The sequence below is a fragment of the Kribbella jiaozuonensis genome (assembly GCF_005233875.1).
GTDB classification, from domain to species: Bacteria; Actinomycetota; Actinomycetes; order Propionibacteriales; family Kribbellaceae; genus Kribbella; species Kribbella jiaozuonensis.
Map to the genome: position 1 here is coordinate 1,074,289 of NZ_SZPZ01000002.1, position 57,069 is coordinate 1,131,357.

A 57,069-nucleotide genomic window follows, 5' to 3' on the forward strand; every position below is an offset into this window, starting at 1 on the left:
CCGAAGGTCGACGCGTCCGGTCCGGAGGGCGTGGTCTTCGAGACCGTCGCCGCGGACTCGCTCAAGGTCGGCAAGCCGCAGGACCGCTCCGCGGCCGTCGCCTGGAACCACGCGGGCGACGCGTTCGCGGTCCGGATCCCGGTCGAGGCCGAGCTGACCGAGGCGGTGCACGTGAACGTCGCGAGCCTCGGCGCCCGCGGCTTCAGCCACCTGATCATCGAGTCCGGCCGGCACAGCAAGGCGATCGTGATCATCGATCACAGTGGCTCCGGTGAACTCGGTAGCAACGTCGAGATCGTCGTCGGCGACGGCGCCGACCTGCGGGTCGTCTCGATCCAGCAGGGCGACCACGAGTCGATCCACCTCGGCCAGCACGACGCGGTCGTCGGCCGGGACGCGAAGCTCCACCACGTCGCGGTCACCCTCGGCGGCAAGATCGTCCGGATCGGCACCAACGTCCGGTACGCCGGTCCCGGTGGCGACGCCGAACTGCTCGGGGTGTACTTCGCCGAGTCCGGTCAGCACCACGAGAACCGGCTCTTCGTCGACCACGAGGCGACCAACTGCAAGAGCAACGTGCTCTACAAGGGCGCGCTGGCCGGTGACAAGGCCCGCTCGGTGTGGATCGGCGACGTGTTGATCCGGGCCGCGGCCGAGGGCACCGACACCTTCGAGCTGAACCGGAACCTGGTCCTGACCGACGGCGCCCGCGCCGACTCGGTGCCGAACCTGGAGATCGAGACCGGCGAGATCGAGGGCGCCGGCCACGCGTCGGCGACCGGCCGGTTCGACGACGAGCAGCTGTTCTACCTGCAGGCCCGCGGCATCCCCGAGGACGCGGCGCGGCGGCTGGTCGTGTCCGGCTTCTTCAACGACATCATCGGCAAGATCGGTGTCCCCGAGGTCACCGAGCACCTGCACGAGGTGATCGAAGAGAAGCTGGCCCGCACCGCCGAGCTGAGCGAGTCCGCCAAGGCGGTTGTCGGCCAGTGAGCGACAGCTTCGAGCGCGCCTGCGCCGCCGCCGACGTACCCGACGAGGGAGTGATCCCGGTCGAGGTCGGCGGCGTGGAGGTCGCGGTGGTGAAGAGCGAGGGACAGTACTTCGCGGTGCGGGACGAGTGCTCGCACGCGCAGATCCAGCTGTCCGAGGGTGACGTCGGCGAGTGCGAGATCGAGTGCTGGTTGCACGGGTCCCGCTTCGACCTGCGCACCGGCGAGCCGACCAGCCTGCCGGCGTACGACCCGGTGCCGATCTACCCCGTGCGCCTCGACGGCGACGACGTACTCGTCGACGTGAAGAACCCCCTGAACCAAGCAGCCCTGTAAACGACGGAGATAGAAGAAACCTCATGGCGACACTCGAGATCCGCGACCTGCACGTGTCGGTCGACACCGAGAACGGCCCGAAGCAGATCCTGCGCGGCGTCGACCTGACCATCGCCGGCGGTCAGACGCACGCGATCATGGGCCCGAACGGCTCCGGCAAGTCGACGCTGGCGTACTCGATCGCCGGGCACCCGAAGTACAACGTCACCAGCGGCACCGTGACGCTGGACGGCGAGGACGTGCTGGACATGTCCGTCGACGAGCGCGCCCGGGCCGGCCTGTTCCTGGCCATGCAGTACCCGGTCGAGGTACCCGGGGTCTCGGTGGCGAACTTCCTCCGGACCGCGAAGACCGCGATCGACGGCGAGGCGCCGAAGCTGCGGACCTGGATCAAGGACGTCAACAAGGCGCTCGCCGATCTGGACATGGACTCCGACTTCGGCACCCGGAACGTCAACGAGGGCTTCTCCGGCGGTGAGAAGAAGCGGCACGAGATCGTCCAGCTCGAGCTGCTGAACCCGAAGGTCGCGATCCTCGACGAGACCGACTCCGGCCTCGACATCGACGCGCTGCGGATCGTCTCCGAGGGCGTCAACCGGTTCGCCGCCCAGGGCGACAAGGGCGTGCTGCTGATCACCCACTACACGCGGATCCTGCGCTACATCAAGCCGGACTTCGTGCACGTGTTCGTCGACGGTCGCGTCGCCGAAGAGGGTGGCCCGGAGCTGGCCGAAGAGCTCGAGGCGAACGGCTACGAGCGGTTCCTCAAGGCAGGCGCGAAGTGACCGACGCCCGGACGTTCAGCAGTCCCCTGGACCTGCAGTCGGTCCGGGCGGACTTCCCGATCCTGTCCCGCGAGCTCGCGGGCGGTTTCCCGCTGGTCTACCTGGATTCGGCGAACTCCTCGCAGAAGCCGCTCCAGGTCGTGCAGGCGATCGAGGACCACTACCTCAAGCACAACGCGAACGTGGCCCGCGCCATGCACCAGCTCGGTGCCGAGGCCACCGCGGCGTACGAAGGCGGCCGGGACAAGGTCGCGGCCTTCATCGGCGCGCCGTCGCGGGACGAGATCGTCTTCACCAAGAACGCCTCTGAGGCGCTCAACCTCGCCGCGCACACGCTCGGCGCGTCGCTGAAGCCGGGCGATGTCGTGGTGGTCTCCGAGATGGAGCACCACAGCAACATCGTCCCGTGGCAGCTCGCGTGCGAGCGGACCGGCGCGACGCTGAAGTGGTTCGGCGTGACCGAGGACGGTCGGCTCGACCTGTCGAACATCGACGACCTGCTCACCGAGCAGACCAAGGTCGTCGCGCTGACCTGGGTCTCGAACGCGCTCGGCACGATCAACCCGATCACCGAGATCGCCGCGAAGGCGCACGCGGTCGGCGCGACCGTGGTCGTCGACGCGTCGCAGGCCGTCCCGCAGTTCCCGGTCGACGTCTCGACGCTGGGCGCCGACCTGCTGGCCTTCACCGGTCACAAGGTGGTCGGCCCGACCGGTGTCGGCGTGCTCTGGGGACGGTACGACCTGCTCGCCTCGCTCCCGCCGTTCCTCGGCGGCGGCGAGATGATCGAGATCGTGCGGATGACCGGTTCGACGTACGCCGCTCCGCCGGCCCGGTTCGAGGCGGGTACGCCGCCGATCGCGCAGGCGGTCGGGCTCGGTGCGGCCGTCGACTACCTGTCCGGGATCGGGATGGACAAGATCGCCGCGCACGAGCACGCGATCGTCGAGTACGCGCTCGAGGGGCTGAAGACCGTTCCCGGTCTGAAGATCCTCGGGCCGCAGGACGCGGCCGATCACGGCGGTGCGATCAGCTTCGCGCTGGACGGCGTCCACCCGCACGACGTGTCGACCGTGCTGGACACCCGCGGCATCGCCGTCCGGGCCGGGCACCACTGCGCGCGTCCGGTGCACGAGCGGTTCGGAATGCAATCGTCGACCAGAGCGTCTTTCTATCTGTACACGACGCCGGAGGAGATCGAGGCGCTCGTGGACGGCCTGGGATTCGTGCGCAAGTACTTCAAGGTGGATTGATATGCAGCTCGACAGCCTCTACCAGGAGATCATCCTGGATCACTACCGCAGCCCGCACCACGCGGGGCTGTCGGACCCGTACGACGTGGAGGTGCACCACGTGAACCCGTCCTGCGGGGACGAGGTCACACTCCGGGTCGAGCTCGACGGCGACACCGTCAAGGGCGTCACGCACAACAGCGTCGGCTGCTCGATCAGCCAGGCGGCGACGTCGGTGATGTCGGACCTGGTGATCGGCAAGCCGGTGTCCGAGGGTATGGCGACGTACGAGAAGTTCCTCGAGCTGATGCAGGGCCGGGGAAATGTCGAGCCGGACGAAGAGGTTCTCGAGGACGGTGTGGCGTTCGCGGGCGTCGCGCAGTTCCCGGCCCGGGTGAAGTGTGCACTGCTGGGCTGGTCGGCGTGGCGCGATGCCACCGCCCAGGCCCTCGCAGCCAACGAAGGAGTCAAGAATGCCTGACCAGACCGACGAGAAGATCGAACTGCCCGAGGTCGACCTCGACGCGGCCGCCGCGCCGGTCGGCACGACCCCGGCCAAGGTCGAGGACGTCACCGAGGCACTCAAGGATGTCGTCGACCCGGAGCTCGGCATCAACGTGGTCGACCTGGGCCTGATCTACGGCATCACCGTCGACGACACGAGTACGGCGATCATCGACATGACGCTGACGTCCGCGGCCTGCCCGCTGACCGATGTGATCGAGGACCAGACCCGGATGGCGCTGGACGGTCTCGTCAACGACTTCCGGATCAACTGGGTCTGGATGCCGCCGTGGGGCCCGGAGAAGATCACCGACGACGGCCGCGACCAGCTGCGGGCGCTCGGCTTCAACGTGTGAGCAAGATTGTTCACGTAGCGCCGGAGCGGTTGGACAGGTGGCTGACCGGCTTCGGCGAACGGCACGGTGACGTCGAGTACGACGTGACGCCGACGCGCGTCACGTTGTCCGCCGAGGACGGTTCCTCGGCCGTCGTCACCGTGCCGTTCGAGCCTCTCGCGGACTTGTCCCGCGAGGGGCTCGTTGCACATGTACTGGCCCCACGGCGGCTCGGGATCCTGCTCGTCCGTCGCGGCGGGTACGGCGCCGGGGTGTTTGCCGATGGCAAGCTTCTCGACTCGAAGGTCGGGTCCCGGCACGTGCAGGGGACGACGAAGGCGGGCGGCTGGTCGCAGCAGCGGTACGCGCGCCGCCGGGACAACCAGGCCCGCGAGGCGTTCGCGGCGGCGACGGAGGTCGCCGTACGGATCCTCGCGCCGGCGAAGCTCGACGTACTGGTGTGCGGGGGAGACCGGCGGGCGGTCGACACGGTGCTCGAGGATCCCCGCTTGAAGGAGCTTCCCGGGCTGGTGCGGCCGCCGTTCCTCGGCGTACCGGATCCGAAGCAGAAGGTCTTGGAGCAGGCCGGCGTCGACGCGCGGGCGATCCGGATCGAGCTGGATCAACCGGCGTAGCCGTCGGTCATTCGATCGTCATACCCGTCCCGGGATTGGATGCGTGCATCCGGCGTGCGGACGGGCTGTCGTGAGTTGCCGGCGTACGGCGCATGCGCGAGTCCGTCTCGACCAGCGCCGACGCGGGGATGCCGTGCTGCTGCAAGGCGTCAACGACCGCTCCGGTGAACCGGCCAGATGTCGACGCGTGGAGCTCGCGGAGATCGACCAGCCCCTCTGCAAGCAGTGCGAGTCGGGGGTGCAGCGTGGCGAACGCCTGGGCGAACTCGCCGTCGGTCCGGCTCGTCAACGTGCCGTCGGCCCCGGCGACGTACACCTGTCGCTTGCCGCTCGACTCGCGGATCGTGAGCCGGACGTTCACGCCGTCGCGGCGGGCTCGGCCGAGTGCGTCGACCAGCGGCTGGTACGGGTGCTGCTCGTCGGCGTCGACCCGCATCGCGACGGTCCGGACCCGTGCGGGCTTGGGCTGCTCCGCCGGATCCCAGCCGGCGAGGGCGGGTTCGCCGGCCTCCATCCGCGCGCGCATCGCGTCGTACTCGTGGCGGAACATCGTCAGATACGCCTCGCCGGACGCGGCGCGGTGCACCGTGTCGGCACGCTCGACCTTCGGACGGTGGTTGCGGTCGATCCGGCGGCGCTCGAAGTCGAGGTGGTAGTCGACGCTCACCTTGACGGTGACCACCTGGCCGGATTCGTAGACGCCGGTCTCGTGGCGTGCGCCGACCGTACCGGTGTCCTGCTCGCCGACGCGGCGGCCGGAGTTCAGGCCGACCGTGATCGCGCCGCCGGGCGTCGTACCTCCCATGGACCGGGACCCGGGCAGCAGGCGGTTGCTGCGTGCGGTCAACTGGCTGATCCGCAGCTCGCGGGAGTTCTCGCCGAGCTGGGTGGTCGAGTCCTCGTCGGGATCCGAGATCAGCTCCAGCCCCGACACCTCGGCGCGGACCCGGACCGCCACGACCCGCGAGGTCTGGCCGGGGATCGCCAAGGGCACGAGTTCGTGCCCCGACGGGCCGGCCATCTCCTGGAAGGCGACTGCTCGGTTCGCTGCGCCCAGCAAGGACTCCAGCGTCGTCTGGTGCATCCGGACACCGGCGCTGCGCAACATATCTGGTCGGCCGAGGCGGGCGACGACCGCGTCGAACAGGGCGTTCTCCGAGGGAGCGCCTGGCAGGTGAGGGAGTGTGCCGTCGACGAGGTAGTTGTCCGGCAGCCTGACGGCCCGGTGGTCGGCGACCTCCGGGCCGTCCTGGGGCGGGGCCGAGTGGAGTGCGGACGCCGGCACCGAGAGGCTGATCCGCCCGGAGGCCTCCCGCCGAGTCACCGCCGTCGCTTGGCCGCCGGGCTCCGCAGAGTCCTCGACCTCGATGACGACCTGGTAGTCCCGCTCGACCCGAGCCGTCGACAGCGAGAGCCCGGTACTGATGCGGGTGTTGAGCTCGCTGCTCGACGAGGTGGTGGACGTAGCGAGCTCGGCGCCGGCCCCGATGGTCGCGGACGCCCCCTCCGTCGCCGAGACGCCGACCTGACCGCTGTGCGACGTACCTTCCGTCACGCTCCTGGTCCGATCCTGCAGGCTCCACAGCTGCTGCAGGCCGTAGCCGTTGCCGCTCTGCCCTTCCGTCCCGCCCGCCTCGCTGGTCACCGGACCGACGAACCGCACCTTCACCCGGACCCGGAGGTTGCGAGTGCCAGTGCCGTCGCGGACCGGCAGCTCACGGACGAACCCGCGCGGGTCGAGCATCTCGTCCAGCTGGTTGCGCCATCGCGTGCCGCTCAGGTCACCGCGCAGCGCACTGGTCAGTACGGCGTCGTCCAGCGCCTGCGGCGAATGCTCCGCGACGGCGGCGCACACCTCGCGGAACATGTCGGTCTCGTTGCCGTCCAGGTCCTGTAGCGACGACCGGTCTACCTGGGCGCCACCCAGCATCTGGTCGTAGTTCCGAGGCATCGGCACCTCGACCCGCAACCGCGCCAGCACCTCGGCTTCGACGAGGGTGGCATCCAGACCGGTCTCGCCCGGCGTCGCGAGTCCCGTTGCCTCGCGCAACTTCTTCGCCAGCCGCTCGTCGGTGTGCGTCGCCGCCAGCCCGTCTGCGCCGGCCTTCTCGATCCGGTAGCGCCGCAGCAGCGCCGTCGTCGTACGGCGGGGGAGATCGAGGTTGTCGTCCAGCAGCCGCTCGACGGCATCCGAGACCTGGTGCAGCGGGAGGTCCAGCTCGTTCCGCCCGTACGCCCGGAGCGCATCGCCCTCGGGGAGCGTGAGTACGACGGCGCCCGTGTCGAGCGGGATCGTACGAACCGCGGTGCTGCCGGACCGGAGCTTCGCTTCCAGGACGAGGTCTCCCCAGAACTGGTAGTGCTGCCCGTCCCGCATCAGCGTCCGCTCGACGCCGCTGGTGGACGTCTCCGAGCTGGCCGACGAGCGAGTGGTAGACCGGTTCAGCCCGACGGACCCGCTGTGTGCGTCCCCGTCGGCCGACACCGAGCCGGTGCCTGCACTCACGCCGGCCGTTGCGCCAGAGGAGACACCCGTCGTATTGCCGGTGCTCGCCAGCGTCACGTTCAGCTCGGCGAGGATCGGGTGCCCGCTGCCGACGTACCTGAGGTTCTCCACGCGGGTGGTGACGCTGAGCGCGGTACGGCGTGGGCTGAGGCCCCGGCGTCGTACTGCCTCGAGCGCGTCGGACGGCGCCGGGCTGACGGCCAGACCGGTGCGGTACTCGGTGGTGAGCAGCTCCGGTCGGGAGATGAGGTTCCGCGGCGCGAGGAAGGCACTGAGGTGGTGCAGCGCGGAGCTGTCACCCCGCCCTAGCTCCGGCGCGGCCTTGATCAGCTGGGCGATCGGGTCCCGCGCGTCGACGTGCTGGACCGTAGCGGTCTGCAGCAGGCCCGGATCGACCTGCTCGCGTACGGCGGTTGCCGGCTGCTCGGGCCCGGCGCAGAACTCGCTGTCGAGACAGACCCGGGCGCTGCCCTCCGACGCGACGATCGGCACCTCGTGGCCGTCGTCGGTGATCTCGCTGATCGTGATCGTGTGCGGTACGTCGAACACCGCGACCTGCGCGCTCGACTCCGACACCGTCATCCGGTACGCGCCCCGGCTCGTCGACGACGTCAGGGAGCGGCCCATCGACGACCGGCCGACCGACGCCCGCGCTTGCGGCGTACTCCCGGACTGTCCTGGCGCCGGGGCGTTGCTGATCCCGAGGGACGCCGACCACGGCAGGCTGCGCGACTGGGTGCTGGAGCGACCCGACGTACTCACGCCGATGTCCACGTTGACGACCATGTCGTCGTCCGCGACACCGATCGGCGTCGCGCGGTCGAAGTGCTGCTCGATGGCGATGCGATAGGACCGGACCCGAGGCGGATGGCCGGTGCGGTGCTCGGTGAGCTGGAAGGTGAGCCGGTCCTGCGCCGCGTGGTCGTACCCGGTCTCCAGGCGATGTCTGGCGAGCTGCTGGCAGGCACGCTCCCAGTTCTCCGTCCGGCTGAGCAGGACGGCCGGATCCTCACCTGCGAGGCCTGTCGGCAGCGGATGGCCGTCGACCAGCGGTGGAACCATCGACTGCCGGGAGAGGTGCTCCAGGAAGCCCTTCAGGGCCTCGTCGGACCCGGTCAGCTCGCGGATCATCGCCGGACCGGCGCCGCGCAGCTGGCCCGGTCCGTTGCCGAGCCACACCGGCAGGCGGAGCGGGGTGTCGGTCGGATGTGGGTCTCCGCGCAGCAACAGCCGCCCGTCGGCGCCGCGACGCAGCTGACCGTCTTCGCGGACGAGGGCCGCGGCGGGCACCGGCAGGCCGTACCGGAAGGCGTCGCGCTCCGCCATCCGCAGGTACGCATCACCCTCGCCTTCGGTGCTGAACGACTCCTCACGATCGAGGCGATGCACGGTGACCTTGTGCCGCAGCCGCAGCTTCACGCCGACCGTCGGCGCTACTCGTTGGGTGCTCCAACGACTGCCGAGGTCGGCGGTGGAGGCGGTGTCCTCCTGGCCGGTGTTCCGTCCGGCGCGGACACCCGGGGCGAGGTCGACCGTGGAGGAGCCGATGTTGGTCAGCGCGGTGGTCGCCGTCGCGCTGATCGTTCGCGAGTCGCTGAATCCCTGGGCGCCGGACGTGCCGGAGTTGCCGACGCGCCAGATCTCGAGCTTGTGATCGGGGGAGCTGTCGCTGACCAGCTCTGCGGTCTCCAGTTCGGCGACGGTCTCCAGTTGCGCCCAGGCGACTGGTCGGCCGCCGTTCGTGATTAGTCGCCAGACGCCGCCGGGCCGCGTCGTCTCGTCCAGCCGCGTCATCGCATCCTCGGCGACCAGACTGCGGATCCGGTCGTGGCCGACGCGGTCGAGCGAGCCGAGGCGTTGCCGCAGCTCTGCCGCTGTCCGGTCGCACAGGTCGTTCAGCCCGTCGACCCGGGTCGCCATGTGCTCGGGCATCGTCGTACTGCGTTCCGCCGACAGGCCGAGCGTTTCGAGATCGGTCTGCTCGGCCGGCGGCGGCACGGTGTAGGTGTGGATGTAGCCGAGGTCGAGCGTGGCGGTGTCGTGCTCGGCGCCGGAGTCGACGACGTGGGCGGGGGACCAGTCGGCGGCCGCGGACTCGCGGATCCGCCAGCTCCAGCGCGGCTGCGCCGAGCGGTAGCGCAGGATCTCGCCGCGGAGCGCCTCGACCGCACCGTTCTGCGCGTATTCGGTTGCTCCGCCGCTGACGAGGAGGCCGTGCCCGGTGGCGACCTCGACGCCCGGCGAGACGACCTTCGCGACGGCCTTCACCTTGCTGGTGTCCGGGAGCGCCTCGGTCAGGGCGCGTAGGTCGACGCCTGCCGTGGCACCGGAAGTCTGCAACGCCGAGGTGGCGACGTTGTAGCCGCCTTGGACCACCTGCCCGACCTGGGCCTCGTCGATGGTCAGCGGGCTGTCCAGGACCTCCTGCAGCTCACCGAGATCGAGCTTCAGGTGGAACTGGATGAGACTGTCGACGTCGGCGCGGGGCTCGTTGCCGATCGACAGCACGAAGCCGTCCGGCGAGAGGATCCGGCGGCTCTCGCCACGCAGTGTCCGATGAAGAAGGTCCGGTGTGAAGCGGTACGGCGACTCGCGGTCCTCCAGGGCCTGATTGAGCTCGCGGCAGAGCCTGGTCAGATGCGGCAGGCGACCGGACGGAAGCCCGTTGTGCTGCACGTCCTCGGCGGGGAGGGTCGCGGCCGTCGCCTTCCGGTAGGCCTCCACCTGCTCAGCAGCCGCCTGCGTAGCGGTCTGCAGATCGTCGGTCTCCAGCACAGCCCGGTACGCGTCGGCAGCTGCTCTCGCCTGGTCGGCGGCGGTGGCGCAGTACTGCGCGATCTGGGCGTGGCGCTCGGCGATGCGTAGCCGGCGTAGACCCTGGGCGCGGATCCTGCGGGCGCGCTCGTGGGCAGACGCGTCCTGGCCGGCGGCTTGCCGGTCGGCCTCCGCGAACAACGCCGTGGCCAGTTCGCCGGCGCTCGCGGCACTGCGGGTGCGTACGTCGGCGCGGTGGGCCTGGTCCGTCGCCGCGGACTCGAGGTCGGCGATCTGCTGTCGTACGTGCTCCCGGAAGCCGTCGTCCGGAGCCTGCTCGGCGTCCGGGACGACCACGTGCACCCCGGCCCACGGTGGCTGCGGGGCCGGGTGTCCCTCACGCCGGATCGCCTGCGAGAGGCTCGCCAGGTCGCGCTCGATGTCCTCCAGCGGCCGGGTGCCCGACCGCTCCTCCCACTCGCGGCTGAGCCGCCGGAACTCCTCGTACTGCGCCTCTGCCCGCCGATCACGCGCCTCGCGGTAGCCGTCGGCTGCAACACGACTCTCCCGCCCAATCCGCCGAAGCCACCCGAAACGCCCTCCCGCACTGCTGACGGCCGGGCTGACGCCCGGAGTGGCGCCCGGGGTGGCGCCCGGGGTGGCGCCCGGGCTGACGGCCGGTGTGGCGGCCGGTGTGGCGGCCGGTGTGGCGACCTGGGTGTCGGCCGGGGTGACGGCCGGGGTGGCGTGCGGGGTGGCGTGCGGGGTGGTGGATGGTGTTCTGGCTTGTAGGAGGCGGTCGGCGGCGCGGGTCAGGGCTTGGGACTCGGCGATCAGATCGGCGGCGAGGGGGCGGCCGGGGGAGTGGCGCCGGGCGCGGACGTTGGTCAGGCGGCGCAGGTCGGCGTCGGTGGCGAGTTGGTTGCCGTCGAGGACGTCCTGGAGCAGTGCCTGCGTCTCGGCCCGCTGGGACGCGGGCAGACCGGGCAGGTCGAGCAGCGCGTCCAGCGCCCGCGTCGCGCCGTCCGCGCGGGAGCCGCCGCGCACGCGGTCGACCTCGGCGCCGACGAGCGCCACCGCCTCGGCGACGAGCCGGTCGTCGGTGATGTCGCCGGCGCGGCGGGCCAGCCTGCGTTCGAGCCGCCGCAGCAGCTTCCGGGCGAACCGTTCACGCGAGTGCCGCAACCGGAAGGTGCCGTCCCGAAGGGCGATCGCCTCCGGGGCCGCGATACCGAACGCCACACCGAGCGCTTGGCGCGCACGACCCTGCGGGTCGTCCTCGGTGATCGCGGCAGACGTCAACCCTGCACTCCCCGTTCAACGTGCCGGTACTTTCACCAGCTGTGAGCGGGGACATTAGCAACCTGATGTTCAGGTTTTCGCCATGTTTCTCACCAGTAGAGTAACTTTCTGCCGGTGGCCTTCGTCACATCAGGATCGCTTGTACAGCGCGCGAAAGTCCTCCAGCGTGCCGCGGTAGTACTCCAGGTCGTCGGTCAGCTTGGCGCGACTGACCAGATGCGGGTGCCGGGCCTTCGCCGCACGGCCGTACTCCGACCAGATCTCCGCGTCGGGGACCTCGTCCGCGTCGTCGGCCAGGAACTTGATCGCCTCGCTGACCGCGTCGGCGGCGAACTCCCAGTTCAGCTCGACAACATTGCGGTCCTGGTCCGGTGCACCGGTGTACGCCATGTCCGCGTCCAGCGCCCGGCGGGCGAACGACGCGGAGACGATCGCCCACTGCGCCGCGTCGATCAGCTGCGACTTGCCCAGCCCGAACCGCGCGCCGATCGTCGTGGCGGCGCGCTCGGAGGCGTACGGGATCGTGATCTCGCCGGCCGGCGACGCGAACACCCACGCGTCCGGGCCGTCGGTCACGTTGACTCCCGGCTCGGGCCGCGCCGGCACGACCGCGGGGGCCTCCGGGTCGGCCGCGGTCACCAGGCTCACGTAGGTCTGGGCCTCGATCAGGGTCCTCGCGGTCAGCATCGGTTATCTCGCTCCTAGCTCTCGGCCAAGCTCGTCGTACGTGTCCCGCGCGATCAGCAACCGCTCCAGCCGGAACCGTCCCGGCTCCGCGTCCCGGACCTCACGACCGTCGCGCGTCCAAAAACAATCCTGCGGTACGGCGTCCGCACCGGCCGGCACGAACTTGATCACCTCGTCCACGGCTGCCCGCGCGACGGCCAGCACCTTACCGGCCCCGGCCGCGTCCGCGGGGACTTCCGACGCGGCCGAATCGGCGACGGCCAGCCACTGGCCCGCATCCAGCACCTCCGACGGCTCCGGTCCGCCGAACGCGGGCCAGCCGCGCACCGGCGTCTCCCGGACCGGTAAACCGAACAGGTACTCGCGGTGCGCGTTGCAGCCCGGACAGATCGCGGCGTAGCTGGACGTCAGCTCACCGTCGACCTCGATCAGCGCCTGTTCCCACGGCGCGTCGATCGACCCGCAGTCCGGGCAGGGGTGCAGCTCCAGGTACAGCTGCGCCTCGTCCCGGGTCCGCGCCACCGCGAATGCCATACCGCCCCTCTCGATCTCCGGTCTTCATCGCCTTCAAGGCCCGCTCATCGTCTGTCCGTGACCGGTTGGTGCAATGGTTCGTCCACTCGACGGATGGCGCGCGGTCGGGGCGGCCGCCGGCGTCATCGTGCGCGCCGCGGTGGTGTAGTCGAGCGCCTTCAGCACATCCCGCGGTACGCCGGCCTTCTCCAGCTCGGCGGCGACCTTGCCGTTGAAGCTGCCGTCCGGCGACGACGTGTTGTAGAGCTCGCGCAGGTCGACCCGGCCCTCGGCCATCCGCACCAACTGGGGATTCAGCGTGGCGAACGCGGAGGCGAAACCACCGTCGTTCACCCCGAGCAGGGTCGGCGGCCGGTTGCGGGTCGGATCGCCGGGCAGGGCCTGGTACTTCCGCTCCGTGCCGTCGGCCTCCTTGACCAGCAGCACAACGGGCTTCCGCGTCGCCTGCGCCCGGTCGATCGCCGCCAGCAACGGCCGGTACGGCTGGTGCACCGATCCGTCCTTGCCCTCGCCGTGCTCGGTCGCGACGATGTCCGGACGCCCCAGTTTCTCCGGCACGGCCTGCAGCCGGGAGTTCGCGAGCACGGAGTCCAGCGCCGCGCCCTGCTCCAACTGCCGGAGGCCCTCGAGGTACCGGTGGGCGAGCATCCGCACGAACATCTGGCCGTGCGCGAGGTCCGGTACGTGGGTCGTGCTCCTCGTGACCTGCTCGCCGCGCCCGTTGTCGGTGCTGGTGCGGATCGTGGCGTCGTACACGACCGGGATCCGGACCGTGACCATCTGCCCTTCGAGGAAGCGGCTGAGCTCGAACCGGCTGCCGGTCCCCTCTCCGGTCTGCTCCTTGACCTGCTCACCCATCGAGCCGCTGACCGACACCACTCCGCCGTTCAGCCCGCCGGTCGCGGTCAGCGGCGTACGCCGGTTCCGGACCCTGCTGGAGCGTGCCACCCGCTGACTACGCCAGACGTGGCCCTCCTGGCCCGGCGAGGAGTCACCGTCGAGCTCCCAGCCGACCGCGGTGGCGTTGACCGTGACGTTGATCATCGACTTCCCATTTCCCGGCTTCGCCATCGGCACCAGGTCGATCCCGCCGTCGAGCAGCCGCCCGATCTTCGCCTTCAGCGCACTCGGCTTGACCGTCGCCCGGATCAGGTGCCGGAACTCGGCCACACCACGCCGACCGAGGAACTGGGGCTGCCGGAGTACGGCGTTCAGGTTGTCGAACAGTTGGTCCTGCTTCTTCTCGCCCCGCCCGAACGGCACCGACCGGAGTGGCATCGCGCCTTCGGGGAGCCGGACCCTGCGGTGGTCGGGTCGCTGCTCGGCCACCTCGGCGGTCTGGGGCTCCGGGCCGTCCTGGAGCTCGCCTTCCGGCATCATCGTGTACAGCGTCGCGGTCAGCTCGCGCGTCCCGGACCTGGTGACGACGTCCGGGTCGAGCCGGCGCAGCTTCGCGCCGGTGCTGGTCATGGCAGCCGCGCCCGCGTTGTGCCGACGGATCACCTCGGTGGTGAAGACCAGCTTCCGCTCGGCCAGGTTGCGGACGAAGTTGCCGTGCCGGCGCAGGTTCGTGTTCTGGTGCCCGTCGCCGAGGGTGTCGGTCGTGGTCAGGTCGGTCGAGACACCGCCGGTGGGATTGACCCCCGCCGCCCCCGGTACGCCGCCGTCGACGCCCACAGAGATCGACTGGGTCCGGCTCACGGACCGGTCGCGCTGCTGGTAGTCGTACGCCTGCTCGGCTCCGCCGGCCTGCTCCGGTGCGAGCTTCGGCCGGCCGTGCTCATCGGTGAGGAGCTTCCCGTCCTTGTCGGTCTGTACGGCGCGCACGGTCACGTCACCCTCGAAGTGCGCCCGCACCAGCACCACGAACAGGTCGGGATGCTCCCGGCCGTCCAGCGGCGCCTCGAGCGGGATCTCGACCCCGTCCGGGCCGAGCATGTCGTCCAGCTGGCCGCTGAGGTTCTCCGGTTGGAGCGCGATCTCCAGCCCGGCCTGCAGCACCGGACTCGCGTTCCGCAGGCCGGGTGCGATCTCGTCGACCTGGGCCGCGACCTGTGGCTCGAGGTCCACCGGCTGGGTCACCTTGCCGGCGACCACCACCAGCTTTTCCGTCTCGGCCCCGCCCAGGCTGTCCTTGTACGGACCGGTGGCGTGCATGGTCCGGCCGGTGTTCGCCAGCTCGTCGGACTGATCGATGCTCGCGGTGAGCTTCTCGTCCTCGGTCTGGTACTGGTCTGCCGCGTTGAGGCCATCCGCGCGGAGCTTGGCGGCGAGCCGTTCGGTCGTGTGCGTCGCCGCAAGACCAGTGGTGACGCCCTGCTTCTCGAGCTTGTAGCGGCGGACGAAGCCACCGCGGACGCGCGGACTGAGCGGGAGCTTGTCGTTCAGGTACCGCTCGGCTGCATCGCTGACCACGCTCAGCGGTAGGTCGAGCTTGCCGGACGAGTAGAGCTCCAGCGCCCGCCGCTCGGCCATCAGCTTCTGCACGGTCGCATCCGGCAGCGGGATCGTCTTGACGACCTGTCCGTTGTGCACGATGTCCGCGAACATCCGGTACTGCTCGAGGAACTGGTGGTGTGTACCGGCGTTGATCAGCAGCCGCTCTTCGCCCGAGGTCTCGCTGACCGTGGTCGACTGCGCCCGACCGCCGGTATACCCGAGCGATCCGCCTCCGGAGTACGCCGAGCCGTCCGCCTCGACCGGGCCGCCGCCGGCCGTGCCGGTGACGCCGCCTGACGTGGACGTTCCCGAGGTGTAGCCGACGTCGCTCATCGTGAAGTTGATGTCGACGCTGTTCTGCTGGGTCATCGCGACATGGGTGAGGCTGACCGCCTCGCCGCGGATCTGCACCTGGTACTGCTGCGGCAGGATCGTCCCGTCCCGGAACGCGTGGACCGGGTTGCCGGGCGCCTGCACCACCATGAACGTCGGCTTGTACGTCCCGTTCATCCACTCGCGGTTCGCGACCAGACTGGTCGGCGCCAGCGCCGCGTGCAGCGTCGGCAGCGCGGTGGAGTCGGCCCGGATCGCCGGGATCACGTCCGCGACCGCGTCGGCCACGTTGCCCGCGTCGACGGCGACCGGCATGGCCTGCTGGACTGCCTCCGCGGTCGGTGCCTGCACAGTCTGCGCGAGCACCGGGGTCTCGGCGCGGGCCAACGGACTGTCGTAGGCGATCTCCATGCTGCCGCCCACATCGGCCAGCGGCGTGGCATCCCCGTTGTCGGTGATCTCCGCGAACTTGATCCGGATCTTCTGCTTGACCCGGTCGAGTGGCTCGGTGCTCTCGCTCAGCGTCACCCGGTTGATCCGGAGTCCCGCCGTCCAGCTCATGTTCCGCATGAACGCGGACCGGCTGGCCTTCACACCGAGCTTGGCGGCCCAGCCGCGGACGCCCGTCGCCGGCTTGACGGAGCCTTCGATCCCGGCGGACACCGGCACCGAACTGCTCCGCCCGATCGTCCGGCTGGAGGCCACCGAGCTGATGCCGAGCGGCACCTGGTTCTCGTTGGTGCTCGTGCCACGACCTTCGGACACGAAGGTGCCGGTGTTCTCGTCGTACTCCTGGTCGACGGTCAACCGGTACGGACGCCAGCGCGGCGTACCGGCGAAGCCGTGATCCTCCAGTACGACGATCAGGCCGCCCTGGCAGGCCTCGTTCATCCCGGCCGCGAGCCGCGCCGCGCTGATCGCCTGGACGACGCGCTCGTAGTTGGCGAGCTGAGCCCTGGTCGCGTCACCGACCGGACGGTCGTACTTGTCGAGGTCGGGCACCAGCCCCTGGGCCTTCAGCCCCATCAACGCGTCGTGACGGGCCGCGTCCGCGCCGACGATGTTCTGGACCAGCCCCTGGCCGACACCGCGGATCTGGCCCGGCCCGCGACCCATCCACGGCGGCGCCGTCTGCGGACCGGTCGGCGGCTCCGGGTCGTCGCGCAGCAACACCCGGCCGTCCTGGTCCGTCCGGATCGCACCGTGCTCGTCCCGCTGGATCGCCTTCGCGTCCGCCCGGCCACCGGCCCGGAGCAGGTCGTTCTCGGCGACCCGCATGTGCGCCGTACACGGGCTGTCCACGACGATCGGCGGCTTCCGGTCGCCGATCCGGCGCAGTGTCGCCGTCGTCTTCAGCGGGACCTTGACGCCCTGGGTCCCCATGAACCGGTGGACGACGGGCGAGATCGTGGTGTTGCTGATGTTCTGGCCGCCCTGCCGGGACACGTTCCGCCCGGCCGACACGCTCGGAGAGAGGTTCACCCCGGAGCCGGCGACGTTGTTGAGTGCCGTCGCCGCGCCCAGCGGGTGGGCAGCGTCCCGTACGCCGGGGAACGACAGCGAACCGGTGCCGGTGAGCGACGCGCCGTACGTCTGGCTCGCGTTGCCGCCGAGGAAGCCGACCGGAACCTTCTCCATCCCGATCTCGGAGCTGAACTCGCCGACCAGTTCGGCCGCGCTCCAGTCCGGCGTGGTCTCCCAGGTGAGCTCGTACTCGTTGTTGTCGGCGGTCCGGAAGCTCCGGGTGACACCACCCGGCCGGCTCATGTCGTGGATCAGCCGTGGCGTGTCCGTCACGATCAGGCCGGTGATGTGGCTCGCGGTGACCTCGTCCAGGTCGCCGTACCGGTCCTGCGCCTGCCTGATGACGTCCGTCGCGACCCCACGCAGGCCGTCGACGCTGTCCATGGTGAAGCGCGGGAACTCGCCCGTGACGTCCTGGGCGTGGCCGAGCTCCGCCAGAGTGACCGTCTCGGACGCCGCCTTCACGGTGTACGGACTGGCCACCCAGGTCTGCTGCGGGCCGACGTCGATGCTCCGGACCGGCGACCAGGGCTGAGTGGGGGAGTTGCGTACCTCCACCTCGAGGACGCCGTCCCACTCGACCAGGAGCGACTCACCACGGTGGAGGCCGACCCAGCCGAGCATGTGGTACCCGCTCTCGCCGGCGTTCTCGGCGAGGGTGTGGCCATGGGTCGCCTCGAGCTTCGGCGTGGTGAGCTGGGCGGCTGCGTGCAGCGGCGTACCCGGAGCGGCCAGCGCGATGATCGGCTGCAGGTTCAGTCCGACGGTGGTGCTGCCGGAGTGCGCGTTCGTCGTACCGGCGCTGATGCCGCCTTCACCGAGCGTGCCGGACATCTGCTCGGCCATCTCGAAGTCGCGGCGGGTGATCTCCCGGATGTTGGTGGCCAGCATCCGGACCCGGACCTCGGGCATCTCCGAGATGCTGCCGTCCCCGTCGCCGGGGACGGGGAACACCATGCCGTCCTGCGAGAGCAGCAGCCGGTACTCCGCACTCTCCAGCGGCAGCGGCCCGGTCTGCGGCAGCTGACGAGAGGCGCCGTTCGCCTCCAGCTCCTCGTTGATCACGTCGACCGGCAGTACGACGGGCTCGCCCTCCGGCGTACCGGTCATCAGCACATCGGCGACCGGCATCGCGGCGCTGCAGCTCTGCTCGTACTTGCTGACCTGACTGCGCGCAGCGTCGGCCAACGTCTTCAGTTGGCCTTGCGAGCCACCTGAGTCGATCCCGTCGAGCAACGTCCGGTACGCCGTCAGCGCGCGCTGCGCCTCGGTCGCGGCGACGCCGTACGCGCCGCTGATCTCGGTGTGCCGGGCGGCCTTGTTCTCGGCGGCTGTGGCAGTGATCCGCAGCATCCGGGCGCGTTCGGCGGCGCCAAGGTCGAGGCCCTGCGCCTCCACATCCGCCTGACGCTTGGTCTCCTCCGCCAGCTCCGCCGCGGTATGTGCGGTCTCGGCCTTGGTGGCCGACCGCGACTCGAGGTCGGTGACCGCGGACTCGAGCGACTGGATCTGGGTGAGGACCTCTTCGCGGAGGTGCGCGACCGAGTTCGGCGCGGGCCGCGGGTCGGGCCTGCCGAAGGCGGCTGCATCGGGTCCGGCGTTCGCCTCGGCGGACCAGGGGAGAACGGGCTCGGCGCCGCCGTGGCGGCGGATGGTCCGGGCCAGACCGTTGAGGTCGCGCTCCAGCTCCGACAGACTGCGCGGCCCGCTCGGGGCCCCGTTGGCCAGCGTCTCGGCGCGTGCCTGCTGCCAGTCCCGCGCCATGACCTGGTACGCCGCATGGTCAGCCTGCAGCCGCCGATCGCGCCGCTCGTGGCTGAAGACCGACTTCAGCCGGCCGAGCACACCGCGCGGCCGGGCCGCCTGTGCGGCCGCGATCTCCTGTGTCATCAAGGAGAGCTGGTGGGTCCACACGTGCCGCAGCTGCTCGTCGGCGAGCCGCGGCGAGATCTGCAGGACGTGCGGGTCTTCCGCCGTACCGGACCGGATGATGCCCTTGGCCATCGCGCCGAGCGTGGTCTTCCCGATCTCGACCCGGACGTGCTGCGGTACGTCGGTGACCGTCGTCTGCAGGATCGCCTGCTGCGTCTGCAGGTCGATGGCCGGCCGGTCGGTCACCGAGGCGGCCAGATCCACCTGGTTCATCGCGGCAAGCGCCGTCAGCGCACCGGACCCGGTCAGGTCGGTCTGGCTGCTCGGTCGTCCGCCGGCACCGGTCACCAGGCCCGTGCCGTGAACTTGCGAGGTCCAGACCCGCCGACCTTCGGCACGTCTGTGGTTGCTGCCGACCGGAGCGCGATGTCGCCGGCCGGCCGAGCCGGGCGGCGGCCCGTTCACCGGTCCGTTCACACCGACGACGAGGGCGTCCCGGCTGATCGTCGCCGAGGCCGACACGATCGTCGACACCGGGACGGGCCGGTTCGACCCGGGCAGGCGGTCCAGCCGGGCGGCAGCCTCCGCGTCATCCGGAGCAGCACTGCTGAGCGCGTATCTGAGCAACGCCTCAGCCTCGGTACGGCGGGACTGGTCCAGCCCCGGGCTGCGCAAGTACTGGTCGAGCGCCCCGACCGCGCCGCGCGCCGGCAGCTGACCGCGAGCCCGGGCCACCTCGGCCCCGAGCACGCAGACGGCCTCGGCCAGCAGACGGTCGTCGGCGGCACGGTCCGCGGCCCGGCGCGCGAGTTGCGCCTCCAGGGCCCGCATCACGTACGCCGGCACCATGTCGTCGCGACCGGTCAGCCAGACCCTGCCGTTACGCAGCGGAACGGCGGACGGGTGCAGGATCCCGAGCGCGGTTCGTACTGCCCACCGGGCGCGAGTCGTCGGATCGGCGGCGGACGAAATGGGTGTGGTCAGCCGACTCACCCCCTCCCGTTGGGTGTCCAAGTGCTCACCAGTTGTCACTAGGACGTCCTAGTTCCGGAATCTAGCAAACAATCGGTTACTCGCCAGCAACTCGATTCACCCGAACTGTTAACGATTTACGCCGAGTGACCATCCTAGGATCACCTTCATGGTCGAGCGGCTCGGTACATCGCAATGGAGTGTCTCCGAGGCGCGGAGCATGGTCGCCCAGCTGCGGCACGTGGCCGGCGACGGCCCGGAGTACGACGGGATCGAGCTGTTCACCTCGCTGTGCGCGTACCTCGACCAGTTGCACGGGAAGGCCGGATTCGACTACGTCTACACCGGGGCGCGGCGGCAGGCGCTGGCCGACGCGGTCCGGGAGGTCCGCGGACCCAGCGGCGTAGGAGATCCGGAGAGCGACCGGCTGGTCCAGCCGGTGAACGCGGCGGTCACGCTCGTCGAGGGACGCGAGCTGGTGACCTGGCTGGAGGGGCAGAGCGGGTGGCAGCAGGACCTCGGCAGAGCGCTGCGTGCGCTGTACACCTATCTAGACCAATTGTACGGCGGACCTGGCGCCTTCAACGAGCTGCTGACCACGTTCGAACGCAGGCGGGTCGCAGCGCGGTAACGGCACCGGCCTGCCGGCGTGAGTGGTACCTCGCTGCCATTACGGTAGGCCCGTGAGTCTCTCGTCCTCCACGCGAACCCCTTCCCAAGGCGCCCGGGCCGCGGGCCGACCCTCGGGTGGTGGTCCGAACCGCCTCCCGAGCAGCCGCGAGCGACGACCGGCCCTGGCCGCCCTCGCCGTCATCCTGATTCTGCTCGGTGCTGCCGGGTCCGCACTGATCGCCCTGAACAGCGGCAACCGGTCCGACTTCGTGGCGATCTCCGCCGACAGCCTCCCGCCCGGGCACAAGCTCGAGGCCAAGGACCTGTCCCGCGGCGACCTGGCCGGCGCGACCGGTGGTCTGATCCCGTGGTCCCAGGCGAGCAAGTACCTCGGCCGCTACACCACCACCTGGCTGTACAAGGACCAGTTCGTCACGCCCGAGAACTTCACCAAGGACGGCGAGCAGCCGATCCCGGCCGGCGCCGCCCTGGTCGGTATCAGCCTGGAAGCCGGCCGTGCGCCGTCCGACGGGCTCAGCGTCGGTGACATCGTCTCGATCACCCGGGTCCCCACGGCCAACCAGGACGGCGCCACGCCGATCACGCTGGTCAAGGCGGCCACGGTGACCTCCAGCGCGGGCGCGATCACCGACTCGAAGACCAACGCGAACAGCTCGCTGAACGTGACCGTGCTGGTCCCGGCCGACCAGATCACCACGGTCGGCGCGGCCGCGGCCTCCAAGTCGCTGATGCTGGCGAAGCTGGCGCCCGGGACCAAGACGGACGTGGAGCGCAACGGCGGGGCGAACTGATGGCATTGGTGGCATTCGCGAGCGCGAAGGGTTCACCCGGCGTCACCACCGCGAGTCTGGTCATCGGTGCGCTCTGGCCGCGGCAGGTGCTGCTGGCCGAGTGCGACCCGGCCGGCAGCGACGTGGCGATCCGGATGACCGGACCGGGCGGTTCGGCGCTCAACTCCGACCGCGGCCTGGTCAGCCTGGCCGCCGCGAGCCGGAAGGGCCTGGGCGACGAGGTGATCCTCGCGCACAGCCAGCAGCTCGACGGCGGTCTCGACGTACTGCTCGGGGTGCGTTCGCCGGAGCAGGTCGGTGGCATGGGCGGTCTGTGGCATCCGCTGGGCATCTCGTTCAACCAGATGCAGAGCAGCGACGTACTGGCGGACTGTGGGCGCATCGGTGCGTCGTCGCCACAGCTGCCGGTCATCCAGTCCGCACGTCTGGTCGTGCTGGTGTGTACGGCGACCGGCTCGTCGGTCGCGCACCTGCGCGAGCGGCTGTCCACTCTGGTGCACCACGTCGACGCACAGCTCGGCGTGGTCGTCGTTGCCGACCCGAAGCGGCGTGACGGCGTGAAGCAGGTCTGGACCGTGCTGGACGCGATGTCCGTACCTGTCCGGCACCGCTGGCACCTGGCGTACGACCCAGCCGGTGCGGCGTTCTTCGACGGGCGTGGCCACGGGCGGCTCGACAAGACCCCGCTGATCCGGTCGGCGACCGACATCACCGCAGAGATGGCGTCGCTGGTCTCCGCACCGCCGCCGCAGGACTTCGACATGGCCAACGCGGCGTTCCCGCCGGGTGAATATCGATGAGCGCTGATCAGGAGTTGGTTCGCAAGCTCCGCGTGCAGGTTGCGGAGCGGCTGAACGAGCAGCGTCGCCGCGACCAGGTGAACGGCGTACCTCCGATGAGTGCGGAGGACGAGCGGGAGTACGCACGGTCGCTGATCGTGCAGGTGCTCGAGGACCACGCGCGGTACGAGCTGGCCGAGGGCCGGACGCCGCCGACCCCGGACGACGACGCGCAGATCGCCGGCGCGATCCACTCCGCGCTGTTCGGTGTCGGCCGGCTGCAGCCGCTGATCGACGACCCCGAGGTCGAGAACATCGACATCAACGGCTGCGACCAGGTCTTCGTGCAGTACGGCGACGGCCGCGAGGAGACGCCCGGCCCGGTGGCCGAGAGCGACGACGAACTGGTCGAGCTGATCCAGGTGCTGGCCGCGCACGCGGGTCTGACCAGCCGCCCGTTCGACTCGGCCAACCCGCAGCTGGACCTGCGGCTGCCGGACGGCTCCCGGTTGTCCGCGGTGATGGGCGTGACGTCGCGGCCGGCGGTGTCGATCCGGCGGGCCCGGCTGGGCAAGGTGTTCCTGCGTGACCTGGTGCAGAACGGCACGATGACCGACGACATCGGCTCGTTCCTGCGGGCCGCGGTCGCCGCGCGGAAGAACATCATGATCGCGGGCGCGACGAACTCCGGTAAGACCACGCTGCTGCGCGCGCTGGCCAACGAGATCCAGCCGCACGAGCGCCTGATCACGGTCGAGCGCTCGCTCGAGCTCGGCCTGGGGGAGTTCAAGGACCTGCACCCGAACGTGGTCGCGTTCGAGGAACGGCTGCCGAACTCCGAGGGCGTCGGCGAGGTCACGATGGCGGATCTGGTCCGCCGCTCGCTCCGGATGAACCCTTCGAGGGTCATCGTGGGTGAGGTGCTGGGCGACGAGATCGTGACGATGCTGAACGCGATGAGCCAGGGTAACGACGGCTCACTGTCGACGATCCACTCGAACAGCTCGATGGAGGTGTTCAACCGGATCAGCACCTACGCGATCCAGGCGATGGAGCGGCTGCCGATGGACGCCACCCAGATGCTGATCGCCGGTGCGCTGGACTTCGTCGTGTTCGTCCGCAAGCACAACGACTACACCCGCGGCGGCGGCCTGAGCCGGTACATCGAGAGCATCCGCGAGGTCACCGGCTGGGACGGCCGGGTGCTGTCCGGCGAAGTGTTCGCCCCGGGACCGGACGGCCGCGCGGCAGCGCACGCGCCGATCGCCTGCATGGACGAGCTCGAACACTTCGGGTACCAGCCCCTCGTCCACGGAACGTGGGCGTGACGCGATGAACGACCGGACTCTGGGCGCGCTGCTGTGCGGGGCGGTGGTCGGCGGCGCCGTACTGCTGCTGATCGTTGCGATCCGCGGCACCGAGCCGAAGGACGAGACGCCGTCGCTGTTCCGCAACCGCGGCGCCGACCACCGCCGGAACCTGATCCGCCTGGGCGCCGGCATCGCCGTCGGCCTGGTGGTGCTGGTGGTGACCCGCTGGCTGGTGCTCGCGATCGCGCTCGGTCTGCTGGCCGGTATGGCGGACCGCTTCTTCGGCGGCACCGGTGAGGAACGCCGCGCGATCGACCGGCTGGACGCACTGGCCACCTGGACCGAGGCACTGCGCGACACGATCGCCGGCGCGGTCGGTCTGGAGCAGGCGATTCCCGCGACCGCGGTCAACGCCGCGCCGGCGATCAAGCCGAGCCTGAACCTGCTCGTCGACCGGCTGCGCATCCGCGAACCGTTGCCTTCGGCACTCATGCGGTTCGCCGACGACCTGAACGACCCGTCGGCCGACCTCATCGTCGCGGCCCTGGTACTGAACGCCCGGCTCCGTGGACCCGGTCTGCGCGAGGTACTGAGCGCGCTGGCGGACTCCGCGCGCGAGGAGCTCGACGTACGCCGGAAGGTCGCGGCGGAACGGCGGTCCACCCGGCGCAGCGTGCAGGTGGTCGTCGCGATCACGCTGATCATGGCGGCCGGGCTGATCCTGTTCAACCCGACCTACATGGCGCCGTACCGGAGCTTCATCGGGCAGGTCGTGCTGACGCTGGTGATCGGGCTGTACGCGCTCGGTCTGCTGTGGCTGCGGCGACTGGCGAAGATCGAGGTGCCGGAGCGGTTCCTGATCGGCATGAACACCGACGGGCGGCTGAGCCGGCCGGGTGACGACCGGATGGAAACGGTGAGCGGATGACCTGGGCCTTCATCACCGGCGCCCTGGCGGGCTTGGGTGTGTACGTCGCGATCCGGATCTTCATCAAGCCGCGGACCAACGTGCTGTCGACGATCGCGCGGATCGACGCCGGGCGCGGCGGGTACACGAGCGGCGCGACGACCAGCGCGGCCGGCGAGCGGGTGCTCGGCGGCGTCGACCGGGCCCGGGAGACGCTGGGCCGGCGGCTCGAGGCCGAGGCGAACGCGCGCGGCTGGGCGTTCGGCAAGCTCCGCCGCGACCTCGCGGTGATGAACCAGCCGTTCGCCGCGATGCTTGCCACCAAGGTGTTCTTCGCGCTCGGCGCGTTGATCCTGATCCCGATCGTGCTGTTCCTGTTCTCCGCGATCGGGTTCGCCGCACCGGGCGCGGCGCCGGCGATCGTGACGCTGGCGTTCATGGTGCTGGCGTTCTTCCTGCCGGACCTGGCGTTGCGGCAGGAGGCGGAGAAGCGGCGGCGCGACTTCCGGCACGTGGTCGGCAGCTTCCTCGACCTGGTCGCGATGAACCTGGCCGGCGGCCGCGGTCTGCCCGAGGCGCTGATGACCGCGTCCACGATCGGCGAGCACTGGGCGATGGCCCGGATCCGGCAGGCGCTCGCGAACGCGCGACTGATCGGGATCACGCCGTGGGACGCGATGGCGCTGCTCGGCGAGGACCTCGGCGTCGAGGAACTGCGCGACCTCGCGTCGGCGCTCGCACTGGCCGGCGACGAGGGCGCGAAGATCCGCTCGTCGCTGCTCGCGCGGGCGGCATCGCTGCGGCGCAAGGAGCTGGCAGACGTGGAAGGCAAGGCGGGTGAGCGCTCTCAGTCGATGCTGGTTGCGCAGCTGGTCATGATCTCGGCATTCTTCCTTTTCCTGGCGTTCCCGGCCGGTGTGGCCATCCTCGGAAGTTAGGGAAAACAGTGACCAGGGCACGGGATCCACGGCGCGGCTTCGCCCGTCGTACAGGGCATACTGAGGCCTCCTTCGGCCTCACGATCTGGAAGGCAATCGGATGACCTCGGAGTTGATGTTCTGGCGGACCATGGCCCGCTACGCGCTCGCACGGGCGCAGGCCCAGCGGGCCCGGGCGCGGCAGGGGCACACCGAGTTGGGCGCCTCCGCACTCGAGTGGGCGATCATCTCGGGGATCCTGGTCGTCGCCGCGTTGGCGATCGGCGTGGTGGTGAAGCGCGTGATCAGCAAGCACACCGCCGATATCGACACGGGCAGCTGACGGTCGCCCTATGCGGTTGGGGTGGATGAAGCGACGCAGACGGTCGGAGCGAGGGGTCAGCACGCTCGAGCTGGCCATCCTGGCGCCGGCGATCCTGACGCTGATCTTCCTGTCCATCCAGACGGCGTTGTGGCTGTACGGGCGTTCCGTCGCGCTGAACGCTGCGGAGGAAGGTGTGTCCCGGCTCCGGCTGGTGCAGCCGACCGTCTACACCACCGCGGTGGGGGAGAAGGTCCGGTCGGACATCCAGTCGTACGCGACACAGCTCGGCGGTACGACGTTGCAGCACGCCGACGTGCCGTTCCCGGCGTACAACAGCCCGGAGGGCACGGTCTCGTTCACCGTCACCGGTGACACCGTCTCGCTGGTGCCCGGCCTGACGCTGAAGGTGAGCCGGACCGCCACCGGCCAGATCGAACAGTTCGAAGCCGACAAGTGAGTGTGAGGATGAAGCGGAGACTGGGGATCCGTCGCGAGCGCGGGACGATGGCGCTGGAGATGGTGATCCTTGCGCCGGTGCTGCTCCTGCTGTTCATGTTCCTGCTCGCCTGCGGGCGGTACTTCCAGACGTCGTCGCTGCTGGAGAGCGCAGCCCGGGACGGCGCCCGCAGCGCGAGTCAGGCGCGGTCGTTGCCCGATGCCCAGAGCCGCGTCGACACGGCGGTCAGTACGACGATGAGCCAGGCGATCAAGTCCTGCAAGACGACCGCGTCGGGCTCGATCACCACCGGGTTCGTTGCCGGGTCGCCGTTGTCGGTCGAGGTCACCTGCACGATCAACTACCGCGACCTCGGGCTGCTCGGGCTCGGCGGCGACACCACGATCACCAAGCGCTTCACCTCGTCCCTCGACCCGTACCGGGGGGTGCGCGGTGACGGCTCCTGAGCGGCACCGGTCCCGGCTCGTCGAGTTCTTCCGTATCGATGCCCCCGGCAACCATCGGCGGTTCTCCCGCGGCGCGTTGAGTCCCGCGGTGGCGATCCTCGCGGTGATGATCTTCACCCTGGCCGGCCTGGTCATCGACGGCGGCCGGCAGTTGGGTGCGCGGTCGCGTGCGGTCGGGTACGCCCAGGAGGCCGCCCGCGTCGGGGCGGCCGCGATCCAGCTGAACGTCGCCGAGGCCAAGATCGACACCACCAAGGCGGCCACGGCAATCTCCGGGTTCTGCGCGCAGGTGCGTAACAACGACCCGGCCGTCACCTCCTGCGGTCCGACCACGCTGACCGACAAAGAGGTTGACATCCAGGTCGACATCGCCAACAAGACCACGTTCCTCGGCCTGATCGGCAAGACCTCGCTGAAGGCCAGCGGCACCGGCCAGGCGCACGCCGAGCAAGGCATAGAGAAGGCCGACGACAGCCCGACGATCCCGCCGATCGTGGTCAACCCGACCACTGACGGCCCGGGTGCGCCGACGTCGGTCGCCCACCCGCCGACGATCGACTTGCCCTGCCCGACCTGGACCGTCGGCTCGCCGACCCCGACCTGGACCCTGTCGCCGTTCCCGTTCCCCGCGACCTGTTCCCCGAACGTGACGCCGCCGCCGGACACCAACTCCTCGCCGCCGCCGTCCGGCGATCCGTCCGGCCCGCCGTCCAGCTCGGAGCCGCCGTCGACGACGAAGCCGCCCGGCGGCTAGAGATCAAAGGATTGCCTCCCATGCGTAGGTCTGCCCTCCTGCCTGTCGTTGTGACCGGCGTCCTGTTGTTGAGTGCCTGTGGCAAGAACTCGAACGACGGCACGCTGCCGGTCCCCGCCGGCGGCTCGGACGCGACGACGTCCTCGGACACTCCGTCCGCCGAGCCGACCGAGCCTTCGAGCGCGCCGACGCAACCCGCGGCCACCACGAAGCCGACCACGACGGCGAAAGCGCAAATCATCATCAAAGCCGGGAACTTCGCCTCGAACCCCGCCGTCCAAGGCCTCGTGACCAGCTACCCGCTCTACTTCCAGGCGCTGGTGTCGAAGGACGACACGGTCCTGAAGAAGAAGTTCCCGTCGTTCTTCTACTCCGACGTGTCCGAAGGCATCTTCGACGCCCAGCGCAACGGCTGGATCATGAAGCCGCCCGGCAGCGTGGTCATCGTCGGCGCGAAGAGCACGCCCGACGGCACGGTGGCGGTGCAGACGTGCCGCTCGCAGACCACGCAGTACTGGGACCCGAAGACGAAGAAGTGGACCGTGGTGACGCCGAACGGCTCGCCGGAGGTGATCGAGATGATCAAGACCGGCATCGGCTGGCTGCCGTACCGCCTGGCGACGTCGACCGGGGTGAAGTGCAGCGGAGTCCACTATCCGGCCTAGATCAGAACCCCGGAATTCACATTCCGAATAGGTGACGGGGCACTGGGCAACGGGCATGATGCCCCTGGTCGAAGATAATCTGCCGAAGAGCCGTCAAGTCTGGGGAGTGAGGATGCACAACCGAGTAGCCCGCACACTGCTCATCCTGAGCGCGGTACTCGCACTACTCACAGCCGGCCCAGTCTCAACGGCCTCCGCTGACACCATCCAGACCGGTAACAGGGTCTGCAGCATGTACGTGAACGCGATCGGTTTCGGCGCGTATTGCAGCTCCGGGCAGGCTTACGTCGGCGGCGGAACGCCGCCAACCTGGCGTGAGCGGCTGGACGGCAGGCCCTTCGTGCCGTGCCGCGACTTCGAGATCCCGAAGGGGATCAGGCTGCCGAAGGCGCCGGACGGCAAGGAGTGGGTCCTCCGAGTCACGATCACGGACTACACCTTGGACAGCTACAACGGCGGTCCGAGGGCTCACCTCGAGCGGGCGTACGTGCCTGTCGACGCACAGGATCGTGCGCAGTGCCCCTTCCCGGACTACATGCAGCAGTTCTGGTGGCGGTTCGAAGGCACGTATCCGCCGCCTGCGTTGCAGATCATGCCGACGTACACGCCGCGGGTGAACGTGCCGGCCTTCTTCACGTTGACGCCTGACAGTTCGATGCTGGTCAAGAGCGACACGAAGGTCTACACGCCCGACGAGATGACCAGCGGGATGTTCGACGACAAGCACAACCTCACCATGCGCGGCATGGTGGTCCAGATGGTGATCGATCCGGGTGACAACACCGGGACCTTGACCTGCAAGGTCGGTGTGACGCCGCTCGCCGACCCGGACGGGTACGACCAGACCCAGGATCCGGACCACCAGATCAACACATGCAAGCACGTCTACAAGAAGTCGAGCGCGAGTCAGCCGGACGGCATGTACACCGTGAAGCTGACCATCACGTGGGAGGTCTCGTACTGGATCGGCAGGGATGCCGGTGAATGGCACCCGATCGGGCAGGCGAACGTCACAGCTGTACAGCGGCTTCCTGTGCAGGAAGTTCAGGCCATTGGTGGCTGATGGTGGGGGTATGGAGGAGCGATGGTAAGGACGAATGAGCCGGTGCGTGCGGCGCGGTTGCCGCAGCGGCGGGCGGGGAGTCCGGGCGCGGACCGGTTGAAGGGGTTCGTCGCGCTGCTCGCGATCCTCGCGATCGTCGGCGGCGTGCCCTACGTCTTGCTGCGGTTCTTCGGGACCCCGTGGCCGGACAAGATGCCGACCAGCAGCATGTTGTTCGACGAGCTGAGCATCCGGACCGTCCTCGGCATCATCGCGTTCGTCATCTGGATCGCTTGGCTGCACTTCGTCATCTGCCTGATCGCGGAGGCGGTCGCCGAGATCCGCGGGCACGGTTTGTCGCCACGGATCCCGTTCGGCGGCGGTTCGCAGACGATCGCCCGCCGGCTGATCGGCACCGTCGTACTGATCGCCGCCGGTGCGGGCGTCAGCCTGCCGGTCGCAAGCGCAGTCACCACCGCCGGTCCGGCCGCCCCGACCTCGGTCTCCGCGCGGCATGAGAGCTCGACCTCGCAGTTCCGTCAGACCGAGGCAGCCAGCAAGATCCTCGCGGGCAATCAGAAGACGACCACCGGCGTACGGACGAACCACGACCACCAAGGTCAGGTCATCAAGTACACCGAGGTCCGGCCGCCCCAGGGGCGCAACTACGACTGCCTGTGGGACATCGCCGAGCGGTACCTGGGCGAAGGTCGCCGGTACAAGGAGATCTACGACCTCAACAAGAACAAGCTCCAGCCCGACGGACGCCGGCTGACCAACCCGGATCTGATCCTGCCGGGCTGGCAGGTGCGGCTGCCGGGCGACGCCAAGGGCCCGGGTGTGCACACCGTGCGCGTCAGCATCGACGACCGCACCGGCAAGACCACGGTCAGCACGAAGACCACCACCGAGACCCGGACCGCCGTCAAGCCCACCACGAAGGCGACGACGAAGACCGAGACCAAGGCCGGCGGCAAGACCGAGACCAGCAACCCGACGCGGTACTCCGAGCAGGGCATCGAGCCGGGCTCGTCGATCGTCATCGGCACCACCCAGAGCGACCCGGGCGCGAAGAACGTCAAGCCGGGGGAGCCGGGTGTCTCCGTCGAGCCGCACGTTCCGGGCACCGGCCAGTCCGAGCACGGCGAGCCGGCCGGTGGCGGTATCCAGGTTCCCGAGGCGACTCCGGTGGCGACGGACGACGGTGGCATCAACCTGCAGCAGGCCGGTATCTACGGCTTCGGTGCGGCGCTGCTCGCGGCCGGTCTGGCGCTTGCACTCAAGCGTCGCCGTGGCTGGGCGCAGGGTCCGGGTCCGAAGGCTGCCGGTCACCGGCAGACCGAGGTCGGCCTGCGACTCGCGTCGGACGTCCCGACCGCGCAGTTCGTCGACAACGCGCTGCGCAAGCTCGGTGCCGACATGACGCAGCTGCAGCGGTCGATGCCGAAGGTGGTCGCCGCGCTGGTGACCGACCGGGCGCTGACGCTGGTGCTCGACCCGTACGAGGCTCAGCCGGAGCCGCCGGGTCCGTGGCAGGCGATTGCCGAAGGCACCCGTTGGACGCTGCGCCGCGCGTACGGACCGACCAGCGAGGTCAGCGCGCCCGCGCCGTACCCGACGCTCGTCACGGTCGGCCAGAACGCCGACGGCGCGACGGTGCTGATCGATCTCGACACCGCGAACGGGATCGTCTCGTTCGGCGGCGTGACCAACGCGTCCCGCGACGTCGTCGGCTCGCTGGCCGTCGAACTGGCGACGAACCTGTGGTCCGAGGGCGCGCACATCAGCATGGTCGGATTCGGCGACGACCTGTCGTCGCTGGCGCCGACCCGGCTGAGCTACTGGATCCGGCTCGACGACGCGATGGGCGAGGTTGCCCGGCGTACCGAGGCGCAGGTTCAGGCGTGCCAGCGGCGGAACGTCGACTCGGTCGCGGATGCCCGGATGACGCATCCGGACGCGGCGCTGTGGGGCTCGGAGATCATCTTCGTGTCCGCGCCGCCGTCGCCGGAGGAGCAGGACCAACTGAACCGGCTGGCCGCGGACGCCAAGCGCAGCATCGCGGTCGTCGTGGTCGGCGACGTACTCGACTCGCCGTGGCGGTTCGTCGTGGACGAGAAGAACCAGGCCGTCTGCCGGCTGCTCGGCCTCGAGGTCGACGCGCACAGCGTCAACCCGGAGCAGTTCGCCGACCTGGTCGCGCTGTTCGACGCGGCCGAGTTCGACGCGCTGGACAAGCGCCGTGCGGAGCAGGACATGCCGGCGTACGAGTTCTCGACCACCGACCTCAGCCAGCCGGCTCCGGTCGAGGTCGACCTGCTCGGCCCGGTCGAGGTGGACGCTCGCGGTGTCATCGACGAGGGCCGGGTCTCGCTGTCGACGGAGATCATCGCGTTCCTCGCCAGCCAGGACTACGGCGTACACCCGAACGTGCTCGCCGGTGCGATCTGGCCGCGCGGCATCAGCGAGGAACTGCGCGACGCCGCGCTGGAGCACACCCGCCGCTGGGTCGGTGTGGACGCGATGTACGCCGACGAGTCCGGCCGCTGGATGCTGAACCGCAGCGTCGTCCGCGTCGACTGGGACGTGTTCCGGACCCTGGCCAAGCAGGCGACGATGGTGGACGACCCGCGTGGTCCGCTGTCGACGGCGCTCAGCCTCGTCCACGGCCCCGCCTGGGCGAACCTGCCCGGCGGCCGCTACTCGTGGCTCGCCGCGTCCGGCATCGAACGCCGGATGGCCGAGGCCGTCGTCGACGCATCCCTGCGGCTCGCCGAGGCGTCCCTCAGCCACAACGACGGCAACCTGGCCCGCACCGCCCTCCAGACCGGCCTCAGCTTCTCGCCGGCCTCCGAGGAACTGTGGCGAGCCACGCTCCGCCTGGCATCCCACTTCGGTACGACGGCCGATGTCACCAACGTCGCCGGCCAGCTGTACGCCGCCCTCACCAAACACGGCGCCCCCCGCGGCCCGGAAGCCGAAACCGACGCCCTCGTCGACGAACTCCTCCCCGGCTACCACCGCCCCGCCCAGGTCGCCTGACACCTGCACAACAAGAACCGCCCGGCGCGCTTGCCGGGCGGTTCTTCGTTGGCGTGTCAGAGCGGGTTGGCGGACCAGGTGTCGCAGGCGGTCATGTCGCCGGTGTCCATGCCTTTCTGGAACCACTTCATGCGTTGGGCGGCGGTGCCGTGGCTGAAGGACTCCGGGGTTACCTGGCCCTGGGTCTTCTGCTGGATGCGGTCGTCGCCGACGGAGGCGGCGGCGTCGAGGCCGCGGGCGATGTCGTCCTCGGAGAGCTCGGTGATGAGGGGCTGGCCGCTCTTGTTCGGGACCGTGGTGGCGTGGTTGGTCCAGATGCCGGCCAGGCAGTCGGCCTGCAGCTCGGAGCGGACCGAGTCCGACGTCGGGCCGTTGCGGGTCTTGATCCGGTCGAGGATGCCGTACAGGTTCTGGATGTGGTGCCCGTACTCGTGCGCCACGACGTACGCCTCGGCGAACTCGCCGCCGCGGGCGCCCAGGTCCGACTGCAGCGTCTCGAAGAACCCGAGGTCGAGGTACACCCGCATGTCCGGCGGGCAGTAGAACGGGCCGACCGCGCTGGTGGCCGGGCCGCAGCCGGTGTTCACCGAGCCGTCGAAGACCCGCATCGGCGCCCGGGTGTACTTCTTCCCCCGCCGGGGGAGCTCCGCGGCCCAGAAGCTCTCGATCGAGTTCTGGTAGAAGACGAACCGGCAGTTCGAGTTCGCCTGCAGGTCGGTGCCCTTCTTGCAGGAACTCAGATTGCCGGGTGCCGTGTTCTGCGTGACCGGTTGGTCGGCGCTGCCACCTCCGCCTGGCAGGCCGCCGGTCAGCAGCAGGATCACCACGAGCAGGATGATGCCGCCGATGCCGCCGCCGACCGGGATCATCCCGCCCGGCAGCCCACCGCCGCGCCCGCCGCCACTCCCACGGGTGTCCTCGACACCGCTGGTGTCGAGATCCGCGTCCGGATTGAATTTCATGCCACATACACTAGATCAGCAAACTCGGCTGAAGCTCTAGCGTAAGGACGCCCCCGAACCCCGATGATCACTGTTTCCAATCTCGAGGTTCGCGTCGGTGCCCGGCAGCTGCTCGCGCCCGCGTCGTTCCGGGTCGGCCCCGGCGACAAGGTCGGGCTGGTCGGCCGCAACGGCGCCGGCAAAACGACCCTGACCAAGATCCTGGCCGGTGAAGGACTGCCCGCCAGCGGTTCGGTGACGAAATCGGGCGAGATCGGCTACCTTCCGCAGGACCCGCGCACCGGCGACCTCGAAGTACTCGCCCGGGACCGGATCCTGTCCGCGCGCGGCCTCGACGACGTCGTACGACGTCTGCGCAGCGCCGAGAAGTCGATGGCCAGCGCCGACGAGAAGACTCGCGCCAAGGGCATGCGCCGGTACGAGCGCGCCGAGGCCGACCTGCACGCCGCCGGCGGGTACGCCGCGGAGTCCGAAGCCGCCCGGATCGCGGCCAACCTCGGCCTCCCGGACCGCGTCCTCGGCCAGCCGCTGGCGACCCTGTCCGGTGGTCAGCGCCGCCGCGTCGAGCTGGCCCGGATTCTGTTCGCCCAGGCCGAGACGCTGCTCCTCGACGAGCCGACCAACCACCTCGACGCCGACTCGATCATCTGGTTGCGCGACTTCCTGAAGACGTACCCCGGTGGCGTGATCATGATCAGCCACGACGTGAACCTGCTCGAGGAGACCGTCACCCGGGTCTTCCACCTGGACGCGAACCGGGCCGAGATCGACATCTACAACGTCGGCTGGAAGGCGTACCTGAGCCAGCGCGAGACCGACGAGCGCCGCCGCAAACGCGAGCGGGCGAACGCGGAGAAGAAGGCCACCCAGCTCGTCGACCAGGCGAACAAGATGCGCGCCAAGGCGACCAAGGCCGCCGCCGCGCAGCAGATGCTCCGCCGCGCCGAGCGGTTGATGTCGTCACTCGAGGACGAGCGCCAGGCCGACCGCGTCGCGAAGATCTCGTTCCCGACGCCGGCCCCGTGTGGCAAGACGCCGCTGATGGCCCGCGAGCTGTCGAAGTCGTACGGCTCGCTGGAGATCTTCACCGACGTCGACCTCGCGATCGACAAGGGCTCGCGCGTCGTCGTACTCGGGCTGAACGGCGCCGGCAAGACGACCCTGCTGCGGATCCTCGGCGGGATCGAGAAGGCCGACACCGGTGAGGTCATCGACGGCCACGGCCTCAAGCTCGGGTACTACGCGCAGGAGCACGAGACCCTCGATGTCAACCGGACCGTGCTGGAGAACATGAAGTCCGCCGCCCCGGAGCTGAACGAGACACAGGCCCGCAGCGTCCTCGGCTCGTTCCTGTTCACCGGCGACGACTCCGACAAGCCCGCCAGCGTGCTGTCCGGCGGTGAGAAGACGCGACTCGCCCTCGCGACCCTGGTCGTCTCCGCGGCGAACGTCCTGCTCCTCGACGAGCCGACCAACAACCTGGACCCGGCCTCCCGGGCCGAAGTGCTGAACGCGATCCGCTCGTACACCGGCGCGATCGTCCTGGTCACCCACGACGAGGGCGCGGTCGAGGCGCTCGAGCCGGAGCGCGTCGTACTGCTCCCGGACGGCGTCGAGGACCTCTGGTCGAACGACTACGCCGACCTGGTCTCGCTCGCCTGATTACTTCCGAGTAATATCCGGGCCATGACGGATCTCGGACTGCGGTTCTCGGTGGACGGCCCGGTTGCGCGCGTGGTGCTGGATCGGCCGGAGGTGCGCAATGCGCAGATCCCGGCGATGTGGAGCGCCCTGGCCGACTTCGGTACGTCGTTGCCGCCCGAGGTCCGCGTGGTCGTCGTGTCGGGGGAGGGGCCGTCGTTCTCGGCCGGTCTCGACCGTCGGCTGATGGTCGGCGCTCCCGTCGACGGTCAGGAGCCGTTGCTGACGCTGGGCGCGAAGCCGGAGCCTGAGCTGCTGGAGCTGATCGCCGCGTTTCAGTCCGGGTTCTCCTGGCTGCGGAGTCCGGAGATCATCAGCATCGCCGCGGTCCAGGGACACGCTGTCGGCGCGGGGTTCCAGCTCGCGCTGGCCTGCGACCTGCGGGTCGTGACCCCGGACGCGCGGTTCAGCATGCGCGAACCGGCCCTCGGCCTGGTGCCCGACCTCGGCGGCACCCAGCCGCTGGTCCAGTTGGTCGGCTACTCGCGGGCGCTCGAGCTGTGTACGACGACCCGCTGGGTGGAGGCGGCCGAGGCGCGGGACATCGGCCTCGCCAACATCGTCGTACCGGCCGAGGAGCTGGCGGCGACAGTGAAGGACCTGACCGACGCCGTGCTCGGCCCGCTGCCGGGTGCGATCCGCGAGACGAAGGCATTGCTGCTCGGCGCCGCGGACCGCACCTATGAGGATCAGCTGAAGGCCGAGCGCGAGGCTCAGTCCCGGCGGCTCAAGGAACTGATCGCCGCGCTGGGTTAGTGCCAGTTGCTGACGAGTACGTCGTGCGGCGCGGGCTCGCCCTTGCCGGTCTCGACGTACTGCTTGAGGCTCATCAGGAACGTGGCCCACTTGGTGCTGCAGTGGTACATGAACTCGACCGGCTCGCGCCAGCCCGCCTGCTTGAAGAGGATGATCGTGTACTCGTCGGTCTGCGAGAGCTCGAAGGTGACGTGGGTGCCGATCCATTCGTCGGGTCCACCAACGACCTCCCAGTGGACCAGCTCGCCGGGCTTGGTCTCCACGACCTTCATGTCGAAGCCGTCCCCGCCGGCGGTGGCGAAGCGGAACTCGATGACGCCGTCGACGTCGCCCTTGGTGTCCTCGGTCCACCAGCCGGCCAGACCGTCGATGGTGGTGAGTGCGGTGAAAACGTCCTTCGGGGACGCGATGATGCCTACGCGGTGCAGGATGTCGGACATGGTTGTGCCTTTCAGTTGTCTCGGGTCTTCTGGATCGCCTCGGCGATCCGCTTGATGCGCTGCAGCCGGCGGTCCCAGGCCTCGGTGACGTCGGTCAGCTGGTTGATCGCGCGGGCGAGCTGCGACTCGTCCACGGTGTAGCGACGTTCGCGTCCGGACGGTGCGGAGTGCACGAGTCCGGCCCGGTCGAGTACGGCGAGGTGCTTGGCGACCGCCTGGCGGGTGACGGGCAGCTGGTCGCTCAGGCTGGTCGACGTACCGCCGCCGTCGGCGAGCAGCAGGTCGAGCATCCGTCGCCGGGTGGGATCACCGATCGCCGACCAGAGCTCGTCGTCGATCACGGCCGGTTCGCCAGCCCTTCGGCGTACGGCGTGAGACGGGGCAGGAAGTAGTTCCAGCCGTTGGTGTGGTCCTCGAGCTGGGCGTCGGACTTGGCGGCCTCGTCCCACCCTGTCTCGGCGAACCGCAGCAGCGTGCCGCCGTCGACGGGAACGAGCTCGAAGGTCACGAGCAGCGAGTTCTCCGGGGTGGCGGTCTCGTCGTCGTAGTCCCAGCGGAAGACGAACCGGTGCGGAGGCTCTGCCTCGACCACCGTGACCGGCACGACCTTCGTGCCTTCGGCCTGCCGGAAGCCGACCGTCCCGGTGGCTCCGGCGACCGGCTTGAGGTCGACCTCGTCCGGCCACCACTCGCGCAGGTGCTCCGGCGAGCTGACCACCTCGTAGACCACCTCCGGGGTAGCCTCCACCCGAATCTCCCGCTCGATGCTCCTGGCCATCTCACCGCTCCCTTTCGCAACCTTTTGTTGCACATGACTCTAGCGGTGGATCTACGAATGCGCAACCAAGAGTTGCGGGAAGCGCCGAGCGGCGCGAAACGTTGAGAAGATCTATCCAATGGGAGGGGACTGAATGTCGTCACCGATGATGCGGCCCGGCATGGGCGCGATGGGCTGGCGCCGACAGGACGCGTCGGTGGCCGGGCAGAAGCTGGCGAAGGGCACGCTACCGCGGATCGCGCGGTTCGCGAGGCCGTTCCGCTGGCACATCGCGGCGTTCCTGCTGCTGGTGATCGTGTCCGCGGTGCTCGTGATCGCGTCGCCGCTGCTGTTCAAGAAGATCGTCGACGACGGGATCTCGAAGGGCAACGCCGGCCTGGTGACTGCGCTGGCCCTGGTGGTCGCCGTACTCGCGGTCTTCGAGGCGCTGCTCGGCCTGATCCAGCGCTGGTTCTCGGCGCGGATCGGGGAGGGGCTGATCTTCGACCTGCGGACCCGGGTGTTCTCACATGTCCAGCGGATGCCGATCGCGTTCTTCACCCGGACCCAGACCGGTGCGCTCGTGTCCCGCCTCAACAACGACGTGATCGGCGCCCAGCAGGCCTTCACCTCGACGCTGTCCGGTGTGGTCTCCAACGTGATCAGCCTGATCCTGGTCGTCGGTGCGATGCTGGCGCTGAGCTGGCAGCTGACCGTCGTCGCGATCCTGATGCTGCCGATCTTCCTGATCCCGGCGCGAGTGCTCGGGCGTCGGTTGGCCGCGATGACGCGGGAACAGATGAACCTGAACGCCGAGATGTCGACCGCGATGACCGAGCGGTTCAGCGTCGGCGGCGCGCTGCTCGTCACGCTGTTCGGCAAGCCGCAGCTGGAGACCGCGGACTTCGGCGAGCGCGCCGGCCGCGTCCGCGACCTGGGCATCCGGATCGCGATGCTCGGTCGTGTGTTCTTCACGGCGCTGACGTTGGTCGCCGCGTTGGCGACGGCCCTGGTGTACGGCGTGGGCGGCAACCTCGCCGTACGGCAGACATTGACCATCGGGACGCTGCTCGCACTCGTCGCGCTGCTCGGCCGGCTGTACGGGCCGCTGACTGCGCTCTCCAACATCCGCGTCGATGTGATGACCGCGTTGATTTCGTTCGAGCGGGTCTTCGAAGTGCTGGATCTCGAGCCGATGATCAAGGATTCGGCGGACGCCGTCGACCTGCCGGATGATGCGGCCAGCGTGGAGTTCGAGCATGTCGCGTTTTCCTACCCGACCGCCGAGCAGGTCTCGTTGGCCAGCCTCGAAGCCGTCGCCGTGTTGGACAAGCGCGTCTCGGCGCAGGTCCTGGAGGACGTCAGCTTCGCGATCCGGCCCGGCCAGATGGTCGCACTGGTTGGTCCGTCGGGCGCGGGCAAGACGACCATCACCAACCTGGTCGCCCGCTTGTACGACGTGACTGGGGGAGCGGTGCGGGTCGGTGGCAAGGATGTTCGCGACGTGACCCTGCAGTCCCTGCACGACACGATCGGGTACGTCACGCAGGACGCGCACATGTTCCACGACACGATCCGCGCCAACCTGGTGTACGCCAAGCCGGACGCGACCGAGGACGAGATGGTCGGCGCGTTGCGGGCGGCCCAGATCTGGGATCTCGTCTCCGGCCTGCCGGACGGGCTCGACACGGTCGTCGGCGATCGCGGTCACCGGCTGTCCGGTGGCGAGCGGCAACGACTCGCGATCGCCCGGTTGTTGCTGAAGGCCCCGAAGATCGTCGTACTCGACGAAGCGACCGCGCACCTGGACTCCGAGTCCGAGGTCGCCGTTCAGCGCGCGCTGGACACCGCGCTCGAGGGGCGTACGTCGCTGGTCATCGCGCACCGGCTGTCGACCGTGCGGAACGCGGACCTGATCCTTGTCGTTGACCACGGCAACATCGTCGAGCGCGGCACGCACGAGCAGTTGCTCGCGGCGGGTGGCGAGTACGCTGATCTGTACCACACGCAGTTCACGGAATCAGGTTCGGCGGCAGGTGTTTGATGATCAAGCTGGCGATCGTCCTCGCAGCGGGGTACGCGGGCTTCAAGCTCGCGTACCACTCCGAGGACGGCCGCCACTACGGCCGCACCGGTGAGCGTGCGGTCAGGACGACGCTGTCGCTACTGATCGCGAGTCTCGCCGGCGGCGTCGCTTACGCGGCCCTGCTGTCGCACTGAGCCGGCCTTCTGGGCGTCGTGCTCGAGCAGATGCAGAACGGGTACGCCGAGATGCCGGCGCGCCGAGGTGGTCCAATCGAGGTGGAAGAACTCCGCCACGATGTGCGGGCGGGTCAGGATGATGACCTCCTGCCCCTGCGTTGCCTGCACGGTCGCGACGAGCGCGTCGATCGGCCGGTCGTGCGAGATACCGCCCTCGGCGTGCTGCCCGAGGTCGCGTAGCCGCTGCACGCTGCGTCCGCTGCAGCCCTTCGCCTCCGTGTCGATCGCCTTCTGTGCCTCGGCGAGGTCCTCGCGCTGACCGGCGAGCCCAGGCCCGTACAGGTCCGCGGTGCCGAGCGCGCTGATCGAGGCCTCGACGCCCGCCTCGGCGTTGTGGCAGGGCACGAGCACGTGGTACGTCACCGGCTCCGGCATGTCGTTATGTAGTTCGACGACGCGTTTCGCGTCGGGCTCGGACAGTTCCTGTTCGACGAGCAGTACGACGTCGTACATCGCGTAACCTCCGATGCTTACCAGTCGGTATAAACCCCATAGTGCCCCCAACCGGTGCCGAAGTATTCAACTGGATCGTTGCAGTTTTCTGCGTCCGTACGTGCGCAGCGCGCGGAGCAGATCCACCTCGCGGAACGCGGGCCAGTACAGGTCGCAGAACTCGATCTCGGACCGAGTTGCCTGCCACAGCAGGAAGTCCGACATCCGCAACTCACCACTGGTCCGGATCACCAGGTCCGGGTCGGGCAGGCCAGGCACGTAGAGATGCCGACTGATCTCGTCCTCGCTCAGCGCGTCCGCGACGTCGTCGAGTGATCGGCCGGCCGCCGCGGCTTCGTCGAGCATCGACCGGACGGCGTCGACCAGCTCGAGCCGGCCGCTGTAGCCAATCGCGATCGTCAGGTCTCCCGCCTCACGATCCCGGCTGAGCGTGACCGCTTCCTTCAGTGCGCGAGCCGTTGAATCGGGCAACAAATCCAGCTGGCCCGCGACGTGCAGCCGCCAGCGGTGGTCGCGACGGACATGATCTGCCAGAACGGTCTCGGTCAGCTCCATCAGGTAGTCGACCTCGCCCGACTCCCGCTTACGCAGGTTGTCGGCCGACGCGACCCAGGCGGTCACGCACCGGACCCCTGCGTCCGCACTCCACTGCAGGAACTGCTCGAGATGCTTGGCGCCGAAGCGGTGACCGATACGCACGTCGTCGTACCCGACACCGCGAGCCCACCGGCGGTTGCCGTCCATGACGATCGCGACGTGCTGCGGCATCGGCATGCCCTTGAGTTGGCGCCGGAGCAGGCTTGTATAGAGGCGGTAGTGGGGTTTCATCGTTGCGCGCTGGAGAGTACGTCGGCCAGGTCGAACTTGATCGGCTCCTCCAACTGCTCGTACGTGCAGGACTCCGGCGTACGGTCCGGGCGCCAGCGGACGAACTGGGCGGTGTGGCGGAAGCGGATGCCTTCCATGTGGTCGTACCGGACCTCGACGACGAGCTCGGGCCGCAGCGGGACGAAGGACAGGTCCTTGCCCGCCTGCCAGCGGCTGCCTTCGGCGTTGCGCGGCGTGCGGACGCCTTCCTCCTGCTTCGCCCACGCCCACGGGTGCTCGTCGAAGGTCGTGACGAGCGGCTGCATCTCCTGGAACAGCTCCTTGCGGCGCTCGAGCGGGAACGCGCCGATCACGCCGACGCTGGCCAGCGTGCCGTCCTCGTTGTACAGCCCGAGGAGGAGCGAGCCGATCCGGTCCTCGCCGCTCTTGTGGACGCGGTAGCCGGCGACGACGCAGTCCGCCGTACGCTCCGGCTTGATCTTGAACATCGTGCGCTTGTCCGGGACGTAGAGACCGTCCAGCGGCTTCGCGATCAGGCCGTCCAGGCCGGCGCCCTCGAACTGCTCGAACCACTGCGCGGCGGTGTCGTGGTCGGCGGTCGCTGGGGTGACGTGGATCGGGGCCTTGACGTTCGCCAGGGCGTCGATCAGCGCCGTACGGCGTTCGCTGAACGGGCGCTCCGTGTAGTCGTCGTCACCGAGCGCTAGCAGGTCGAACGCGACGAAGCGGGCCGGGGTCTTCTCCGAGAGCATGTTCACGCGGCTCGCGGCCGGGTGGATGCGCTGCTGCAGCACCTCGAAATCGAGCCGGTCGCCGGACTCGCCGATCACGATGATCTCGCCGTCGATCGCGCAGCGCTCCGGGAGATTCGCCTTCACCGCCTCGACCAGCTCGGGGAAGTACCGCGTCATCGGCTTCTCGTTCCGGCTGCCGATCTCCACCTCGTCGCCGTCGCGGAAAATGATCGACCGGAACCCGTCCCACTTGGGCTCGTAGCTCAACTCACCGCGCGGAATCTCCTTCACCGGTTTGGCAAGCATCGGTTTGACCGGCGGCATGACAGGCAGTCGCATTCCTGCATTCTGTCCCACCGCACCGACACTCACCAGCAACGCCTGCGGTGGACAGTGAACCGGCGCGCCACGGACAATGCGTTTCATGACCTCGGTTCCGCTCGAGCAGAAGCGTCCGTCGGACGCCGAACGGGACCGCGCGCTCGCCGTACTGCGGGACGGCGCCGGCTCGGGCCGTCTGTCCCACGACACCTTCATCCGCCGGATGAACTTCGTCCTCCGCGCCCAAAGCCGCGCCGAACTGGCCGACGCCATCCGCGACCTGCCACCCACCGAACCCCGCTCCCGCACCTGGACCCGAGCCGTCTGGGCCCGATTGCCACGGTTGAAGGTGGACAGGCAGGTTTCGCCGAACGCGCGGACGGCGGCCCACCCGCAGGACTCCGCGGGCCGTGCCGCGTCCGCCCGCGATCCCGCGTCCGCCCACGATCCCGCGTACGGCGCGGGCGCCGCGTACGGCTCCGCCGGCCCGCACGACTCGGCGTACCGGCCCGCGACACCACACGATCTGGCGCATGGCCCCACCGCCTACCCCGAGCGCGCCGCTCGGCCCACCCGTTCGCCGCGGTTCGACCCGGTTGGTGTGGTTGCGTCGTGGCTCGACGCCCTTCCACGGTTCACCTGGGTGCGGCAGCAACCCGCCGTACCGCTTCCTGGGCTGGCCCTCCCCGCTCCCGGCTCGCCGACCGTGCGGATCGGGCGTGGGCCGGGTGCGACGCTGCGGATGGCCGACGTCTCCGTCTCGCGGTACCACGCCGAGCTCCGGCACGTCGACGACGGCTGGATGCTCCGCGACCTCGGCTCGATGAACGGCACCACCGTCAACGACCTCCGCATCACCACCACCGTCCGCGTACGCCCGGGGGACCGGGTCAGCTTCGGCGCGGTCGCGTACGTCCTGACCTGGACCGACTGAGAACTTGCATCCGGTACTCCGGTACAGGTTTACCGTCGATCTCATGGAAGCCCCGGATGCCTGCACCTTGCCGACCGCGGAACGCCCGTTCCGCGTCGCCGAGTTCGACCAACTCTTTGCCGACCACCTCCGCGACTCGAACCGCGTCGACCCTCAAACCCTCGACCTCACCCTCGCCCCCGAATCCCGCGCGACGGTCGAAGACCTCACCGCCCGCGAGCTCGAGTGCTGCTCGTTCTTCACCTTCACCCTGACCCCGGCCGCCGACCACCTACGGCTGCGGATCACAGTCCCACCAACGCAAACCGCCGTACTAGACGGACTCCAATGAGATCCAGCGAGCTAGCCGCCGCAGCCGGCGTCAACCCCCAAACCCTCCGGTACTACGAACGCCGCGGCCTCCTCGCCGAACCCGCGCGAAGCCTCGGCGGCCATCGCATCTATCCCTCGGAAGCCGTCACGACGTTGCGCGTGATCAAGGCAGCCCAGCGCCTCGGATTCACCCTCACCGAGGTCTCCGAGCTACTCGACACCGCCCGCCACCGACACGCCCGCGGCGACGGAGCCGGCCTCCAGACCCGCGCCCGCGAGAAACTCAACGATGTGGAAGCCAAGATCGCCGACCTGACGGTCATCGCCGAAACCCTCCACGCCGCCCTCACCGCCGGCTGCGACGACCTGGCAACCTGCGCCGGCAACCCAGCCTGCCCCCTCCCGTTCGAGGAGCTCGGCGCCACCCGCGACACCAGGACCGACCTCGCGTGACGACCCTCAAGTCGGTTCTGCTGTTCCTCCTGGCCGCCGTGGCGGAGATCGGCGGCGCCTGGCTCATCTGGCAAGGCTGGCGCGAACACCGCGGCCTCCTCTGGATCGCCGGCGGAATAGTTGCCCTAGGCGCCTACGGCTTCGTAGCCACCTTCCAACCCGACCCCAACTTCGGCCGAATCCTCGCAGCCTACGGCGGCATCTTCGTAGCCGGCTCCCTAACCTGGGCCATCCTCCTCGACCACTTCAAACCCGACCGCTACGACCTGCTAGGCGCAGCAATCTGCCTCCTAGGAGTAGCCGTCATCATGTACGCCCCGCGAAGCTCATAATGGGAGTAGACGTAGCACTCACCCAGGTGATCCAGCCCGGCACAAGCGGCAAACGCCGCCAACTGACCCAACTGGACGTCGTACCGGACCCGGCTGACGTGTTCCCAGGCATCTGCCAACGAAGCAACCTCCCGATGCTGCGGCGCGTCGACCCGTACCGCGACCTGATCCTGACCGCAGCCGAGATGCCTCAGCTCCTGGCGGAGCTGCAGACGGAGCGCACCCTCGCCACCACCGATGAGGAACGCACCCTCCTGACCGCCGTACACCACCTCGCCGAACGCTGCGCCACAGACCCACCCACCGAACTCCATCTCCAAGGTGACTGACCTCTACCCGTCGCCGCCGCATCTGACGATCGCGGTGTGGGTGGCTTCGGATGACGAGCTGGCCTTTGGGCAGGCGTGTGACACCGCGATCGAGTTCGGCTGCACATCGTCCGGCGTGGTCGAGATCGCCCCGCGGGGCCGCGCGTTCGCGATGCTGCAGGATCTGGAGGACCGCTCGACTGAGCACCTCAGCGGCGCCGAGTTCGACTCGATGGTGCATGGCGCGCACCCGATGTCGCGTCCGCTGAAGGCCGGGTTTCGGCGCAAAGGAATCGGCACGGTGATCGTCGAGCATCTGTTGGGCACGGCAACAGAACCTCATCCGGTAGCCATCTCGCTCTCCGCCGGCGCATTGGGTTGGCCCGAGGAACTGTCGACCGCGAAGGACCGCAAGGCGGCGTACAGGCTGGCCGTCTGGGCAACCGACGTACTGCGGGACCTCACCGCCCGCACCGGCGCCCTCTACGGCTCTATCGCCGTGGAGGAGACCCTCCCAACCCCCACCGCCCTCAGCACAGGCACCCCGCTCAGCACCCAGCCCTTCCTCTCCACCAATCTCCCACCCGCAGTCCTCCGCGCCTTCCAAGCAGCCTGCCCCCAATCCCACCCAACCCCCTGGCCCCACGGCACCTTCTTTCCCTTCTGGAAACCCTTCCCCGCAGCCAACCGCTCCGCCCTAACAACAGCCTCAACCACCCTCGGCCACGCACTCCAACGGAGGACCCATGAGCTCTGACTTCGCCTTCTGGAAGGCAATCCCGGGAGATCCCGAGCAGATCTACGACAAGGTCTGCGAAGGCATCACCGACGGCGGACTACCAGCTGGATCAGACTCCGGAAGACGCCGAGAAGTACGTCCGCGAGGCGATCTTCTTCGATGAGTGACATCGAGGAGTTGTGGACGCGGTTGGCGGCGGGTGGGGTTTCCGCGATGGTGAAGATCGATCACGAGCGGTTTGCGGAGGGTGGGCGGCCGTGGACCTTGCTGTTGTCGGGGCCTCCGCTTGGTGATGGGTTTGTTCGCGCGGAGGAGGCCTCGCTCAGGAGGTGCTTGGAGGTCGGCCTCACCCGACTGGCTGACAAGGCGGAGGGGGAGTGGGGGTGGGTCTCGGAGTACCTCGGGTGATCTCAGCGGTCGGCGATGTTTTGGCCGGATTTGAGGAAGGGGTCGAAGGAGCCGTGGGTGGTGGTGCCGTCTCTGGAGGGGATTATTTCTTTGGAGTATTGGGCCAGGTAGACGCGGCGGTGTTTGTCGGTTTGGTTGGGGCCGCTGCGGTGGATGACGACGCTGGAGAAGACGACGATGGAGCCGGCGGCCGCGGTCATCGGGATGCCGGGGTCGGTGCCGAAGTAGCAGACCATGTCGTTGAGTTCGGGGTCTTGGATGTGCTTGATGTAGGACCTGATGCCGGACCGTGAGTAGGGGAGTAGGTAGACGGAGCCGTTCTCCTCGGTGACGTCGTCGAGTGGGATCCAGCAGGTGAGGTACGGCGCGTGGTCCTCGTGCACATAGCCGGAATCCTGGTGCCACGCGAAGGCCGTGTTCGGGTCGCCGGCCTTGATCACGTACTGCTCCCAGAACAGCCATGCGTCATCGCCGAGCGTCTTCTGGCAGATCTCCGCCATCGTGTCGCTGAACAGGAACTGCCGCAGCTCCGGCCGGTCCTGGTAGATCATGCTGCTGAAGTACCGCTTCCCCCGGTGGTTGATCCCGAGCGAGTCGGTGCCCGCCTCGTCCATCGCGGCGTCGAGTTTGTCGATCGAGTACTGCGCCCCGCCGCGCAGCAGCTCGAGCTGTTCGTCGGTGAGCACGCGGTCCAGCACGAAGTACCCCTCGTCGCGGAACTGGGCAAGATGCTCCGGGGTGACCAGGTCGTTCATGGAAGTCCTCTCGATCGGCTTACCAGAAACGCTAGGACGACAACGAAGGTCAAAGAATGTCTCCCCGCGACCCGGACATGAACATTTTGGCGCGCTACCGTACCTGACATGACCGAGCGCACGATCGTCACGATCGCCGAAGGCCCGGTGACGAGACTCGGTCAGCTGGTGCTGGCCGGCGAGGTGGTCGACTCCGAACCGATCATGTCGGCCGAGCTCCGGGTGATGGACGGCTACGTGCTGTCGGTGCTGATCGATGGCGAGGGCAACTATCGCGACGCCGACGGTCGCGCCGAACGGATCACCGGCGGCGCGCACACGCTGGTCCCACCAGGCTTCCCGCACACGTATCACACCGACCCGGGGGAGCGCTGGACCGAGGTGTTCGTCGTCTTCGCCGGCCCGCTCTTCGACGCGCTCCCGCACCTGACCGGCGCCGGCCCGCGCTACCCGGTCCCGCAACCCTCGATCGAAGCGCTCCGCACCGTACTCCGGGCTCCACCGAAAACCCGCCGCGCCGCCGAACACCAACTGCTGGCCCTGGCCGACTGGCTCGTCGACGTCGAGGACACCACACCGGAGGACGTCAGCATGGAGATTGTGGACGCCATGACCCGCCTCGCCGACGACCTCACCGCGAGCACGGCCCTCGCCGCGATCGCCGCCGAGTCGGGCCTCAGCTACGACACCTTCCGCCGCAGATTCGCCAAGCAGGTCGGTCTGACGCCCGCCGCCTTCCGGAACGTACGCCGGTTGCAGGCGGCGGCCACGCTGCTACGTCTGACCGACCTCACCCACCGCGAGATCGCCCGAACACTCGGATTCGCCGACGAGTTCCACCTGTCACGCCGATTCCGCTCGCATTTCGGTGTCTCCCCGCGCGACTACCGGCGTACCTGAGGCACCGGGGCGGGGGATCGCTGCCAGCAGCTTGCGGGTGTACGGATCCTTGGCCTCACCAATGACCTGCAGCGTCGGACCGCGTTCCACCATCACGCCCTCGTTGAGCACCATCACCTCGTCGGCCAGCAACCGCGCACTGAGCAGGTCGTGGGTGATGTACAACATGGCGATCCCGCGGTCGCGGACCAACTGGTCGAGCAACGCGATGATCTCCGCACGGATCGACACGTCCAGCATCGAGATCGGCTCGTCCGCGATCACCACCTCAGGCTCCGGAGCCAGCGCCCGCGCGATCACCACCCGCTGACGCTGCCCGCCGGACAGCTGATGCGGCAACTTGTCCAGGTACTGCGCTGCCGGCGACAGCCCGACCGTCTCGAGCAGCTCGCCCGCCCGCACCCGCGCCTCAGCCCCACTCAACCCGAGATGATTCCGCAATGGCCGGGACAACGCATACGCCACCGTCCGCGTCGGATTGAGCGCCGAGAACGGATCCTGGAACACCAGCTGCACATGTCGCCGGTACTTCCGTAGCGCCCGCCGTCGCAACCGATCCACCGGCGTATCCCCGAACCAGATCGAGCCACCGGAAGGACGCTCCACCCCGGTCAGCATCCGCGCGATCGTCGTCTTACCCGAACCACTCTGCCCGACCAGCGCCGTGACCTGTCCCGGCCGCAGCCCGAACGACACATCATCGACGGCCGTGGTCACGGTGGTGTTCAACCCGCGCCTGGTCCGGTAGACCTTGCTGACGCCGTCCACGACGAGCACCGGCTCGACATCGGCCAGCTCGGACGGGCCGGCCGCGAACACCTGGTCCCGTAGCGCGGCCAGGTTGTCGAGCGCTGCCCGGCCGCCTGAGGACTCCTCGACGAGGATGCACCGGACCTGACCACGCCCCGCGGGCAGCAGATCGGGATGCACGGTCCGGCACTTGTCCACGGCGACCGGGCAACGCGGCTGGAAGAGGCAGCCGGCGTGCGACTGCGACAGGTCCGGCGGCCGGCCCGGGATGAACTCGACCTCGACGATCTCGTCGCGCGGATCGGCGTACGACCCGAGCAGGCCGGCGCTGTACGGATGCAGGTGGCGCGACACCATCTCCGCGGCCGGCTGGTCCTCGACGATCTCCCCGGCGTACATCACCATCACCCGGTCGGCCAGCTCCATCACCGTGCCGAGGTCGTGGCTGATGAACAGTACGGCGAACCCGAGCCGAGCCTGCAGCACCCGCAACCGGTCGAGGATGTCCCGCTGTACGACGACATCCAGCCCCGTCGTCGGCTCGTCCAGCAGCACGAACCTCGGCTCGAGCGCCAACGCCAACGCGAGCGCCACCCGCTGCTTCATCCCGCCCGACAGCTCGTGCGGGAATCGGCCCAGCACGGATCGATCCAACGACACCATCTCGAGCAGCTCGCCCGCGCGCGCATCCACGTCCACGCCGTTGCCATGGGCGTCGAACGTGTCGGCGAACTGCCGCCGGATGGTGATCACCGGGTTCAGCGAGTTCATGCTCGACTGGAACACCGTGGACAGATCGACCCAGCGCATCGACCGCAGGTCGTCCTCGCTCGTCGACGTGATGTCCCGCCCGTCGAACGTGATCGTCCCGCCGGTGATCGCGGCCGGCTTGTCCAGCAACCGCAGTACTGCGTTGCCGAGCGTCGACTTGCCGCACCCGGACTCGCCGAGCAGCCCGACGAACTCGCCGTCGTGCACCTCGAAGCTGACCCCGTCGACGGCCCGGACGGCGGCCGAGTCGCGCGGGCTGTAGGTGACGCTCAGGTCCCGAACCTCGAGCAACGCCATGTCAGTCCTCCCTCAGATGTGGGTTGCTCAAGGCATCGATCCCGAAGTTCATCAACGTGAACGACGTGATCAGCAGCGCCAGCACCAACCCGGGCGCCACCAGCCAGGCCCACTGCCCGGTGGTCAACGCGCCGCCGAGGCTGGCCTGGTTGAGCATCGTTCCCCAGCTGACCGTCTGCGGATCACCGAGCCCGAGGAACGCCAGCCCGGCCTCTGCGCCGATCGCGCCGAGCGCCGCGCCCATGAATCCGACCACGATCAGCGAGATCATGTTCGGCACGATCTCGAACGCGATGATGCGCGCCGTACTGTCGCCGGCGAACTTGGCCGCCGTGATGTAGTCCCGGGTCCGCAGCGTGATGATCTGCGCGCGCTTGATCCGGGCGCCGTACGCCCAGCCGGTCACGGTGATCACGACGATGATCAGGCCGAGGCCCTTCACCGGCGCGTACCCGGCCAGCACGACCATCAACGGCAGCACCGGCACCACGAGCCCGAGGTTGATGAAGAACGACAGCACCTCATCCACCACACCCCGCAAGTAGCCGGCGGTGAGTCCGACGGCCATCGCGATCAACGTGCTCAGTACGCCGGCCACCAGCCCGACGATGAGCGACGTACGAGCGCCGTACACGAGCTGCGAGAACACGTCCTCGCCACGCGCCGTGGTACCCAACCAGTGCGCGCCTGACGGACCTGCCGATGCCGCGAAGTCCGAGACCCGCGGACCGTACGGCGCGATCACCGGAGCGAACACCGCGATCAGGATGAACGCGGCGAGCATGATCATGCCCGCGCGACACTTGCTGTTCCGCCAGAGGATCGTCATGGCGCCTCCGCCCGTCGGACCCGCGGATCGAGGAACCCGTATGTCACGTCGGCGAGGAAGTTCGCGATCAGTACGCCGATCGTGGTGAACAGGAACAGCGCCTGCATCAGCGGATAGTCCTTGTTCGACACGGCTTCCAGCAGCAAGCGGCCGAGCCCGGGATAGTTGAAGATCGTCTCGACCAGCACGGTCCCGCCCAGCAGCCCGCCGAGCGCGATCGCGAACCCGGTGACGTTGGGCAGGATCGCGATCCGGGCGCCGTACGTCAGCGCGATCCGCCGCCGCGGCAGACCCTTCGCCCGGGCCAGCCGGGCGTAGTCCTCGCCCAGCGTCTGCACCATGTTGTTGCGCATGCCGATGATCCAGCCGACCGGCCCGGTGATCAGCAACGCCAACGCCGGCAGCACGCTGTGCTGGAATGCGTCCGAGAAGAACAACCAGGTCCAGCTCGGGCTGCTGCCCCCGCCGTACCCGCCGCCGTCCGGGAACCAGTTCAGCGTGATCGCGAAGACGAAGATCAGCACCAGCGCGATCCAGAAGAACGGCAGCGTGCCGACGAACGTCGAGCCGAGCGTGATCACCGAGTCGACCCGCGAATTACGCCGGTACGCCGCCCACGCACCGAGCAGCGTGCCGATCGCGAACGACGCGATCTGGGTGACGCCGACCAGGATCAACGTCCACGGCAACGCGGTCGCGATCATCGCGGTCACGGAGTACGGGTAGTACGAGTACGAGACGCCGAACTGCCCGTGAACCACGGCACCGAGATAGTCCCAGTACTGCGACAGCAGGTTCCCGTCCTGGGTGCCGAGCATCTTGCGGATCGCGGCGAGCTGCACCGGGTTGACCGCCTGGGTGTTGCCCTGGAGCCGCGACAGCAACGCCTGGGCGGGATCCCCCGGCTGCAGCCGGGGGATCAGGAAGTTCAGCGTCACCGCAGCCCACAACGTGGCCACGAAGAAGCCGGTCCGCCGGAGGAAGTACAGCATCGTCAGCTCCCGGCCGGGACCAGGTGGGTCAGCACGACCTGCCCGTTACCGCCGTCGGCATACGGGTCGTCCGCGTTCGGCCAGCCCTCCGCCTTGGTCGTATCGTACTGGAACCACTTCGCGCCGTACCAGATCGGGATCGTCGGCACCTGGTTCATCATGATGTCGACGAGTCCGGCGACGGCCTCCTTCTGGGCCTTCTCGTCCGGCGAGACCTGCAGCGTCTGCAGCAGTTCGTCGGTCTTCGGGTCCTGCCAGCGGATCTCGTTGCTGGCCGCCTTCTTGCCGATCGGTGCGGTCCGCGCGCTGTTGAGCGGATCGGCGAAGTTCGCGTACATGTTGCACCCGCCACCGAAGACGCCGAACGTCATGTCGTAGTTGCCGGTCGCCCGGTCCTGGTTGTTCGCGTCCGGCGTCGGCGTGTCCTTCCGTACGTCGATGCCGAGCGCCTCGAGGTTCTTGATCAGGATGTCCGCGGCGGCGACCCAGTCGACGTACGAGCCAGGCACCTTGAAGCTGAACGCGATCGGCTTGCCGTCCTTGCCGAGCCGGCGGCCCTTGCTGTCCTTGGTGTAGCCGGCGTCGGTCAGCGCCTTGTCGGCCGCGGCGGCGTCGTACCCGATCCGCCCGTCGTCCGCGAGACCCTGCGGCAGCCAATCCTTCTGACCTGGTACGACGAGGCCGCTCTGGCTGGCCTGCGTCACGTACCCGAGCTGTGCCTTGTCGATGACCTGCTTGTCGTCGAACGCCGTCGTCAGCGCCTTGCGGAACGCGACGTCGTTGAACGGGGCCTTGGTCAGGTTCATGTACACACTGATGACGCCACCAGGCGCGTACCAGTAGTGGTGGTGCTTCGGGTCGCGGTCGACGTACGCCTTCTTGATGTCCTGCACGAACATCGCGTTGGTGTCGTACTCGCCGCGGCTCAGCTTCAGCTGCTCGACCTGCCCGCCGGCGTCGGCCTTGTTGAACCGGAGCTCGTTGACCTTGATCTTGTCGGCCTGCCAGTAGTCCGGGTTGCGCTCGACCACGAGCTGGCGCGGGTTGAACGACTTCAGCTTCATCGGACCCGTGCCCACCGGGGCGGTCGCGTTCACGAACGTGGTCGGGTCGGCAACCTTCGACCAGACATGCTCCGGCACGATCTTCACGCCGCTCACCTGCGTGAACGCCGACGCACCTGGCTGCTTGAACGTGAACGTCACCTTGTCGTCGCCGGTCGCCTTGACCGACGAGAGGAACGTCCACACACCCTGCGTATCGAGTACGTCGAACTTCTTCAGCATGTTGAACGTGAACTCGACGTCCTTCGCCGTGAACGGCTGCCCGTCGTTCCACTTCACCCCGCTGCGGATCGTGTAGACCAGCGTCTTCGGATCGGACCACTGGTACGACGTTGCGAGCCAGGGGATCGCCTTGCAGCTGTAGGTCTCGACGTACATCAGGCTCTCGTAGATGTAGTCGGCCGCGCTGAGCTTGGTGGCGTCGAGGTAGGGGTTGTAGTTGGCCTTCGGTGTGGTGCCGCCGCCGAAGTCGCCGTAGTTCAGGAAGTCGATCATGCCGGTGTCGGTGGATGACTTCTGCTGTCCTTCGGTGCCGGTACATCCGGTCAGCAGTAGTGCCGTGCTCGCCGCCAATACGACGAGTGTCTTGCCCCATGGTCGTACGGTCATCCGGGATCCTCCATAAAGGGTGTGTGGCGGTCCCCCCTTTCGATCCCCGTATCCCCTCGGTGCGGCAGGGTCAGCGTTCACCCCCGCAGCCGCACGACGCGCGCAGTACCAGTTCGGTCGGCAGGATGATGTCGCCGGCCGGCTCGGCGAGTGGATCGGCCAGCAGCCGGGCAGTGGTTGCGGCCAGTTCGCGGATCGGCTGCCGGACAGTCGTCAGCGCGGGCCTGGCGAGGGCAGCCATCGGCATGTCGTCGAAGCCGGTGATCGCGATGTCCTGCGGGACCCGCAGCCCGCGGCCGAGGGCGCTCAGCAGCAGGCCGAGCGCGGTCTCGTCGTTCGCGCAGACCACGGCGTCCGGCCGATCTGTTGCATCAAGCAACTGTTCCGCCGCGATCGCGCCGTCGGACTGCTGCAGGCCGACGCGGATCGGTTCGGACGGCGGTTTGCGGCGCGCGGACTTGTGTGCCGCGAGGAACGCCTGCCAGCGCGCGGTCACGTCGGGCGAGCCGTCCGGCGTACCGACGAAGGCGAGGCGGCGGTAGCCGTGGTCGATCAGGAGGTGCCGAGTCAGCGCCTTCATGTTGTCATTGGCAACACTGACCGACGCCTGCGCCGGCCCGGCCTCGCTGGCCATCACCACCACCGGGATCTGGGCCGCGACCTTGGCGATCGTCTCGGCCGAGACTGTGCCGCCGTGGATCGCCATACCGTCGACGCGGTCGGCCAGGTCGAGCACTGTCGCGTCGGTGTCGGCACGCGAGTGGGACGCGAGTACGAGCACGCTGTCGCCGGTCTCGAGTGCTTCGGCTTCGAAACCCTGGATCAGCTCGGAGAAGTACGGACCGGACAAGCCGGGAAATACCAGGCCCAGTGCGCCGTGGCGGCGCTCGGCGAGGGCGCGGCCGAAGTGGCTGGGCTTGTAGCCGTGCTCCTCGATCACCCGTAGCACGCGCTCGCGGAGCTCGGGGGAGACCGGCACCGTGCCCCGCGACACCCGCGACACGGTCGCGGGCGAGACGCCGGCCATCTCGGCGACCCGGCGGAGGGTGACACGGCTGTTGCCCATCGGCTGAACTCCCGTTACGGTTGAAACCGGTTTCATGAGACCGGTTTCACGACCATAACCACGACCGTGCCGCAGAGGCAACAGCTCGCGGCGCGGCGACCGACCCCTGGTGAGGACGTGCCTGTGAGGATGTGCTTGTGATGACGGCCCGATCGATACGGCTGGAACGACGCCGGCTCCTGGTGGACGGCGTACCGAGGATCCTGATGGCCGGCGAAGTGCACTACTTCCGGCTGCACCGCGAGGACTGGGCCGACCGGCTCGACAAGCTCGTGGCCGCTGGGTGTGACGCGGTGGCGAGTTATATGCCATGGCTTGTGCATGAGACGGCTGACGGGTTCGATCTCACCGGCGAGTCGAGTGAGTATCGCGATCTGGTCGGCTTTCTGGAGCTCGCCGCGGAGCGGGATCTATTGGTGATCGCGCGGCCGGGGCCGTTCGTGATGGCTGAGTTGAAGAACGAAGGGCTGCCGTTCCGGATCTATCGCGAGCATCCGGACGCGGTGCCGCTGGGGTGGGACGGGAAGCCGGCCTCGTCGGCGACCCTGGACTACTTGTCGCCCGGATATTTGGGTGAGGCTGAGCGTTGGTACGGCGCGATCATGCCGGTGCTGGCGGAACGCCTTGTTTCCAACGGCGGACCGATTGCTGCGGTGCAGCTGGACAACGAGGTCGGGATGCTCTCGTGGGTCACGAACACCCCGGAGCTGACCGATCGCACGCTCGCTGACCTGGCTGTGTGGGCGTTCCAGACCTGGGGCCGTGAGGGCAGCATCTCGCGGTACGGCGCTGACCCGGATGATCCGGCGGGCTGGGCGTCGCAGTGGCGCGCAGGCGGGACCCTCGATGGGACGGTGGCGCAGCAGCTTGCGTTGCACCATGATCTCGGGGCGCATCACCGGGACCGGTATGCGCGGTACCTGCTGCGGTTGCGGGATGTCGCGATCGCGCACGGGGTTGACGACGTACCGTTCCTGGTCAACCTGCATGGGACGTATGCCGGGCGCGGGCGGCATTTCCCGATCGGGATCAGTCAGTTGTCCAAGTCGTATGCCGGGGTGCCGCAGATGACCTCGGGATCCGATCACTACATCGGCGAGCTCACGGTCGAGAAGGTGCCTGATCTGTATGTGATGAACGCGTTCATGGCCGCCGTCCACGATGCCGACCAGCCGATCACGTCGCTGGAGTTCGAGGCGGGGACGGGGGACTACGGCGAGGATCTGAGCTCGCTGACTTCGCCGGAGACTGCCGAGTTGAAGACTCGGTTGTGCGTTGCTCAGGGCAATCGGTTGGTCAACTACTACTTGTTTGCCGGTGGCCACAATCCGCCGCTCGATACGCCTGTTGGCGACGGCAACGATCGGATCGCGTTCACCGGTGAGCGGCACGGGTTCGCGGCGCCGGTTGATCCGGAGGGGCGGCTGAGTACGACGTACGCCGGGACCGCCTCGGCTGTGCGTGCTGTGCGGGGCGCGGAGCATTTGCTGGCGGGGATGGACGAGGAGTACGACGACGTCGTTCTGGGCTACGTGCCTGATCACTACCTGACGGAGTACTGCCATCCGTCGGCGTCGGTACGCCGGGATCAGGTCGGCGAGCTGGAGCGGTATCGGGGGATGGGACCGCGCGACATCCTCGCTCGTGCTCTGCTGCTGGGCGGGTATTCCTTCCGGGCGGTCGATATGTCCGGTGCGCCGACCTCGGCCGGTGCTGCGTTGGACCCGGCTGGTCCGGTGGTCGCGCTGGCGACGCCGCCGGTGCTTGGCCGAGCGATCCAGGAGCGGCTGGCCGCCTTTGTCCGGGGTGGTGGGCGGCTGCTGTTGCACGGCCGGGTGCCGGTTGCGGACGATGACGGTACGCCGTGCACGGTGCTGGCCGACGAACTCGGCGTGAAGGTCGACGACACGGTCCAGGGGACGCCGCACTACTTCCCGTCGGTACGAGCCACCGCCTGGGCCGGGCCTCAGCCCGAGGTCCGCGTCGGAATGCTGGAGCACCTGGTGGCACCGGACGCCGAGATCCTGGCGGTCGATGTCGCCACCGGTGCGCCGGTCGCTGTCGCGACCGGCGCCGCGGACGCTGCCGCAGCCGGCGCGCCGGAGCGCAGCGCGGGTGGGCGGGTAGTTGTGATGGCGTGCGACTACCCGTGTCATCTCGGCTTCTGGCGGCAGGTGTTCGAGCGGGTTGGCGTGCAGCGGCAGATTGTTGCTGAGGGCAACACGCCTGGGTTGGTCGTCACCAGCACGGCTGATGCGGACGGGCAGCGGTTGGTGCATCTGATCAACGTGGCGCCGGTTGCGCAGACGTTCACGCTGACAGTGGGCGACGTGGTGCTGGAGCTCGGCCTCGGCGCCCGCGAGGGGCTTGTGCTGCCGTTCGACGTACGCCTCGACGACGCGATCCTGCGCTGGTCGACCGCCGAGCTGGACGGCCGCGGTGACGGCTCGACCGTGCTCCTGCGCCGCTCGTCAGCCGGCGGCAGCGCGCGGATCGAAACCACCCGGGAAGTCGCCGTGGATGGCGACGTGACCGCCGCTCGCGACGAGCAGGGCTGGCTCATCTCCTGGCCCGCCGGCGCGACCACCGACCGTTTGACTGTGAGGCTCTCATGACACTGACCATCGGCGTACTAGGTCTCGGCAGCGTCTTCTCCGGTCCGTACGCGAGCCTGATCACCAAACTCGAGCAGGAAGGTCGCGTCCGCCTCACCGCCGGCTACGACCCGGATCCCGCGAAACGGTCGACTGCGGCGGAGCGGTTCGGCATCAACACGTCGTACGGCGCCCCCGAGGAACTGCTCGCTGTGGACGACCTCGACATCGTGCTGGTCCTGACGAGCATGAACCAGCACGGCTCGCTCGCCCGGGCGGCTCTCGAAGCCGGCAAGCACGTACTCGTCGAGAAGCCGATGTCGACCTCGTTGGAGGAAGCTCGTGCGCTGCTCGACGCGGCCGCGGAGGCGCCGGGGCTGCTCGTGTGTGCGCCGCACATCGTCCTGTCCCCGACGTACCAGGAGATGCACCGGCGGGTCCGCGCCGGCGAGATCGGCGACCTCCACCTGGCCCGCGCCCGGTACGGCTGGTCCGGGCCGTGGTGGGGGCGTTGGTTCTACGAGTCCGGGGGAGGAGCGCTGTTCGACCTCGGCGTCTACAACCTGACGAGCTTGTGCGGGTTCTTCGGCCCGGTACGGCGCGTCACCGCGATGGTCGGCACCGCCGTACCCAAGCGCGAGGTCAACGGCGAACTAGTCCCCGCCCGCGCCGACGACAACGCCCACATCGTCCTCGACTTCGGCCAGGCGAGGTTTGCCTCGATCGCCACCGGTTTCACCATGCAGCAGTACCGCTCACCCGCGATCGAGCTGTACGGCGCCACCGGCGTACTCCAACTCCTGGGCGACGACTGGGCCCCGAACGGCTTCGAACAATGGTCCAACCCCCGAGGCTCCTGGGAACTCATCCCCGAACGCGCCCCCCACTGGCCCTGGACCGACGGCCTCCGCCACCTCGTCGACTCCATCGATTCCGGCACCCCAACCATCACCCGCCCGGAACACGCCTACCACGCCCTAGAGGTAATGCTCGCCGCTAAACAATCCTCCACCGAAGGCCGAGTAGTAGACATAACCAGCCCCTTCCCCGACCTGGAGTACAACCCCGCAGCTACAGACGACGGGCGCCCGACCCACGACCCGCGCTCCTCCTGACTCTCAAGGGATCAGGACGACTTTCCCCGTGGTCGCGCGGTCCTCGAGGGCTTGGTGGGCGGCTGATGCCTCGGACAGAGGGAAGGCTGTGGTGAGGGCCTTCCAGCGGCCTGAGGTTGTCTCCTCGAGGGCTGTGGACTCCAGTTTGCGGAGTTGGGTTGACAGTTTGGCGCCGATGGCCCAGCCGGCGGTTAGGCCTCGGGACATGAGGTCGGTGTGGGTGAACTCGATGGGGCCGCCGCCTGACCAGCCGAACATGAACAGGCGGCCGCCGACCCCGAGCAACTCGAACGCCTGCTGGCCGTTGGGACCACCAACCCCGTCGAGCAGGACGCTCGCCTCGCGGTGGCCCAGTTCGGCCTTCAAGCCGGCGGCCCAGTCCGGATCGGTGTAGTCGACCGCGTACTGCGCACCCAGCGACCGCACCAGCTCCACCTTCGCCGGTCCGCCCGTTAGCCCGACAACGGTCGCCCCGACGTTCCTCCCGGCCTGGACCAGATAGCTGCCGATCCCACCCGCAGCCGCAGTCACCAGGACGACGTCGTCGGCGGTCAGCCGGGCCTGCGACAGGATCCCGGCCGTCGTCCGCCCAGTACCGATCGCCGCCACGGCCTGCGCAGCGTCGACATGCGCGGGAAGTTCGTACAGCGACTCGACCTTCGCCACCGCTCGTTCGGCATACCCGCCTGGCACCATGCCGAGATGCACCACGACCCGCTTGCCGACCCACGACGACGAAACGTCCGCCGCCACCGCACTCACCCGGCCGGCCACCTCCCGCCCCGGGATCGTCGGCAGCTCCGGCACCGGGATCGGG

52 protein-coding genes (2 of these 52 cut by a window edge) are annotated in these 57,069 nt (G+C 69.0%); 34 read left to right on the forward strand and 18 right to left on the reverse strand.

All coding sequences use genetic code 11. The annotated features are described in order from the left end of the window. The 7 genes in view from sufD to FDA38_RS16735 are tightly spaced (at most 23 nt apart) and all read left to right on the forward strand, a layout consistent with a single transcriptional unit that may run on beyond the window. Window positions 1-993: the 3' portion of a Fe-S cluster assembly protein SufD gene (sufD, locus tag FDA38_RS16705; RefSeq protein ID WP_137254933.1), read on the forward strand. The gene continues 210 nt to the left of window position 1, outside the view; 993 of the gene's 1,203 nt are visible here — the last part of the coding sequence; the start codon falls outside the window, past its left edge; its stop codon occupies window positions 991-993. Continuing rightward, window positions 990-1,328, forward strand: a complete 339-nt coding sequence (locus FDA38_RS16710) for a non-heme iron oxygenase ferredoxin subunit (RefSeq protein ID WP_130438612.1) — start codon at window positions 990-992, stop codon at window positions 1,326-1,328. The genes sufD and FDA38_RS16710 overlap by 4 nt, the downstream gene beginning before the upstream one ends. A gap of 23 nt (window positions 1,329-1,351) precedes the next feature. Continuing rightward, entirely contained in the window at window positions 1,352-2,113 is a 762-nt protein-coding gene (sufC, locus tag FDA38_RS16715) for a Fe-S cluster assembly ATPase SufC (protein WP_137254934.1), read from the forward strand. Continuing rightward, window positions 2,110-3,366, forward strand: a complete 1,257-nt coding sequence (locus FDA38_RS16720; RefSeq protein WP_137254935.1) for a cysteine desulfurase — start codon at window positions 2,110-2,112, stop codon at window positions 3,364-3,366. The genes sufC and FDA38_RS16720 overlap by 4 nt, the downstream gene beginning before the upstream one ends. Before the next feature lies 1 nt (window position 3,367). Next, window positions 3,368-3,826, forward strand: a complete 459-nt coding sequence (sufU, locus tag FDA38_RS16725; protein WP_137254936.1) for a Fe-S cluster assembly sulfur transfer protein SufU — start codon at window positions 3,368-3,370, stop codon at window positions 3,824-3,826. Continuing rightward, window positions 3,819-4,205, forward strand: a complete 387-nt coding sequence (locus FDA38_RS16730) for a metal-sulfur cluster assembly factor (RefSeq protein ID WP_137254937.1) — start codon at window positions 3,819-3,821, stop codon at window positions 4,203-4,205. Before sufU ends, FDA38_RS16730 begins: the two co-directional genes overlap by 8 nt. Next, a complete protein-coding gene (locus tag FDA38_RS16735; RefSeq protein ID WP_170989755.1) occupies window positions 4,202-4,819 on the forward strand; it encodes an acVLRF1 family peptidyl-tRNA hydrolase in 618 nt (205 codons plus the stop codon). The genes FDA38_RS16730 and FDA38_RS16735 overlap by 4 nt, the downstream gene beginning before the upstream one ends. Window positions 4,820-4,826: 7 nt before the next feature. On the opposite strand, the gene FDA38_RS16740 is transcribed toward FDA38_RS16735, so the two are convergent. From FDA38_RS16740 to FDA38_RS16755, 4 genes are all read right to left on the reverse strand, one after another. Beyond that, entirely contained in the window at window positions 4,827-11,381 is a 6,555-nt protein-coding gene (locus tag FDA38_RS16740) for a hypothetical protein (protein ID WP_137254938.1), read from the reverse strand. A gap of 129 nt (window positions 11,382-11,510) precedes the next feature. Continuing rightward, window positions 11,511-12,068 (reverse strand): hypothetical protein, encoded by a 558-nt coding sequence (locus tag FDA38_RS16745; protein ID WP_137254939.1) that lies wholly within the window; start codon window positions 12,066-12,068, stop codon window positions 11,511-11,513. Window positions 12,069-12,071: 3 nt separating this feature from the next. Further along, window positions 12,072-12,602, reverse strand: a complete 531-nt coding sequence (locus tag FDA38_RS16750) for a hypothetical protein (protein WP_137254940.1) — start codon at window positions 12,600-12,602, stop codon at window positions 12,072-12,074. Window positions 12,603-12,635: 33 nt separating this feature from the next. Then, window positions 12,636-19,763 (reverse strand): hypothetical protein, encoded by a 7,128-nt coding sequence (locus FDA38_RS16755; protein ID WP_137254941.1) that lies wholly within the window; start codon window positions 19,761-19,763, stop codon window positions 12,636-12,638. A gap of 148 nt (window positions 19,764-19,911) precedes the next feature. Between FDA38_RS16755 and FDA38_RS16760 the strand changes: the two genes are divergently transcribed. The 13 genes from FDA38_RS16760 (at window position 19,912) to FDA38_RS16820 (ending at window position 31,810) form a co-directional block, all read left to right on the forward strand. Next, window positions 19,912-20,373, forward strand: coding sequence for a hypothetical protein (locus tag FDA38_RS16760; RefSeq protein ID WP_137254942.1), 462 nt, complete (start codon window positions 19,912-19,914; stop codon window positions 20,371-20,373). A 52-nt stretch (window positions 20,374-20,425) separates the two neighbouring features. Continuing rightward, window positions 20,426-21,166 carry a hypothetical protein gene (locus FDA38_RS16765; protein ID WP_137254943.1) on the forward strand — a complete coding sequence of 247 codons (741 nt, stop codon included), beginning with the start codon at window positions 20,426-20,428 and terminating at the stop codon, window positions 21,164-21,166. Further along, window positions 21,166-21,966: a hypothetical protein gene (locus FDA38_RS16770; protein WP_137254944.1), complete on the forward strand. Its 801-nt coding sequence runs from the start codon at window positions 21,166-21,168 to the stop codon at window positions 21,964-21,966. Before FDA38_RS16765 ends, FDA38_RS16770 begins: the two co-directional genes overlap by 1 nt. Continuing rightward, window positions 21,963-23,273 carry a CpaF family protein gene (locus tag FDA38_RS16775; RefSeq protein WP_137254945.1) on the forward strand — a complete coding sequence of 437 codons (1,311 nt, stop codon included), beginning with the start codon at window positions 21,963-21,965 and terminating at the stop codon, window positions 23,271-23,273. The genes FDA38_RS16770 and FDA38_RS16775 overlap by 4 nt, the downstream gene beginning before the upstream one ends. Window positions 23,274-23,277: 4 nt before the next feature. Beyond that, window positions 23,278-24,183: a type II secretion system F family protein gene (locus tag FDA38_RS16780; RefSeq protein ID WP_137254946.1), complete on the forward strand. Its 906-nt coding sequence runs from the start codon at window positions 23,278-23,280 to the stop codon at window positions 24,181-24,183. Further along, entirely contained in the window at window positions 24,180-25,100 is a 921-nt protein-coding gene (locus tag FDA38_RS16785) for a type II secretion system F family protein (RefSeq protein WP_137254947.1), read from the forward strand. Before FDA38_RS16780 ends, FDA38_RS16785 begins: the two co-directional genes overlap by 4 nt. A gap of 100 nt (window positions 25,101-25,200) precedes the next feature. Next, window positions 25,201-25,422, forward strand: coding sequence for a hypothetical protein (locus tag FDA38_RS16790; protein WP_137254948.1), 222 nt, complete (start codon window positions 25,201-25,203; stop codon window positions 25,420-25,422). Window positions 25,423-25,447: 25 nt separating this feature from the next. Further along, the gene (locus FDA38_RS16795) at window positions 25,448-25,861 is read left to right on the forward strand and encodes a TadE/TadG family type IV pilus assembly protein (protein ID WP_137254949.1); all 414 of its coding nucleotides are present in this window, start codon (window positions 25,448-25,450) and stop codon (window positions 25,859-25,861) included. Between the two features lie 8 nt (window positions 25,862-25,869). After that, a complete protein-coding gene (locus FDA38_RS16800) occupies window positions 25,870-26,307 on the forward strand; it encodes a TadE/TadG family type IV pilus assembly protein (protein ID WP_137254950.1) in 438 nt (145 codons plus the stop codon). Next, complete coding sequence (locus FDA38_RS16805; RefSeq protein WP_202877700.1) at window positions 26,294-27,061, forward strand: TadE/TadG family type IV pilus assembly protein; 768 nt, start codon at window positions 26,294-26,296, stop codon at window positions 27,059-27,061. Before FDA38_RS16800 ends, FDA38_RS16805 begins: the two co-directional genes overlap by 14 nt. A 20-nt stretch (window positions 27,062-27,081) precedes the next feature. After that, complete coding sequence (locus FDA38_RS16810; RefSeq protein WP_233714761.1) at window positions 27,082-27,726, forward strand: hypothetical protein; 645 nt, start codon at window positions 27,082-27,084, stop codon at window positions 27,724-27,726. A 232-nt stretch (window positions 27,727-27,958) separates the two neighbouring features. Continuing rightward, complete coding sequence (locus FDA38_RS16815) at window positions 27,959-28,789, forward strand: hypothetical protein (RefSeq protein WP_233714762.1); 831 nt, start codon at window positions 27,959-27,961, stop codon at window positions 28,787-28,789. A 21-nt stretch (window positions 28,790-28,810) separates the two neighbouring features. Further along, window positions 28,811-31,810, forward strand: coding sequence for a hypothetical protein (locus tag FDA38_RS16820; RefSeq protein WP_137254952.1), 3,000 nt, complete (start codon window positions 28,811-28,813; stop codon window positions 31,808-31,810). Between the two features lie 56 nt (window positions 31,811-31,866). Here the strand turns inward: FDA38_RS16820 and ypfJ are convergent, their stop codons facing one another. Then, complete coding sequence (ypfJ, locus tag FDA38_RS16825; protein ID WP_137254953.1) at window positions 31,867-32,772, reverse strand: KPN_02809 family neutral zinc metallopeptidase; 906 nt, start codon at window positions 32,770-32,772, stop codon at window positions 31,867-31,869. Window positions 32,773-32,835: 63 nt separating this feature from the next. Here ypfJ and FDA38_RS16830 point away from each other — a divergent pair, with 63 nt between their 5' ends. After that, complete coding sequence (locus FDA38_RS16830) at window positions 32,836-34,434, forward strand: ABC-F family ATP-binding cassette domain-containing protein (RefSeq protein ID WP_137254954.1); 1,599 nt, start codon at window positions 32,836-32,838, stop codon at window positions 34,432-34,434. 24 nt (window positions 34,435-34,458) lie between these two features. After that, entirely contained in the window at window positions 34,459-35,229 is a 771-nt protein-coding gene (locus FDA38_RS16835) for an enoyl-CoA hydratase/isomerase family protein (RefSeq protein WP_137254955.1), read from the forward strand. On the opposite strand, the gene FDA38_RS16840 is transcribed toward FDA38_RS16835, so the two are convergent. The 3 genes from FDA38_RS16840 to FDA38_RS16850 are packed head-to-tail and all read right to left on the reverse strand — an operon-like array spanning window position 35,226 to window position 36,447. Next, window positions 35,226-35,669, reverse strand: coding sequence for an SRPBCC family protein (locus FDA38_RS16840; RefSeq protein ID WP_137254956.1), 444 nt, complete (start codon window positions 35,667-35,669; stop codon window positions 35,226-35,228). The two genes, FDA38_RS16835 and FDA38_RS16840, sit on opposite strands and share 4 nt — an antisense overlap. Before the next feature lie 11 nt (window positions 35,670-35,680). Beyond that, window positions 35,681-36,010, reverse strand: a complete 330-nt coding sequence (locus tag FDA38_RS16845) for an ArsR/SmtB family transcription factor (protein WP_233714763.1) — start codon at window positions 36,008-36,010, stop codon at window positions 35,681-35,683. Further along, window positions 36,007-36,447, reverse strand: coding sequence for an SRPBCC domain-containing protein (locus FDA38_RS16850; RefSeq protein ID WP_137254957.1), 441 nt, complete (start codon window positions 36,445-36,447; stop codon window positions 36,007-36,009). Before FDA38_RS16850 ends, FDA38_RS16845 begins: the two co-directional genes overlap by 4 nt. Before the next feature lie 133 nt (window positions 36,448-36,580). Between FDA38_RS16850 and FDA38_RS16855 the strand changes: the two genes are divergently transcribed. Next, window positions 36,581-38,470: an ABC transporter ATP-binding protein gene (locus FDA38_RS16855; RefSeq protein WP_137254958.1), complete on the forward strand. Its 1,890-nt coding sequence runs from the start codon at window positions 36,581-36,583 to the stop codon at window positions 38,468-38,470. After that, the gene (locus FDA38_RS42255; protein ID WP_170989756.1) at window positions 38,470-38,646 is read left to right on the forward strand and encodes a hypothetical protein; all 177 of its coding nucleotides are present in this window, start codon (window positions 38,470-38,472) and stop codon (window positions 38,644-38,646) included. The genes FDA38_RS16855 and FDA38_RS42255 overlap by 1 nt, the downstream gene beginning before the upstream one ends. On the opposite strand, the gene FDA38_RS16860 is transcribed toward FDA38_RS42255, so the two are convergent. From FDA38_RS16860 to FDA38_RS16870, 3 genes are all read right to left on the reverse strand, one after another. Then, window positions 38,590-39,141, reverse strand: coding sequence for a hypothetical protein (locus FDA38_RS16860; protein ID WP_137254959.1), 552 nt, complete (start codon window positions 39,139-39,141; stop codon window positions 38,590-38,592). The two genes, FDA38_RS42255 and FDA38_RS16860, sit on opposite strands and share 57 nt — an antisense overlap. Window positions 39,142-39,207: 66 nt before the next feature. Further along, the gene (gene uppS, locus FDA38_RS16865) at window positions 39,208-39,969 is read right to left on the reverse strand and encodes a polyprenyl diphosphate synthase (RefSeq protein WP_137254960.1); all 762 of its coding nucleotides are present in this window, start codon (window positions 39,967-39,969) and stop codon (window positions 39,208-39,210) included. Continuing rightward, window positions 39,966-41,042, reverse strand: coding sequence for an ATP-dependent DNA ligase (locus FDA38_RS16870; RefSeq protein WP_137254961.1), 1,077 nt, complete (start codon window positions 41,040-41,042; stop codon window positions 39,966-39,968). The genes uppS and FDA38_RS16870 overlap by 4 nt, the downstream gene beginning before the upstream one ends. Window positions 41,043-41,127: 85 nt before the next feature. Between FDA38_RS16870 and FDA38_RS43095 the strand changes: the two genes are divergently transcribed. From FDA38_RS43095 to FDA38_RS16910, 7 genes are all read left to right on the forward strand, one after another. Continuing rightward, on the forward strand, window positions 41,128-41,958 hold the full coding sequence (locus FDA38_RS43095) for a DUF1707 and FHA domain-containing protein (RefSeq protein ID WP_233714764.1): 831 nt from the start codon (window positions 41,128-41,130) through the stop codon (window positions 41,956-41,958). A gap of 43 nt (window positions 41,959-42,001) precedes the next feature. Further along, window positions 42,002-42,289: a hypothetical protein gene (locus tag FDA38_RS16885; RefSeq protein ID WP_137254962.1), complete on the forward strand. Its 288-nt coding sequence runs from the start codon at window positions 42,002-42,004 to the stop codon at window positions 42,287-42,289. Continuing rightward, window positions 42,286-42,723, forward strand: a complete 438-nt coding sequence (locus tag FDA38_RS16890) for a MerR family transcriptional regulator (protein WP_137254963.1) — start codon at window positions 42,286-42,288, stop codon at window positions 42,721-42,723. Before FDA38_RS16885 ends, FDA38_RS16890 begins: the two co-directional genes overlap by 4 nt. Beyond that, entirely contained in the window at window positions 42,720-43,055 is a 336-nt protein-coding gene (locus FDA38_RS16895) for a YnfA family protein (RefSeq protein WP_137254964.1), read from the forward strand. The genes FDA38_RS16890 and FDA38_RS16895 overlap by 4 nt, the downstream gene beginning before the upstream one ends. Next, complete coding sequence (locus FDA38_RS16900) at window positions 43,055-43,384, forward strand: hypothetical protein (protein WP_137254965.1); 330 nt, start codon at window positions 43,055-43,057, stop codon at window positions 43,382-43,384. The genes FDA38_RS16895 and FDA38_RS16900 overlap by 1 nt, the downstream gene beginning before the upstream one ends. Further along, entirely contained in the window at window positions 43,377-44,120 is a 744-nt protein-coding gene (locus FDA38_RS16905) for a hypothetical protein (RefSeq protein ID WP_137254966.1), read from the forward strand. Before FDA38_RS16900 ends, FDA38_RS16905 begins: the two co-directional genes overlap by 8 nt. Window positions 44,121-44,261: 141 nt before the next feature. Then, window positions 44,262-44,510, forward strand: a complete 249-nt coding sequence (locus FDA38_RS16910; RefSeq protein WP_137254967.1) for a hypothetical protein — start codon at window positions 44,262-44,264, stop codon at window positions 44,508-44,510. A 2-nt stretch (window positions 44,511-44,512) separates the two neighbouring features. Here FDA38_RS16910 and FDA38_RS16915 read toward each other — a convergent pair whose 3' ends face one another. Further along, window positions 44,513-45,265, reverse strand: a complete 753-nt coding sequence (locus FDA38_RS16915) for a phytanoyl-CoA dioxygenase family protein (RefSeq protein WP_137254968.1) — start codon at window positions 45,263-45,265, stop codon at window positions 44,513-44,515. A gap of 108 nt (window positions 45,266-45,373) precedes the next feature. Here FDA38_RS16915 and FDA38_RS16920 point away from each other — a divergent pair, with 108 nt between their 5' ends. Next, the gene (locus tag FDA38_RS16920; RefSeq protein ID WP_137254969.1) at window positions 45,374-46,165 is read left to right on the forward strand and encodes a helix-turn-helix transcriptional regulator; all 792 of its coding nucleotides are present in this window, start codon (window positions 45,374-45,376) and stop codon (window positions 46,163-46,165) included. Here FDA38_RS16920 and FDA38_RS16925 read toward each other — a convergent pair. The 5 genes from FDA38_RS16925 to FDA38_RS16945 all read right to left on the reverse strand — a co-directional run bounded on the left by FDA38_RS16925 (window position 46,109) and on the right by FDA38_RS16945 (window position 52,543). Beyond that, window positions 46,109-47,983 carry an ABC transporter ATP-binding protein gene (locus tag FDA38_RS16925; protein ID WP_137254970.1) on the reverse strand — a complete coding sequence of 625 codons (1,875 nt, stop codon included), beginning with the start codon at window positions 47,981-47,983 and terminating at the stop codon, window positions 46,109-46,111. The genes FDA38_RS16920 and FDA38_RS16925 overlap by 57 nt on opposite strands. A 1-nt stretch (window position 47,984) precedes the next feature. Beyond that, window positions 47,985-48,812 (reverse strand): ABC transporter permease, encoded by an 828-nt coding sequence (locus FDA38_RS16930; protein WP_137254971.1) that lies wholly within the window; start codon window positions 48,810-48,812, stop codon window positions 47,985-47,987. Continuing rightward, a complete protein-coding gene (locus FDA38_RS16935; RefSeq protein ID WP_137254972.1) occupies window positions 48,809-49,804 on the reverse strand; it encodes an ABC transporter permease in 996 nt (331 codons plus the stop codon). The genes FDA38_RS16930 and FDA38_RS16935 overlap by 4 nt, the downstream gene beginning before the upstream one ends. Before the next feature lie 2 nt (window positions 49,805-49,806). Beyond that, window positions 49,807-51,477 (reverse strand): ABC transporter substrate-binding protein, encoded by a 1,671-nt coding sequence (locus FDA38_RS16940; RefSeq protein WP_137254973.1) that lies wholly within the window; start codon window positions 51,475-51,477, stop codon window positions 49,807-49,809. Between the two features lie 70 nt (window positions 51,478-51,547). After that, window positions 51,548-52,543, reverse strand: a complete 996-nt coding sequence (locus tag FDA38_RS16945) for a LacI family DNA-binding transcriptional regulator (RefSeq protein ID WP_137254974.1) — start codon at window positions 52,541-52,543, stop codon at window positions 51,548-51,550. A 140-nt stretch (window positions 52,544-52,683) separates the two neighbouring features. Here FDA38_RS16945 and FDA38_RS16950 point away from each other — a divergent pair, with 140 nt between their 5' ends. Next, window positions 52,684-55,158, forward strand: coding sequence for a beta-galactosidase (locus FDA38_RS16950; RefSeq protein WP_137254975.1), 2,475 nt, complete (start codon window positions 52,684-52,686; stop codon window positions 55,156-55,158). Beyond that, window positions 55,155-56,252, forward strand: a complete 1,098-nt coding sequence (locus FDA38_RS16955) for a Gfo/Idh/MocA family protein (RefSeq protein WP_137254976.1) — start codon at window positions 55,155-55,157, stop codon at window positions 56,250-56,252. Before FDA38_RS16950 ends, FDA38_RS16955 begins: the two co-directional genes overlap by 4 nt. Before the next feature lie 3 nt (window positions 56,253-56,255). Here the strand turns inward: FDA38_RS16955 and FDA38_RS16960 are convergent, their stop codons facing one another. Continuing rightward, window positions 56,256-57,069: the 3' portion of a zinc-binding dehydrogenase gene (locus FDA38_RS16960; RefSeq protein ID WP_137254977.1), read on the reverse strand. It continues 161 nt past the right edge of the window; the window shows 814 of its 975 coding nt (coding positions 162-975); its start codon lies off the right edge, out of view — the gene reads right to left on this strand; it ends in the stop codon at window positions 56,256-56,258.

Coding starts and splice junctions, on each gene's coding strand:
- FDA38_RS16745 (WP_137254939.1), bottom strand. CDS start 12,068: ATGCTGACCGCGAGGACCCTGATCGAGGCCCAGACCTACGTGAGCCTG.
- FDA38_RS16870 (WP_137254961.1), bottom strand. CDS start 41,042: ATGCGACTGCCTGTCATGCCGCCGGTCAAACCGATGCTTGCCAAACCG.
- FDA38_RS16830 (WP_137254954.1), top strand. CDS start 32,836: ATGATCACTGTTTCCAATCTCGAGGTTCGCGTCGGTGCCCGGCAGCTG.
- FDA38_RS42255 (WP_170989756.1), top strand. CDS start 38,470: ATGATCAAGCTGGCGATCGTCCTCGCAGCGGGGTACGCGGGCTTCAAG.
- FDA38_RS43095 (WP_233714764.1), top strand. CDS start 41,128: ATGACCTCGGTTCCGCTCGAGCAGAAGCGTCCGTCGGACGCCGAACGG.
- FDA38_RS16750 (WP_137254940.1), bottom strand. CDS start 12,602: ATGGCATTCGCGGTGGCGCGGACCCGGGACGAGGCGCAGCTGTACCTG.
- sufC (WP_137254934.1), top strand. CDS start 1,352: ATGGCGACACTCGAGATCCGCGACCTGCACGTGTCGGTCGACACCGAG.
- FDA38_RS16835 (WP_137254955.1), top strand. CDS start 34,459: ATGACGGATCTCGGACTGCGGTTCTCGGTGGACGGCCCGGTTGCGCGC.
- FDA38_RS16920 (WP_137254969.1), top strand. CDS start 45,374: ATGACCGAGCGCACGATCGTCACGATCGCCGAAGGCCCGGTGACGAGA.
- FDA38_RS16775 (WP_137254945.1), top strand. CDS start 21,963: ATGAGCGCTGATCAGGAGTTGGTTCGCAAGCTCCGCGTGCAGGTTGCG.
- FDA38_RS16890 (WP_137254963.1), top strand. CDS start 42,286: ATGAGATCCAGCGAGCTAGCCGCCGCAGCCGGCGTCAACCCCCAAACC.
- FDA38_RS16885 (WP_137254962.1), top strand. CDS start 42,002: ATGGAAGCCCCGGATGCCTGCACCTTGCCGACCGCGGAACGCCCGTTC.
- FDA38_RS16820 (WP_137254952.1), top strand. CDS start 28,811: ATGGTAAGGACGAATGAGCCGGTGCGTGCGGCGCGGTTGCCGCAGCGG.
- FDA38_RS16940 (WP_137254973.1), bottom strand. CDS start 51,477: ATGACCGTACGACCATGGGGCAAGACACTCGTCGTATTGGCGGCGAGC.
- FDA38_RS16790 (WP_137254948.1), top strand. CDS start 25,201: ATGACCTCGGAGTTGATGTTCTGGCGGACCATGGCCCGCTACGCGCTC.
- FDA38_RS16730 (WP_137254937.1), top strand. CDS start 3,819: ATGCCTGACCAGACCGACGAGAAGATCGAACTGCCCGAGGTCGACCTC.
- FDA38_RS16935 (WP_137254972.1), bottom strand. CDS start 49,804: ATGCTGTACTTCCTCCGGCGGACCGGCTTCTTCGTGGCCACGTTGTGG.
- uppS (WP_137254960.1), bottom strand. CDS start 39,969: ATGAAACCCCACTACCGCCTCTATACAAGCCTGCTCCGGCGCCAACTC.
- FDA38_RS16925 (WP_137254970.1), bottom strand. CDS start 47,983: ATGGCGTTGCTCGAGGTTCGGGACCTGAGCGTCACCTACAGCCCGCGC.
- FDA38_RS16810 (WP_233714761.1), top strand. CDS start 27,082: ATGCGTAGGTCTGCCCTCCTGCCTGTCGTTGTGACCGGCGTCCTGTTG.
- FDA38_RS16815 (WP_233714762.1), top strand. CDS start 27,959: ATGTACGTGAACGCGATCGGTTTCGGCGCGTATTGCAGCTCCGGGCAG.
- ypfJ (WP_137254953.1), bottom strand. CDS start 32,772: ATGAAATTCAATCCGGACGCGGATCTCGACACCAGCGGTGTCGAGGAC.
- FDA38_RS16900 (WP_137254965.1), top strand. CDS start 43,055: ATGGGAGTAGACGTAGCACTCACCCAGGTGATCCAGCCCGGCACAAGC.
- FDA38_RS16840 (WP_137254956.1), bottom strand. CDS start 35,669: ATGTCCGACATCCTGCACCGCGTAGGCATCATCGCGTCCCCGAAGGAC.
- FDA38_RS16950 (WP_137254975.1), top strand. CDS start 52,684: ATGACGGCCCGATCGATACGGCTGGAACGACGCCGGCTCCTGGTGGAC.
- FDA38_RS16945 (WP_137254974.1), bottom strand. CDS start 52,543: ATGGGCAACAGCCGTGTCACCCTCCGCCGGGTCGCCGAGATGGCCGGC.
- FDA38_RS16860 (WP_137254959.1), bottom strand. CDS start 39,141: ATGTACGACGTCGTACTGCTCGTCGAACAGGAACTGTCCGAGCCCGAC.
- FDA38_RS16760 (WP_137254942.1), top strand. CDS start 19,912: ATGGTCGAGCGGCTCGGTACATCGCAATGGAGTGTCTCCGAGGCGCGG.
- FDA38_RS16800 (WP_137254950.1), top strand. CDS start 25,870: ATGAAGCGGAGACTGGGGATCCGTCGCGAGCGCGGGACGATGGCGCTG.
- FDA38_RS16795 (WP_137254949.1), top strand. CDS start 25,448: ATGAAGCGACGCAGACGGTCGGAGCGAGGGGTCAGCACGCTCGAGCTG.
- FDA38_RS16780 (WP_137254946.1), top strand. CDS start 23,278: ATGAACGACCGGACTCTGGGCGCGCTGCTGTGCGGGGCGGTGGTCGGC.
- FDA38_RS16910 (WP_137254967.1), top strand. CDS start 44,262: ATGAGTGACATCGAGGAGTTGTGGACGCGGTTGGCGGCGGGTGGGGTT.
- FDA38_RS16930 (WP_137254971.1), bottom strand. CDS start 48,812: ATGACGATCCTCTGGCGGAACAGCAAGTGTCGCGCGGGCATGATCATG.
- FDA38_RS16915 (WP_137254968.1), bottom strand. CDS start 45,265: ATGAACGACCTGGTCACCCCGGAGCATCTTGCCCAGTTCCGCGACGAG.
- FDA38_RS16850 (WP_137254957.1), bottom strand. CDS start 36,447: ATGGCCAGGAGCATCGAGCGGGAGATTCGGGTGGAGGCTACCCCGGAG.
- FDA38_RS16785 (WP_137254947.1), top strand. CDS start 24,180: ATGACCTGGGCCTTCATCACCGGCGCCCTGGCGGGCTTGGGTGTGTAC.
- sufU (WP_137254936.1), top strand. CDS start 3,368: ATGCAGCTCGACAGCCTCTACCAGGAGATCATCCTGGATCACTACCGC.
- FDA38_RS16770 (WP_137254944.1), top strand. CDS start 21,166: ATGGCATTGGTGGCATTCGCGAGCGCGAAGGGTTCACCCGGCGTCACC.
- FDA38_RS16855 (WP_137254958.1), top strand. CDS start 36,581: ATGTCGTCACCGATGATGCGGCCCGGCATGGGCGCGATGGGCTGGCGC.
- FDA38_RS16955 (WP_137254976.1), top strand. CDS start 55,155: ATGACACTGACCATCGGCGTACTAGGTCTCGGCAGCGTCTTCTCCGGT.